We start from the raw sequence: 57671 nt of genomic DNA, 5'->3' as shown, positions 1-57671 counted from the left end.
ATTTTCGTTTTCTTCGTTTTCACGGGTAACTCCTCTTGCCTGCCTTCTTGGAAAGCTATACAAAAGTCTCGAACCGGACATAGAAGGCATTTCGGTTTTGGGGTACAAATTGTCGCGCCAAGCTCCATCAGTCCTTGATTAAAAGAGGAAGGATCTTCTTGGTCTATTAAATCCATGACTACCGTTTCAAAAATCTTTTTTGTACGCGGAATCGCAATATCTTCTTCTATAAGAAGCAATCTCGATATGACACGCATAACATTCCCATCTACGGCATGCTCAGGAACCCCGTAAGCGATACTGAGAACCGCTCCAGCAGTGTACGGGCCAACGCCTTTCAATGTGGAAATCTCCGTTCGATTTGAAGGAACCTCTCCACCATAATCCGACACAACTTCCCTCACTCCTGCTTGTAAGTTCCTTGCCCGCGAATAATAACCAAGACCTTCCCACATTTTCAATAAATCGTTTTCTTCCGCCCCCGCGAGTGCTTCCATCGTCGGAAAACTTGCGATAAACCGTTCATAATAAGGTATAACGGTATCAACCCTCGTTTGTTGCAGCATCACTTCGGAGACCCAAATGTAATATGGATTCGACGTTCTTCTCCAAGGCAGATCTCTTTTTTCACGACGATACCAGGAAAGAAGCGCTTCGCGGAATTCGTCTTTCTTCACTATTATTTGCATCATTTCCTCCTTATCGCATATGCTTATCATTGAGCACAAACGGGTATTGATATGTATATGGCTTCTAGCTTTCATTCAGCAAATCTTTTTGTACTGAAAGCGAAGCGTCAGCTAAAGAAGTCTCCCACTCTATTATGTGGCGAGATGAATACGAACGAATCTACAGGGAGGAATGAACTGCAATTCCTCCTCGTTGGCCCGGATGTCACAGATTTTGTAGGTAGTGGAACAAGCTCAATTCAAAATCTGGGCGTAATCACTCCGAGGTGTGATTAAAAAAGTCAATCCCATGCTTGGCACGACTGTTTAGGTAAAAGGAGTGATAATTTGGATACTGGAACACATATTGTTATGGGTGTCGCACTTGGCGGCCTCGCTCTGGCAGATCCTGTCGTTCTAACTGATAGTGCGACAATGGGTGCCGTCGTTGCAAGTGTTATCGTCGGCTCACTTATCCCAGATATCGATACCGTATTAAAATTGAGAAATAACGCTGTCTACATACGGCATCACAGAGGGATTACACATTCAATTCCCGCGGTATTATTATGGCCGCTACTAATTACAATACTTATGTCTCTTTTCGTCCCAGAAGCCAACTTCTTACATGTATGGGCTTGGACCTTTTTAGCCGTCTTTCTACATGTCTTTGTCGACATCTTCAATTCCTATGGAACGCAGGCATTACGGCCGTTTTCCAACAAGTGGGTCGCCATCGGAGTCATTAACACATTCGATCCAATTATTTTCATATTACACGCCATCGCGCTAATTATTTGGGCAATGGGGGTAAATCCGGTCTATACGATTTTGACGACATACGTAATAATATTCTTTTATTATTTATTGCGATTTGCGGTCAAATCGGCCGTTAAAAAAGCCGTCTTTTATACCGTCCCCGATGCGACGGAAATTATTATCGCACCGACAATGCGCTTTTTCCAATGGAGAATAGCTGCTTCATCAAAAGAGTGCCACTATGTTGGACGCGCTTACGGTAGATCTGTTAATATTTACGATCGCTTTAAACGGGAACCTATGCCAAAATCCCCTGAAATTGATGTGGCAATGGGCGATAAAAACATTAAAGCTTTCACATCATTTTCACCCATTTACAGATGGTCTATTACCTACATCGATGACATCTGTGAAGTACGCTTAATCGATCTTCGTTACCGTAGCAAAGGCTATTACCCATTTGTTGCTGTTGCACATATTGACAAGGAACTGAACGTCATCAATTCATATACAGGATGGATTTTCTCCGAGGATAAGTTACGCAAAAAACTCAACTTTGCACCTAACTCATGAGACGAAGGTAAGTAAATACAAGTTTCTCTATATGGATTGATGTCTAGACTCCAGACGCCAGCCCCTCGAGTCGCTTCAGTCTCGCTGAAAAGGCAAAGTACGCCTTTATCATCAAGACTTCCAGCAGGGAGGGATTGAACTGCATCCCTCCTACTTGTCGGGGCTAAACGGCGCCTTACGCTTTTCTTATTTACCTTCTTTTACTGATTTTAGCATGGCAATCGGCAACGCCTCATCCGCACGTTTGCCGCCTAATCTGTAACCCCATGCAAAACGACCTTTTAAGTAGTCGACTTGAAAAAACATTCCTTCGTCCCCGTCAATTCGATACATTTCACCAGGCACAATTGTACTTGGGTCAACTAGATAAGATTGTGCCATAACCATTTTGCGTTGGTACACCGCATACTCATTAAGAATGCCCAATTGTTCGGCTTTGCGCGCTTTTTCACGCAGTCTTCCGATTTCTGTACGTAATTCATGTTCTGTCATTGCACTATATTTTTTTTCAATCTCCATCTTCTTCATTCTCCTTTTTATCAATGAAATGATCAATTCGCTCAAACGGGATACCCTTTTGATACATCGCCTGTTTTACTTTGTCGTTCAAGGTCCGTCCACTAAATTTCGAGCTATAGCGACGCCATGCTTTCTCTCCTATTGAATCGGCGATGGATGTCCATTCATCTTCTTCGCGCTCAAAATTAATATTCGCAAGTGCTTGTTTAATAAGGTCGAAGGAATACCCTTTTCGAAGCAATGCATTTTGGATTTTTTGTTTTAATTGAGCTGGGGCTACAGAGCGGTTTGAATTCGCTGTCTTCTCTGCAAGTTTCGTTGCGATTTTAAGCTGTTCATCTTCCGAATAAGATTCAAGCACTTTAATCTGTAATTCCTTCCCTATCCCTCTTTTATGCATCTCTTGCTGAATTGCTTTGGGACCTTGACCAGATGAATCTTTCCGTGTTTGAAGAAGTGCATCTGAATAGGTTTCATCATTTAGAAACCCAAGGCTTTTCAACTTCACGAGTGCTTCTAGTACAATTGCTTCCCCATATCCCAATTCCAAAAGTTTTTTCTTCACTTCAAACTCACTGCGCATTCTGAATCCAAGATAATGGAGTGCTCGGTTGAATGCTTTCCGGATCTCATCTTCATAGACCATCTCGTCAATCGACCAGTCTTCAAGGGCCATCCCTTTCGTTAAACCGAATTTGACAAGCACCGATTCGTGGACACTATATGCATACTTTTCATCTAGGAAAATATTGTATCGTTCGAGATCTTTTTTCTGTTGTGATATTTTAGTAATAACAGGCACTTTTAACACGCCTCCCTTGCTTTCTTTTTAGTATACATGTTCCGTCCTTGTGCTTCAGCTTAATTGGTTTCAATATAGGGTATAGAATCCTAATGGGGGTGTCGGAAAATGAAAATCGTCATTGCAGGTGGATCAGGTTTTGTCGGACAGAAATTAACGGATACTTTATTGATTGAAGGCCATGAAATCATCATTTTATCCAGAAAAGATAGTAAGATTGATGGCAATATAAAATACGTTAAATGGCTTCAGGAAGATACCTATCCGGAAAATGAAATTATTTCAGCTGATGCCTTCGTCAACCTTGCCGGCGTATCCATCAACGAGGGGCGTTGGACCGCTGAACATCGCAAACAAATCTATGCAAGTCGAATGGAAGCAACCGATGAATTACTGCGAATCATCTCCGCTTTGCAAACAAAACCGGCTGTACTTGTAAACGCTAGCGCAATTGGCATTTATCCCGCATCGGAAGATAATGTTTACACGGAAGAATCACTCGATTATGCGGACGACTTTCTCGGTCAGACTGTAACAGACTGGGAAAAGAAAGCAGTATCAGTCGAATCTGAGGGTATACGCGTCGCATTTATGAGATTTGGGGTCATACTCGGAATAGACGGCGGAGCATTGCCACTTATGGTACTGCCGTACAAATTATTTGCGGGCGGACCAGTCGGCACGGGCAATCAGTGGGTATCTTGGGTGCATATAGAAGATGTCGCACATGCAATTGCTTTTACACTCAGCAATCCACAAGTTTACGGACCCGTAAACGTCACATCACCCTTTCCCAAACGAATGAAGTACTTCGGTAAAACAATCGGTTCAGTGTTACATAGACCACACTGGATACCAGTTCCTTCATTCATAATGAAAATAGTGCTTGGTAAAAAAAGCGCACTCGTTCTAGAAGGTCAGCATGTCTTACCCGAAAAACTACTGAACAACGGTTTTAAATTTCATTTTCCGACGCTAGAGTCTGCACTAAATGATTTGTACAATAAAGACGTATAGTTCGGCTTCATCTGCGCATCCTACCCTAAAAGGAAAGGTGCGTTTTTGATGATAAAAAAACATGGACCAGGTATTTTATTAGCAACTTTCATTGTAATGGTAGGATTTGTTTTTAATCCATTTTCAGCTAAGGCAGATGAATTTCATTGGGGCTTCAAGAAAGCTACAGGGGGGATCCAGCCTAGTGCTGGCGCTGCACTTGATTCAATGCTCGATAAACATGGGGCCATTTATAAAGGAAAGCCTGACGAAAAAATTGTCTATTTGACGTTCGATAACGGCTATGAAAACGGCTATACGGAAAGTATTTTAGATACATTGAAAAAAGAGGACGCTCCGGCGACATTCTTTCTCACGGGACATTACTTAAAAAGTGCTCTCCCCCTCGTCAAACGGATGATTGCGGAAGGCCATGGAATCGGCAACCATACGTATGGACACCCGAACTTGGCCAATCTATCCGAACAGAGAATGGAAGAAGAATGGACTAAATTCGACAAGCTGTTGAATGAAGTAACCGGACTCGAACGGACATACTACACTAGGCCTCCTGAAGGCGTATTCAATGACAAAGTCCTCGCCAAAGGCAACGAACTCGGATACAGGCATATTTTCTGGTCAGTCGCATTCATTGACTGGTACGCCGATAAACCCAAAGGTCGTGACTTTGCTTATGGTGAACTAATGAAACAGCTACATCCCGGCGCCGTCATTCTAATGCACACAGTTTCGCCTGATAACGCACAAGCTTTACCTTCCTTTATCCAAGACGCCAAGAAAGCAGGTTATACTTTCCAAACGCTTGACGATCTTGTTTTGGAATACGAAAACGTCAACTCGATTTTGAGGTAATACGAAATGCGTAAGGCGCCTGCTAGACAAGAACAAAAGCGCAAGCGCCTGTTAAGGAACGCAGCTTATCCACAGTACGTGATTTTATAGTTTCCTAAGCTTAGAAAAAGCGTCCATTATTGGACGCTTTTTCTTATGCTGCAATCGGGCGTTGCTTCAGTTTCCCAATAAAAGAAACAACGAACAACACAGCCAAAAACAATGAAATCAGCAGTAGGAAACTAAACCCGGCATCAAACTCTAGGAAGAGACCACCCAGAAATGGACCTGTCAAACTGCCTAAGCTAAAGAAAATTCCGCATAACAAGTTCCCCGTCGGTAACAGGTGCTTCGGTGTCAAATCGGACATGTACGAAATACCAAGGGAAAAAATAGAACCTGAAAAAAGTCCAGCAACGAAAAACATAACTATAACAGCAGTGATAGATGTTTCCATAGTACTTGCGATGAAAAACGAGATTGATCCACCTCCGAGTGCAGCAAGAAAGACAGGTCTTCTTCCTATCTTATCGGATAGCATACCAAGAGGTAACTGAGAAATAATCCCTCCTACAGAAAATGTGGCTAGAATAATTGTTACAGATGTAAATTCAATGCCATTTCTGAGCGCATATACCGGATACATCGCGTTAAGTGTTGACTCAAGAAAACCGTATCCAAATGGCCCTAGAAAAGCAAGCCAAGCAACAGCCATCGTTCCTTTAAAACGTGCGGAAAGTCGTTCATTATCGGACTTTCCTTTCATAATATCCGGGAAGTCATTTTTCAGCATGAAGACTAGCGACCATGCAAGCATGCATAGTAATCCCGATACAATGAACGGTAAGCCTTCAAACACATTGACAAGTGGCGCGAATAAGGGACCCGCCGCAAATCCGACGCCGAATGACAAACCATAAATCGCAATATTGCGACCCAATCTTTGTTGCGGTGAAAAACTAGTAATCCATGTTTGAGTTGAAAAATGAAGTGCATGGTCCCCGATGCCAATAAACAACCTAAGTACGTACCAAAACACGACGCTTTTCCATAATGGGAACAGCAGTAACGATATAAAAACAAGCATCCCGCCCCCAACAATAATTGGCTTATAGCCAAAACGCCGGAGCGGCGCCTCCATAAACGGTGAAACAAGTAACGTTCCTATGTATAAACCCGTAGCATTCAAACCATTCATTGAACTCGAAATGCCATCCTTTTCGAAGATGGCCGAAATAAGCGGCAACAGCATGCCTTGTGAAAATCCAGAAATCGAGACAATAATAACAAGTATCCAAAAACGGCGCTTCTCTTGTTGTGAAAAAGTATCCATGAATAACCGCTCCCTGCTTTAAAGATCATTGTATAATTTTAGCACATGAAAACGGTGATTACGCAAAAAAATATAAAGGCCCAGTCCATATCTGTTTGTCAGATTACGGCTGAGCCTTTACGTATGAATTGAACCTTCACTTTCCATCTGCATAAGTCGTATTAGTCTCCTGGCACACTGCCAGCGGACACTTACGAATCCCCTCCTTCTTAAATTCTTTCACTTCGTCTTTAACCTGTTCTCGCTACCTTTCTATAATTTTATGTTTACTTCTCACATTTACATTCAAGCAATCACTAACGCTGTCTGTATTTTTTTGAGACTCCACCTCCACAGGACTAAATTTGGGTATAACGATACCTACATTGTTGAGCTTTCTTTTTTTTAATTAAAGTTCTCAACCTCCTTGGTTTCCGTTGTGTTTACCCTTACCGTCATCCTCCCTTTCGTTTGATTAAATGAATCATAGCACATAGATTATGTATTGTAAAGATTATGTTAAAAGGAATATTCAAATACTTGAAAAGGTTCTATTCCCCTTCATTGATAAATTCCGTTTTTTCGTTTACGATTATACTAATGAAAAGAGGTGTACGGATTGGACAAAGCACAAAATAACGGACATGTTGAAGGATTAAAAACTAGGCTTCATCAATTTCTTGAAACGCTGGATACAATTGAACCAGAAACAGCTGACCTTCAGGAAATCGATCAGCTAATAAGTTTGCTAGACGACCTTGAAGAACAGATGGAAAAAATCAAATTAGATAAGTAACAGGCTATAACTACAGGGGGAAATCGAGAATGTACATAGAACAACTTGAAAAAAGCATGTATGATCTCATCTGCGAAACTTCCACGAATCTTCCAAAAGATGTGCGTCGAAAAATCCTTGCAGCAAAAGAGCTAGAAGATGCCGGTACACGAGCAGCAATGAGTCTTGAGACGATTACAAAAAACATCAATATGGCTGATGAAAAAATGTCGCCAATCTGCCAGGATACCGGCATGCCAACATTTAAAATCAAAACACCAGTCGGAGTCAACCAAATTGAAATCAAGGCCGCTGTTAAGCGCGCAATTGTACAAGCCACAAAAGACACTAAACTCCGTCCAAACTCTGTCGACTCACTGACGGGTGATAATAGCGGAGATAATCTTGGTACAGGTGTCCCCGTTGTGAAATTTGAACAATGGGAACAAGATCATATCGAAGTGAAACTGATTCTAAAAGGCGGCGGCTGTGAGAATAAAAACATTCAATATAGCCTACCTGCAGAACTCGACGGACTTGGTCGTGCTGGACGCGATCTTGATGGCATCCGTAAATGTATTTTACACTCTGTTTATCAAGCCCAAGGGCAAGGGTGTTCTGCGGGTTTCATTGGCGTCGGAATCGGCGGAGACCGCGCTTCGGGCTACGAACTTGCGAAAGACCAACTTTTCCGCGAAGTAGACGACCTAAATCCGAATCCGAAACTTGCTGACCTTGAAGAATATGTCCTGGAATCAGCAAACAAACTCGGCATCGGTACAATGGGCTTCGGTGGCGAGGTTACCCTCCTCGGTTGTAAAATTGGCGTCATGCACCGGATCCCTGCAAGCTTCTATGTTTCTGTAGCATATAACTGTTGGGCATACCGCCGAATGGCTGTGGATATCGATGCTGGATCTGGTAATATTACGAACTGGCATTACAATGATGGAGAAAAAATTGCTTTCGCACAAGATGATAATAATCAAGATGAAGCGAAACAAACTGCACGTACTGTCGAGCTCATGGCCCCAATTTCAGAAGAACAGATCCGTGATTTAAATGTCGGCGATGTTGTTAAAATCAGCGGAATGATGTATACAGGTCGTGATGCGATCCATAAATACTTATCAGAAAATGACTCACCTATCGATCTTGATGGACAAATCATTTATCATTGTGGCCCGGTTGTGATGAAAAATGAAGATGGTAGTTATGAAATCAAAGCTGCGGGACCCACAACATCAGCACGTGAAGAACCATATCAAGGCGACATCATGAAAAAATTCGGAGTGCGTGCTGTTATCGGTAAAGGCGGTATGGGTCCGAAAACGTTGGCGGCTTTAGAAGAACATGGCGGCGTCTACTTAAATGCAATTGGTGGTGCTGCGCAATATTATGCCGACTGTATTAAAGCAGTCGAGGGTGTCGACCTTCTTCAATTCGGTATCCCTGAAGCAATGTGGCATCTGCGCGTTAAAGATTTCACCGCAGTTGTGACGATGGACTCGCACGGCAACAGCTTGCATGCTGATGTCGACAAGTCTTCGCTTGAAAAACTGTCTCAGTTTAAAGAAAAAGTTTTTAGCTAATTGAGTAAGGCATCTTAATGTCGGAGTAATCCCGGCATAAGATGCCTTTTTTTAATTAGACGTTGGTTAATAGTCCGTGAAGTAGAGCGAACTTGCGGAAATCTATACGACAGTCTAAAAACTCTATGACCAATCCACCGAACTGGACGACAGAACTAGAATAATCTGCGGTAAGCCTCACTAACTACTAACTCCCTCATCCCAACCTTCAATACAAAATAGTATCTATTTCTTTTCCAGTTGGATATACTATGCTTATTAACAATAATAATTATCAACTGATACCAATTATCATCTATTAACATTAGTCGGTTCCCATCAATGGGAACCGACTTTCATACTTTAATGAGCCATTTGAAATTGACTATCATTATCAATTAGGAGGTAATAACTGTGACTACTCTCACTGAACAACAGCCAAAAGAAGCAATAACATGGCCAGCACATCTTGAACTGATTGCTGCGATTCTATCAGGTGCACTAATTCTTATAGCTTGGATAAGTGGTAAGTACGGATTGGAAACCCTTTCTGTCCCCCTCTATATCACCGCCTTTATTATAGGTGGATTCGCCAAAGCGAAGGAAGGTATTGAAGATACGATTAATGACAAGGAACTGAATGTCGAGATGCTAATGGTGTTCGCAGCAATCGGTGCTGCATTTATTGGATACTGGGCGGAGGGAGCGGTCCTTATTTTCATCTTTGCACTCAGTGGTGCGCTTGAAAGCTACACGCTAAATAAAAGCCATAAGGAAATCTCCGCACTTATGGAATTACAGCCTGAAGAGGCGTGGCTCCTTCAAGAAGATGGTACTGCTATCAAAGTGGCAACCTCTTCCCTAAAGGTCGGATCCATTCTACTCGTCAAACCAGGCGAAAGGGTTCCGGTCGACGGGAATATCACTTTTGGTGTTTCTTCCATCGATATGTCTGCCGTTAATGGAGAATCCATTCCCGTCACAAAAGAAATCGGCGACGAACTATTCGCCGGTACAGTCAATTTAAGCGGTGCTATCCAAATAAAAATGACAAAGCCTAGTTCTGAAACACTTTTCCAAAAAATCATTACACTTGTTCAAAGTGCCCAAAGTGAGAAATCACCTTCACAGCAATTTATAGAACGATTTGAAGGAACGTATGTAAAAGCCGTTATTATCATGGTGCTAATCATGATGGTTGTGCCTCATTATTTGTTTGGATGGGATTGGATGACTACGCTCTATCGGGCAATCGTCCTGCTCGTCGTTGCATCTCCGTGTGCGTTAGTCGCATCTATTATGCCAGCGACACTTGCCGCGGTCTCTAACGGAGCAAAGAAAGGCGTTCTATTCAAAGGTGGTGTCCATCTAGAGCATTTGGGTTCACTTAAAGCGATTGCTTTTGATAAAACCGGTACTTTAACGAACGGTAAACCAATTGTCACAGACTTCTATGTACGTGATGGCGCAGATCCAGATGCAACACTAACGATGCTTGCAAGTATTGAATCCCAATCGAATCATCCACTTGCTGTCGCGATTACAAAATATGCGGTCAATAAAGGAATAACCTTAGACCGAAATCTTCACATTAAAGATGTACCTGGCCACGGTATCCGGGCAATTATTGATACACAAGAATTTCTCGTTGGAAATCCACGTTTTGTCGGCAAAGAATTGACAGAGGAATTTCAGCAAGGCGTCGCCCTCTCTCTTGCCGATGAAGGTAAAACAATTATCTTCATGAGAGATGATAAAGGTATTATCGCTGCGGCAGCACTAAGAGATTCGTTGCGCCCCGAGGCCATCGAGGCCATCACACAATTGAAAAAATCAGGTATTTTAACAATCATGTTAACAGGTGATAATGAAAAAACTGCTGCCGCTATTGCGAAACAGGCCGGACTCGATTCATACGTTGCAGAATGTCTGCCGGAAATGAAAGTCAATCATTTGAAACGCCTCCTGATCGACTACAAAAACGTAGGTATGGTCGGTGACGGGATCAATGATGCACCTGCACTTGCTACCGCAACATCAGGTATCGCAATGGGTGAAGGTACCGATGTTGCACTTGAAACAGCCGATATCGTTCTAATGCAAAATGACTTGAGACGTATCTCTTATGCCATCAAGTTATCTCGTAAAATGCAGCGGATTGTGAAACAGAATGTCTTGTTCTCCATTTCAATCATTTTGGTGTTAATTGTTTCAAACTTCCTGCAAGTCGTTGATCTGCCGCTTGGCGTTATCGGCCACGAAGGTAGCACTATCCTTGTCATTTTAAACGGGCTTAGGATGCTGAATCACATTGAATAATTCATTTATATCTCTCTAACGATATAATTGGAATAGAGATCCCCTTGTAAGGCGCCTTCGCTCCGTTTATATAGGTATTCACTCGTTCAACATATATAGAAAAAAAGCAATGCGTCATTGTTACATGACTGCATTGCTTTTTGCTTTTGCTCTTTTCAACTGAGTCCTCTCAAATGTGACGGCATTCAGCTGTCCGCCCAGTATCAGAATAATAGCTGAGAAATATAACCACATCATTAATACAATAATTGCTCCGATACTACCATATGTACCCGAATAGCTTCCGAAGTTATTGACATAGTATGAGAATCCAAATGATGTCAGAATCCAGCCTACCGTAGCAAATAATGCTCCTGGCAGCACACTTATAAAGTGAATTTTTAAGTTAGGTACCAGCCAATAAATAAGTGAAAACACGAAGTAGATTAGTACAGGCGGCAATACCCAGCGCAAACTACCCCACAAAGTGATGAATCCATCTTCAAGTCCCATATAAGAGAATACTAGTACGCCAATCTGTTGCCCGAACACTGGTAATACAAGGGCGACTACCAACACGGCGACGAGTAAGATAGTAAAGACAACCGACATACCGCGGGCCACGATGAACGAACGTGATTCCTCCGTAAAATAAGATCGGTTCAAAGCTTTCGTCAGTGCGTTCATTCCTTTAGATGCTGACCACACCGTCGCAAGTATCCCAAATGATAGTAAACCACCATTGCGGTTTTGCAAGATTTCTTTTAATGTGTCCTCGATTAGCGTAGCAACGCTCTCTGGTGCATAGTCTCGAATCAATAAGAGAACTTCCGCTTGGTTAAAGTTTAGATAAGGTAACAATGTCATTATAAAGATTAGTAGGGGAAATAGGGACAAAAGGAAAAAGAAGGCGAGTTGCGAGCCAATGCCCGTCACGTCGACTTTTTTTATCCGGACAAGCAGTTCTTTGAAAAATCCATTTGTTGTCGTGACATCAAATTGCTCAAGTTCACCTTCTTTTACATCATCCAAAAACTTCATGGCTGCGGAGTCTGCCATAAAGCCATCCATCTTCTCCTTATACTTGCTAGTTTTCTCTTCTTGGATCGGTGTAGGTGTTGAACGTTCATCATTCTTCAAACTTTCGTCACCCCTTTCAATACAGTTTACTTTTAAAACCGACACTATATTCCTATGGTGTTTCACTAACAATTGACTTGTATTCATCTTTCGATTCAACAAATGCATCCTTTGTGTCCATGACTAAACCTTTAACTTGTGGCGTAAGTGCTTTTAACTCTTCTACTTGTGCTTTAATATATGATGCATCGTCCGATAGTTGTTCAAAGACAGACTTATACTTGTCTTTCTTCTCTTCCAATTTCCATCTTAGCACATCAGTATTTTTCGCATAATACTTCATTTCCGATATACAATTATTTGATTTCTTTACGATATGTTTCCGCGTACTCCGATCGAACATACTTACAACCGCACCCGTAAGTGCACCAACAATAATAAACGTACCAAATTTGCTATTACCCATTATAAGCCCTCCAATTCAAACTCTTTCGCATATACAATTATACCCCAGCTAAAGGAAATACAAACAAATTGTCGAATTTAAAAAATAAAGCTTGACGAATGATGATAATTTTCGGAATATTGACAATAGGGATGACGAATTAGAGAGACTGAGAGGATGTGAACTAAAAGGGAATAGGGGTTCACGAAAAATAAATTACTTGGGGGTAATGAAATGGATGGATTAACAGCTTTTTTGGATAAGGCCAGCGGATTTATTTGGGGACCGCCTTTGCTTATCCTTCTCGTCGGAACAGGTATCTTTTTAACATTAAGACTAGGACTTATTCAAATACGTATGTTGCCTTATGCACTAAAACTCGTTTTCTCAAGAAATCAGGATAAAACATCAGAAGGTGATATTTCTCACTTCCAGGCACTGATGACAGCGATGGCCGCCACAGTCGGCGTGGGGAACATCGTCGGAGTTGCAACAGCAATTTACTTTGGTGGTCCAGGCGCTGTGTTCTGGATGTGGATGGCCGGATTCTTCGGGATGGCTACAAAATATGGAGAAGCAATTCTTGCAGTTAAATATCGGGTCAAGGATGCCAATGGACAAATGGCGGGCGGACCAATGTACTATCTTGAACACGGTCTGAAAATGAAATGGCTCGGCGTCTTATTCGCTATTTTTGGCGCGATTGCAGCATTTGGAATCGGTAACGGAACACAATCGAAAGCAGTTGCCGATGTCTTGAATTCAACGTTTAGTGTTCCCCATTGGATTACAGGACTTGTTCTTGTTGTCTTAGGCGGGATGGTTATTATTGGAGGCATTAAAACGATTGGTAAGGTTACATCGTTTTTCGTCCCGGTTATGGCAGGTTTCTATTTAATAGCAGGTTTAATCGTAATGATTTTGAACTTCAACTTGATTCCAGAAGCTTTTGCAACGATATTCAAATTTGCGTTTACTGGTGAAGCAGCTGTTGGGGGCGCAATCGGTGCGGCAATCCGTTTCGGGGTAGCACGTGGTCTCTTCTCCAATGAGGCAGGTCTTGGATCTGCTCCGATTGCTGCTGCTGCAGCTAGAACAGACTTACCAGGTCGTCAAGCACTCGTTTCCATGACACAAGTATTATTCGATACCCTAATCATCTGTTCAATTACCGGGGTAACAATCGTCATGTCTGGCATGTGGAAAGACAAGAGCATTGAAGCCGGCTCTCTCACAGCTGCCGCGTTCGGCGAGTTCCTTGGAGGTGCTGGGCCGATTGTTGTTGCAATCGGATTGATATTCTTTGCAACATCAACAATTTTCGGTTGGGCTTATTACGGCGAGAAGTGTTTCCAATACCTATTCCCGAATCCTAAAGTTCTAATCTACTACCGTATTGTATTTATTGGAGTCATCTTTGTTGGTGCTACAGCAACTCTTGATGCTGTTTGGTTATTCGCTGACGTAATGAACGGACTCATGGCAATACCAAACTTAATTGGACTTCTCGGGTTATCTGGGGTCATCGTCTTTGAAACAAAACGCTTCAATGCAAAACTCAAAGAGGAAAGAGAAGCAGCAAAACGAGGTTGATTTCCAATTCTATTTGACAGTCCGGGAGAATAATGAAATGATAGGTCCAAAGCTTATCGAAAGGTGGACTATACTATGGATTTATCTAACCCAACACCAGAAAATGTTTCTTATATGATCGACAAAATTACAGAAAAACTTCGTATGGTTAATTCAGCAGCTATGAATCCGGAGAATTTCAGCACATCTAAATATGATGATTTGTACTATATGTACAAAATGGTCATGAAACGCACTAACATTACACCAAATGAAATGCAGGCAATTGCAGCTGAACTTGGTACGCTAAGAAGTTAAGCAAAGAAAAAAGATTCACCGGTATGAATTTACCGGTGAATCTTTTTTCTTTGGATAAATTTATTCAAATGCAGTTCCATCTTCTAGTACAAGTGGCTGGATCAATACTTCTACCCGACGGTTTTTACTTCTTCCATCAGCCGTTTCATTTGATTCGATTGGCTGAAACTCGCCGTATCCTTTCGCACTGAATAAAAGTGGATTGATCTCTTCATTTCTCACAATACTTTTCAAGAAATTCACCGCTCTCATTACACTAAGCTCCCAGTTCGATTGAAATTGAGCATTTCCAATCGGAACATTATCCGTGTGGCCAGTGACGACGATATGACGAGGTGGGTCAAAAACAAGAAGTTCCGCAATATCATCTGCAATCCCTATATATTCAGGATTGATATCTGCCATTCCTGGACTAAAGAGGATACTGTCTCTAATTGTCACTAATAACCCTTCATCCGTCAGTTTGGTTTCGAACTGATTCTCCAGTTCATTTACTGCAATATACTCATCTACTCTATCTTGAATTTCAGTAAGTGACTTCTGATCTTCTATATAGGATGTATTCTCATTGTTGGTACCAATTGAATCCTTCGGTATCGGCACAGGTGTAGGAGCTGCATTATCCATCACACCTTGTCCACCATCAAATATTTCACTGAACACTGCTGACATCTGTTTAAGTTTGACTTCATCTACCGAGCTTGAGGCAAATAGTACGATGAATAACGCGAGAAGAAGAGTCATAAGGTCGGAGTATGGCAACAGCCATGACTCATCTATATGGTGGTCATCCTTTTTTCTCTTACGTCTCTTCGACAAACTCCCCATCCCCCTTATCGCTATTCTTTGTAACAGCCAGCTTTCTGCGTTCTTCCGCAGACAGATATGAGGACAGCTTCTGCTCAATAACACGCGGTGCTTCCCCTTCAAGAACGGAGAGGACCCCTTCAATCATCATTTTCTTCTGTCTTACTTCTTCGTGCGATTTACGTTTTAATTTATTCGCAAATGGATGCCAAAGCACATATCCAGTAAAAATACCAAGCAACGTCGCAATAAATGCTGCGGAAATCGCATGACCAAGCGCCTCGATATCATTCAAATTCCCAAGTGCTGCAATAAGACCTACGACTGCTCCTAGAACACCCAGTGTTGGTGCGTATGTGCCCGCCTGCGAGAATATTTGTGCTCCGGCAGAATGCCGATCTTCCATAGCTTCTACTTCTTCACTTAGCACATCACGGATATAATCGGCATTTTGCCCATCAATTGCGAGGCCCAATCCATTTTTCAAAAATGGATCATTAATTTCGTCTGTTTTTGCTTCAAGCGATAATAGTCCTTCACGTCGCGCAATATCTGCCCAACTTGAAAACATACGGATGATATCGGAATCGGAAGCAAGTTTCTGTTCTTTAAAAAGCACACCAAATAATTTGGGTACACGTTTCAACTCATTCATTGGAAAGGCAATGATAACAGCCGCAAGCGTTCCTACAAGTATTATTAGTATAGCTGCCATATTAAATAAGCTATCTACCGGGACACCTTTCATCGTCATACCGACAAGAAGCGCAACAAACCCTAATACTAGACCAATTACTGTTGATAAATCCATAAGTTGACCCTCCAAGTATTCCATTCTTCTTCTTATTTCGGCATCTCCGGCCTATTCTTTAGGTGAACAGAAGTAATAAATATATGCAAGTTTTCATACTGTCACAATTTATCCTGTAAAAACCCTAATGGCTAAACTAACAATCCGTGGAGATGAAGATTAACTTTTTCAATACATTTGACGTTGCAGGCCGGGCCTATAAATTGGTACTATTATAGAAGATAGAGGAAGGAGTTTTTATTTATGTCTACTTTCGAAAAACAATTATCCCGCTATGCTGAACTTGCAGTAAAGGTTGGGGTCAATATTCAACCAAATCAATACCTTTATATCAGTGCTTCAACAGAAACAACGGAATTTGTCCGTCTTGTAACTGAAAAAGCTTATGATGCGGGTGCACGTCAAGTATTTGTTGATTGGTCCGATGACACGATTTCCCGACTGCGTTATGAAAAAGCTCCAGCTGATTCTTTTGCTGAATTCCCTGAATGGAAAGTAATGGAACGCGAAACACTTGCAGAAAAAGGTGCTGCATTCATGAGTATCGTGTCCCAAAGTCCTGACTTATTAAAAGGAATTGAGCCATCGCGCATTGCCGACTCACAAAAAGCCACTGGACAGGCACTCGACAAATATCGGCAGTATGTACAGTCTGATAAAATCAGCTGGACAGTCATCGCCACCCCTTCAAAAGCATGGGCAGCAAAAGTGTTCCCAGAGCTCCCAGAAGAAGAACAGATTTCGGCACTTTGGACTGCAATTTTTAAAGCAGTACGTACAGACAAGCAAGACCCAGTGCAAGAGTGGATCAATCATGACAACCATCTGCATGCCAAAGTCGATTACTTAAATAACAAAAGATACCGCAAACTTCATTACAAAGCGCCAGGTACTGACCTGATTGTTGAATTGCCCGAAGGTCATTTGTGGTGTGGAGCCGGTAGCGTCAATGAGAAGGGAGATACTTTCATGGCTAATATGCCAACAGAGGAAGTATTCACTGTCCCTCTAAAAACGGGCGTCAACGGCTTTATATCAAGCACAAAACCGCTAAGCTATGGTGGAAATATCATCGATAACTTCAAATTAACATTTAAAGATGGACGAGTAACTGAGATTTCAGCCGAACAAGGTGAAGAAGTCTTGCAACGTCTAATTGATACAGATGAAGGTGCAAAACATCTTGGTGAAGTCGCACTTGTTCCACATGCTTCACCGATTTCCCAATCGGGTCTGCTTTTCTATAATACATTGTTCGATGAAAATGCATCGAATCATTTTGCGCTCGGCAGTGCCTATTCATTTTGTATTGAGGGTGGCAAAACGATGGCACGTGAAGAGCTTGTAAAGCATGGTTTAAACCAAAGTATCACACATGTAGACTTCATGGTTGGTTCTGGGGAAATGGATATTGATGGAATTAATGATGATGGCTCTTCAGAACCTGTGTTCAGCCATGGCAACTGGGCTTTCTAATAATCGTCACAATTAGGTAAAACATTTCATGAACCCCTTAAATAATTTGGGTTTTTACTGTATACTGATGATAGTACCTAAACTAATAATTTTGAGAGGGGTCATATATATGGGCTTGATGTTCACTACAGTTATCGGCTTTATGGTTTGCCTTGGTATAACAGCTATGTTCACAATGCACTTTCTGTCTTCGGCTATGATTTCCGCCGATTCTTCAACAATTGATCCAAAACCAGACACAAACTTCTAAGAGTTGCCTTTAGGCAGCTCTTTTCTTTTTACATATTTTCAAGTATGATAAATAAAAACTTACAGAATGGGAGTATACGATGACAATTCTTTCAGAAATACTTGATTTTAATGATACATTTGTAGCTGAAAAACAATATGAACAATACGCAACAACAAAGTTTCCCGATAAGCGAATTGTAATATTAACATGTATGGATACAAGACTGACTGAGTTGTTGCCTAAGGCGATGAACTTAAAAAATGGCGATGCTAAAATTATTAAAAGCGCCGGTGCAGTCGTCACACACCCATTTGGCGGCATTATGAGAAGCTTGCTTGTAGCAGTTTATGATTTGCAAGCTGATGAAGTTTACATTGTCGGGCATCACGATTGTGGAATGAGTGCTGTCGATACAGGTCTCATTATAGAAAAAATGGTCCATCGCGGGATTGATAAAAATATCTTTAAAACTCTCAAGTACTCCGGTGTAGACATGGAAGATTGGTTACATGGGTTTGGCGATGTGACGGAAAGCGTCAAGATGAGTGTGGATGCTGTACGAAATCATCCCCTTATGGACAAAAAAGTAGCCGTTCACGGACTTGTCGTCCACCCTAATACTGGGAAGCTCGATATCATCATAGATGGCTATATGCACAATTCCAATGATTAAAATCGACGCATTTCCCGGGAAATAAACAAAAGCCGATTCCTATTTACAGGAATCGGCTTTTTATTTTAGCTATTAATTTCCGCAATGCGGTCTTACCCTTTCAAAAATCATCCTCCACAATAGCGTAGATATAATGGTCTTCCCAGACACCATTGATATAAAGGAGTTTGCGCAGCAGTCCTTCTTGGAAGTACCCAGACCTCTCCAGTACTTTTAACGAGCCGCTATTACGGGGTGAGACATATGCCTCGATCCGATGTAAAGCGACTTTATCGAATGAAAAATTAGTAACAAGACGAACCGCTTCCGTACCAATTCCCCTACCCGTTTCACGCTCATCGATTGAATAGCCGACAAAACCACTGGAAAAAGGAAGTCTTTTAATACTGTAAAGCGAGATATGACCAATTAGCCTACTTGTTGCCTTTTCGAAGATACCGAAGTTATATTCCCTTCGGTCCCGCATTTGATAAATTGACTCCCTTATTTTCTCTCTTTGGACAGCCACGGTAAAATAACTACTTTCGTGCCGCGGTTCGAAAATAGACCAGTAATCTTTATTAGCGCTAAGTAATTCCGTGAAGCTAAATGCGTCTTCCTCTGTCAATATTCGTAAATAACAAGTTTGCCCTTCAAGCAAAATCAATTCATATTCACCCTTTTACCGAAGTAAGTTCCAAGAACTCCTCAACATCTTTTATGCATAACGCTACGCCTTTTGCCCAAAACTCTTGTTTCGTAATATCCTCACCAAGATGCTTCATCGCAAGGTCTTCAACACTCATAACCGCAGTGTCCCGTAAAAGCGCCATATATTTCTGTTCAAATCCTTCTCCATCTTCTAAAGCTTTTGCATAGATGCTAAGGGAGAACAAATAGCCGAATGTGTACGGGAAATTATAGAATTGCACGCCCGTAATGTAGAAATGGAGTTTCGACGCCCAGAAGTGTGGATGTACCGTATTAAGAGCGTCTCCGTAAGCTTCTTTCTGCGCTTCTGCCATTAACTCGTTCAATCTTTCAGCCGACACGATGCCATTTCTTCGTTCTTCATAAAATCTCGTCTCAAAAAGGAATCTCGCATGGATATTCATAAAGAATGCAACACTACGTTGAATTTTATCTTCCAGTAATGCAATCTTTTCATCCTTCGTTTCCGCGGCTTTTACAGCAGCATCTGCGACAATCATCTCTGCAAATGTCGATGCCGTTTCAGCTACGCCCATCGCATATTGGCGGTTCATCCAATGCACTGGACGCAGTGCATATGAATGGAACGCGTGACCCAATTCATGGGCAAGTGTTGCAACGTTCGACATTGTTCCGCTGTAAGTCATGAAGATACGGGATTGTTCGGATGCTGGCATACCCGTACAAAAACCACCTGGACGTTTATTCGGGCGATCTTCCGCTTCGATCCAGCTATCTTCAAACGCCTGGCGAGAAAAGGCTTCCAATTCAGGACCAAACTCTCCAAAGTGTTTTAGGATGAATTCTGCACCTTCTTGATACGACATCTTCTTTGTTGATGCTGTAACTGGCGCATCAATGTCATACCAGTTCATTTTGTTAGTACCTAGCATTCTCGCTTTGACTTGCAAGTATTCTACAAACGGGGCTTTATTTACACCAATTGCTCCCCACATTGCATCAAGTGTCTCTTCGCTCATTCTATTTCGGAGGAGTGGCTCTTTCAATACTGAATCCCAACCACGTTTTTTGTATACTTCAAGCCTAAAACCCGCAATATGATTTAATGCAGATGCGAAGAAGTCCTCTTTTCCTTCCCAAGCTTCTTCCAACGCTTCAAATGAGCGCTTTCGCACATCTGCATTCTCATGCGAACTTAGGTTATTTGCCTGCCCAACGGAAAGTTCTTTCTCTTCTCCGTCCAATTCGATTTTGATTTTAATGTCACCAACGAGCATGTCGTATAACTGTCCCCACCCATGATAGCCGTCTACGCTTAGCGACGTGATCAAACTCTCTTCTTCTTCAGACAGTTTCAGGTTGACCTCTTCACGCCATTCATTCAGTACAAATGCAAATTCCTTCAGTTCATCCGATTCCATTAATCCATTCCATGTATCCTCATCTGCTTTTGCCAGCGTTTGTCGGATTTTAAGCCCGATTGTAGAAAAACGTGCCCCAAGGGAGCCGGTTTCGCCTTGCAGTTGCAATGCTTTTTTATCTGTTGTATCCGCCGCAAGGAAACACCCAATAACGGCACCTGCCTGTGACAGGTCAAGTGCAACCTCTTTTAATGATTCAATAAGGTTTACAACTTCTTTTGACGCACCAGCTGACTGAGGAACTTCAAATGCAGAAGCCGTTTCTTCTAATGAACCTAACTTTTCTTTTACGCTATCCAAATGTGTCCGTAGTTCTGTCGATCCACTTCCACCTTTAAAGAAAACGTCAAGATCCCATACTTCAGAATACGTTTTTTGCGTCACTATTATTCCCCCTTAATTCATTCAAAATTTTCTAAAAACACAACTTGATTATAACATGAATTTTCGGTATGCGAAATAATGCAATTGTGACGGAAGGTTCATACTTTCCTTCGCAGGTTCCACCATTCCTCTGTATACTATTCAGTAGGAGGATTTAAATATGTTTAGAATTATAATTATGACCTTTTCGCTCATTGCGGTCGTTCTAGTCAATGCAGCTGCGAATATAATGCCTATCAATGGAAAAACAACCGGGCAAATCTCTAATAGTTTACCGGTACTATTTACACCTGCAGGATATACCTTTTCAATTTGGGCAGTTATTTATCTGCTTCTCGCTATCTGGTTATACGGCTTTATGCGCAACACAGTAAACATTAATCATGCATTATTCAATCGGAGGGTAGTTTTGTTTGTGCTCAGCTGCCTATTAAATATCACTTGGATTTTGCTTTGGCATTTTGGTTTCTTCGGATGGACAATTATTGTCAACCTGGTTCTTCTTTTAACACTGTTAACCATTTATTTTACTTATTCTATAAAAAATAGTCATATTCATGGTAGAGTTCCGATTGCTGTCTATCTAGGATGGGTTTTTGTCGCGACCATTGCAAATATCAGTTATGTCCTTACTTTGCATGAATGGTCTGGTTGGGGACTAAGTGACCCGCTATGGACCGTCATCTACTTGACTATCGCAACCGCTATTGCACTTCATTTTTTATACCATTACGCGGATATAGCATTTAGTGCTGTCTTCATATGGGCATTTATAGGTATCACTGTAAAAAACGGTGCTGATGAACTATTCGTCTCTGCCGCAGCCCTATTTCTTGCAGCTACAATCGCAGGATTCATGTTCTTCAGACGAAAGTCATTCACACCTAAATAAAAGTGTAAGACGCTGTTTAGCCCCGACAAGCGCTGAAAGACTTGAAGACAAAGTCGGTCTTTGCCTTTTCGGCAAGACTGAAATTAAAGAAAGGCAGTCTAAAATCGCGACATCCTGTCGCAACAAGGAGGGATGTAGCTCAATCCCTCCCCACTGCATGACCCACTTCGTGTGGGCCCAGGGGCTGGCGTCTGGAGTCTAGACATCGATCCATGTAGAACAACTTATACTTTCTTACCTTTAAAAAAATCGCCGTCCTCCCACATTGGGCAGAACGGCGATTTTCTATTTTCTCTCTAAAAGACGCGGTGCTGTAGTGAATAATATTGACGCAACAATTGCTGATAATATTATTGAAGGTATCATGTAACTTGCATTGTATACGAGTGAATAGAGCCATACGGGCTGTCCCTCAGGTGCATAAGATGCAAAAAATACAATTCCACCAATGAAGTGAATCAAGTATCGAAGTATGCCACCGATAACTGTCCCCAGAACGATTGCTGTAACCATTGAGCCTTTGTTGCCTTTTACTTTACTACTTAACAGCCATGCAAGTGTAACACCTGCCACTCCAACCAACGTGTACGCCACGAAGTAATCAAGCGCAGCCTGTATTATATTAAAGACATAGCCTCCCATCATCAGTTGCAATAACCCACTGACGAAGCCAGTCAGCATACCGCCTGCAATCCCCCATCTAAATGCCATGACAACAATCGGCAACATTGACAGCGTAACCGAGCCACCCTGTGGCATTTTAAAACCAATCTGATCAAGCACAAATGAAATTGCACCTAAAATAGCTATTTCAAGTAAAAGTTGAAGTCTTTTCCGATCCAAATTAATTCATCCCTTTCCTAGCTCAGCGAAAGATGTGGGCATAAAAAAAGACATCCCGAAATAGATGGGACATCGAATATGTCAATTTCCATCCACATTCCTACGCAAGAATAATCTTACAGGTTCTAAGGGTCAGGACGTGCTGTCCAATCTCAGCCAAATAGGCTCCCCCTGTGGTTCCAGTAATTTAGTTGTCTAGTTCATTGTATAAGATGGGGATCCTATAAGCAAGATGATTAACAGGGATGTTAATTATCCTATATATGTTGAAATTAAGAATTCCATTAAATTCGATGTGGCGCTAGGAGATGCCGCCAATCTCAGGCTCCAGTTAACCCTTGTATGGCCTCTTCGCCAAGTTTAATCTAGGGATTCATTTACTCAATATATATATAGTTAAACTAAAATGGAGGGATTCGTGTGTCGAACAATAAACTGTTAGCCGCCCTATGCTACTTTAGTGTCTTCTTCACCCCTTTACTTATACCCGTCATTATTTATTTCGTTTCGGATGACCGTGAAGTAAAACACCATGCCAAGCGCTCTCTCGTTTCACATCTTGTTCCTGTCGTACTTCTTATTGCAGGATTTATCATTTTTTCTTTTTCAATGTTTTCCTTTACCTACGACCTGAATGTAATGCCTAGTGGTAACTTTGGATTTTGGCAATTAACACCTGTCTTATTCATGCTAGTTTATGGAGTTTTGCTCATAGCAATTCTAATTTGGAATGTGTTTCAAGGTGTTAAAGTATTGAAGTGAATGTTTATAAAACCACCTATTCGGGAAAAAAGTAACAAATGCTGTGTTTAGGAGTGATTCGTAATGAATATTGGAAAATTATTAAAAACCGCTATTAAATTGGCGCCTATCGTCTATCCAATTGTTCGCAAAGTAATGAAAGAAAAAAAAGCAACAAGCACGACAATCCCAAAGAAATAATTCGACAGTCTGCAAACGTTTTTTAAGTTTGTAGGCTTTTTTGTTCAGCTCCATATGATATAGTATGGTATGGAAAAGAATGAACGGAAGAAAGGATTTGAACATAATGATTGCAAAAACTGAACAGGAAATTGAAGCGTTAAAGAAAATCGGCAAAATTGTTGCTGAAATCAGGGAAGCGATGAAAGAAGCAACTGTCCCTGGTAAAACGACGAAAGAAATTGATGACATCGGCGGTCGCTTATTCGAAGAAAAAGGTGCAATTTCAGGTCCTATCGCAGAATATGATTTCCCTGGATTTACATGCATCAGCGTCAACAGTGAAGTTGCCCATGGCATGCCTGGTTCCCGCGTGATAGAAGATGGAGATCTTGTTAATATTGACGTCTCAGGTTCCTACAATGGTTATTTTGCTGACACTGGCATTTCATTTGTTGTCGGTACACCCGATAATAAGAAACAACAATTATGTGATGTGGCTAAGAGTGCATTTGAACGTGCAATGACAAAAGTTAAAGCAGGTTCAAGCTTAAACCAAATTGGTAAAGCAGTTGAACGCGAAGCAAAAGAAAATGGCTTAAAAGTCATCAAAAACTTGACTGGCCACGGCATCGGTAAAGCGTTGCACGAAGAACCTTCGCATGTACTCAATTATTATGACGCATGGGATAAGACGCTTCTGAAAGAAGGAATGGTTCTCGCAGTTGAACCGTTTATCTCTGAAAAAGCAGAGCATATTATTGAATCAGGGGATGGCTGGACGTTCATTACACCAGACAAATCTCTTGTGGCTCAAATCGAACATACAATTATCGTCACAAAAGGCGAACCAATTATTTTGACGCAACTATAATTAGTGCCTAATGCGTTCTTTCAATATATATAGAAAAGGGCTGTCCCTGGAAATCCAATGCACTTGGATTCCTGGATAGCCCTTTTTATTATTGTCTAGATATGTGGTTATAAAGTATTCCATTAAATTCACTACGGTGCTAGGGGATGCCTTCACTCGATTTATATAACTATTTTCCCACGTCTATTGATTAATCAAAAATCACCAGTGAATAACATGATCACCTACTGGGCGCTACTTGTATTCACAACAGGATTACCGAAAAAAGTGTAGCTAGAAGTGACAGAGTCACTTCTAGCTACACTTGCCTCATGGTAAATGTGTCGTGAATAGTTTGCCGAAAGCGAACCGGAAATGATTCAGTGAAAACGGATTTTTTAAGCCCTATTCACCAGTATTTTATGCAAATAAATGGTTAATCAGCACACGTGCTATTTTCCCGACATATATAGATCCCTTGCGCTTGTCTTATTTCTTTTTAGGAGCTGCAATTGTTTTTGAATTTCCTTCGGCAAGATGGCCTTTATACCATACTTTTTGAACCGTTTTAATTCCTTTAGTCAGCTTACGATAATCTCGTTCTTCTGGGTACGACAACAATGTCAATACTTCCCCATCTCCGCCTGCTCTTCCAGTTCTGCCTGAACGGTGTAAATATTGCTCAACCGTATGTGGCACGTCGATGTGAATAACATGTGTTAAGCCATCAATGTCTAGCCCTCGTGCCGCAAGATCAGTTGCTATCAAAATCTTCAACTCGCCTTTACGGAAACTTTCCAATGTTTGCTGTCTCTCAAATTTCGTCATTTCTGAATGAAGAACCGCAATTGGTGCTTCGTTATACCTAAGCTTCATTTCTTTCATGCGAAGCTGATCCACATTATTAATAAATGCAAGAGCACGAATTCCATTCAAATAAGAAATCCCACGCAATACATCCGTTTTGTCCCGTGCATCCGTTTTCACAAATGAATGAACGACCTTACCCGATTTCGGCATTTCTTCCGCTCCAACTTGGATGCGGATTGGATCATTCATAAACTTGCTAGCAACAATTTCAATTTCATCTGTAATTGTCGCAGATACGGCAATAACTTGTCTTTCCGGATTTGCCGCTTCAATCATATTTTTCACAACGACACGATGATCACGCGCTAAAAGCTGATCGCCTTCATCAAGAACAATGTGACGAATATCATGCATTTTCAACTTTCTGACCTTGATAAGTTCAGCCAATCGACCAGGTGTTCCAACAACAATTGTTGGTTTTTTCTTCAATTGTTCAATCTGACGCTGCATATTGGCCCCGCCAATTAGTTGTGTAACCGTGATACCAGTTCCTGTTACCCATTCTCTGATAACATTAACGATTTGCATCGACAGTTCCTGTGATGGTGTTATAATTAGCGCCTGCGTTTGTTTTTTATCGCCATCAACCAATTGCAAAAGTGGCAATACAAATGCAAGTGTCTTGCCCGAACCCGTCGGTGACTCTGCAACGATATCTTTACCTGCCAGCATTTCAGGAATCATTTTCTCCTGGATTGGCATTTCGTACTCAAACTTCCATTTTTCTTTAAACATTTCGTCCATATTTTCTAAGAAGGACATCATTATCCCCACTTTCACTCTATTCCCTTCAGTTTATCATAATAGGCTCTGCTACACTCTATTTCTGACAAAACTGATTAAGGTTTTTTCCGTGCGTTGACACGCTGTTCGAACGCGTATGCATAGCCTATTAATTCAGGTTCAGTAAATGCTTTCCCTGAAAATGTAATACCAAACGGTTCACCTGCCTCGGAATAGGCTGCTGGAACAGTAACAGATGGGAAACCCGCTGCCGCTCCGAAACTGCATCCATGATCTTGTGGAAATACTAGTGCTTGAATAGCATGCTCATCAAGTGCTTTGCCAAGTGCGATGTCCCCTGCCAAATGACGATTGCGGAGAAGTGCCTCTATATAAGCCCTTTCCGTCAGCGTTCCACTTGTTCGCTCCACTTTTTCCAGCATCACTTGACCGAATTTCAATGTTTCTTCTGCATGCTCATTGTTGAAGTTGATAATATCGGACAATGTACGAATCGCATTTGTTGCAGGTGTCTTCCCTAGATATGCATTCAAGGTCGCTTTAAATTCATAGAGAAGCACATTATAACCGAGGTCATTTTCCATTGTCCCTAATTCTACATCATCTATTATTACAGCACCTGCTGCCTCAAGTTCTTTGAGCGCGGCATCGAAAAGGTCCAAACGTTCCGTAGATGCTTCTCGTTCGAAAATCGTTCGTGCAACGCCAAGACGAACACCTTCAAGTGCTCTACTATCAAGCACAGACGTCCAGTCAATTCCTACTAGACGGGATGCCTCCGCTGTTACAGGGTCTTCTGGGTCTGTGCCAATCAGCAGGCTAAATGTAATTGCTGCGTCGTGTACGGTCCTTGCCATAGGCCCCGGAGTATCCTGTGTGTACGAAAGAGGCATCACCCCTGTACGGCTGATCGTTCCTACAGTCGGCTTAATGCCAACGAGCGAGTTCTGCGCTGACGGGTTAAGGATTGATCCGGTCGTCTCCGTACCAATTGCCACAGCTGCCATATTTGCTGCAATGCCTGCAGCGGCCCCCGAACTCGATCCACCGACATCAAATAAACCATATGGATTATTCACTTGACCACCTCGTGAACTCCAGCCGTTCGTCATCCGATCGGACATAAAATTCGCCCACTCTGTCATATTCGTCTTTCCGAGAATAATAGCTCCCGCATCACGTAATTTCTTAACGAGAAAAGAATCCTCTGCCGCATAGAAATCCTTAAGCGCAAGTGACCCGCAACTCGTATGCATCATGTCGCGGGTCCCCATATTATCTTTCAATAAAATCGGAATACCATGAAGAAGTGAACGGATCCCTTTTTCCCGTCTTTCTACGTCAAGAGCCCTAGCAATCTGTACAGCTTGTGGGTTCAACTCAAGCACTGCATTTATATTTTTGTTCCTATATGAGATCGTGTCAATATACATAAACGTAAGCTCTTCAGCCGATAGCTCTCCGCTACTCATCTTTACCTGCATAGCAGAAATTGTTGCTTCATCTAGCCAATCGCTTTGAAGTTTTTTTAACTTGTCATCTAACATCGGATTTCCCCACCATTCTGAACCTTATCGCACTAGTTTACCTCAATTGGTTAAACATAAGACAATACACGCTAAAAATACCGGCTGATGCGATGGTTCCAGCCGGTACGATATTATTCGGTACGTATTATATAGGCTTTCATAAGTGCGTAAAGCGGGAGTTCGTAAAGATGTTTCCCATGTAGTTTGAAAACCCCATCTTTCACAAGGCTTTGGATGATTTTCTCTCTCTTCAAATCCATCTGTGTTTCTTCCATCTTTCTCATGCTGTAAGTTCCTCCTTGATGTCGAATCCACAACATGTATTCCTCTAATGACCTTATTTCAAACATGAAACCGCTAATTTTTCACTTAAGCAACCATATATGCGATAATTAGAATAGCAATTGGACGGAGATAATTTCTGTCCTATTCATGGAGGGATTTAGGTTGACGATTTTCTTAACGGGTTCTACTGGCTTTCTTGGTGGTAAATTACTAAATAACTTACTAGAAACGACTGATCATACATTATTTGTACTCGTTCGGGATATGGACAAAGCTCAACGACTTGTCGCGAGTCTCTCAGGGGATGCCGCGAACAGAATCCAACTTTTAAACGGCGATATTACACAACCGCTTTTCGGACTTTCTGACGATGTCATTCATGAATTACAAGGCAAAGTCGACCTGTTTTATCACATCGCAGCTCTTGTGAAATTCGATGAAGAATTACGTGAAGAGCTCTTTTCAGTCAATTACGAAGGTACAAAAAACGCGTTGGAATTGGCCAAACTATTTAATGTAAATCAATTCATTTATATCAGCACTGCTTACACGGTTGGGAAACGTTCGCATGGTGTAGAATCACTCTATCCAATCGATGCAAACGTTCATAATCCTTACGAGGAGAGCAAAGTAAAATCCGAACACCTTGCCCTATCCTATTCCGATTGTATGGATGTATCAATATTCCGTCCTTCAATTATTGTTGGTGATTCAGAAACAGGCGAAGCCGATTCCGAGTTCACGCTTTACGGTTTTATGCGGGCACTTGATGTGTTCAAGCGTCGTATCGCTAGATCTTCTGACAAGGCTGATGTTATTTACCGTGTCGTCGGAAGTAAAAACGCAACATCGAACTTTGTTCCAGTCAATTACGTTGCTGATATTTTAGCATTGGCTGCAAGTAAAGCGGAGGCTGGCAAGATTTACAACATCACAAACCCCTCGCCTGCGACGAATTACGATCTTCTATCTCTCATCAAAAACGCACTTGATTTTCAACAGTTGGAAATCATCGAGAACGCAGAACCTGGAATGCTGACAGCTGAGGAAGAGAGGCTGAACGGCATGATTAGTGTATTCAATGCCTACTTATCCCGCTCATTCAATTTCGATGACAATAACACGCAGCAACTTATTGAAGGAACTGATGTTAAGCATTTGGAGATGGACGAACAAACGACAAAGTTAATCATCGAAGCATACTTCGCTGTTTAGAAATATATTTCAACACGTCTGGTGAGTAGTGCTTGATGACCTTGATTTTCACTGGACTATTTTCGGCCCGCTTTCGGCTAACTATTCATGACAGATTTACTGAGGGATCCTAGTGTGGCTAGAAGTGACTCTGTCACTTCTAGCCACACTTTTTTCGGTAATCCTGTTGCGAATAGTAGCCTGTCGCGTACCTATACTATTCAAGTGAAAAATGCAGTAGTTTTGGAAGAAAAGAATAGATGACATTCTATGTAGAGTGTAAGTGCCCGAAGATGCAATTTCGGGCACTCTTGCACGTCGTACAATGCGTTCCTTGCTTACTTTTAGTAAAGAGTATGTATCTAATTCATGTAATATCTTATAGAAAGCGACAGTTCTTTACCAAAAAAAGTAAAAACCATATTAGAAGAATCAGCAGCCAAAATTACATCTTTGGCGGCTTTTATCCGAACAAGAAGCCCCGCTATTCTTTCGTCCAAAAAAGATTCAGCGCTACGAGTACTTATGGATTTGGAGCACGACAGATAAAGTTAATCTTCAATCAGAGGGGGGTTCTTCATCCCCCACTTATTCTTCTTGTGTCCTTGAATACTTTAAGTGGGGTCTTACTGCCCGTTAATGCGGGATAAAGGACCACCATACGATTACCGAAAAAAATGTGTAGGGATGCGACAAATTCGCATCCCTACACATCCAGACATCTCGGTAATCGTATAGAAGTCATTCAATCCAAAGTCAACTATACACGTAGCGCTCAGTAGCTGATCATGTTATTCACTGGTTACTTTTGGTTAATCAACAGACGTGATATTTCAAAAAAATATCAAAAGGACGAATACCAATATGGTTTCGTCCTTTTTTATACGCAAAGAATCTTCAATTAAGAGTATCGCTTTTCGAATCCAACTACTCAATTAAATACTTTATCAATCTTTTCCCTATCATAATCCAATATCCAATCGTTATATTTCGCATAGATACTCCGAATTGCTTCCGGGGACTTAGCCACCAAATCACAGCCTCTGTCATCATACACATGGAAGATGGTTTCATTTTTCACATTGATAAAAAAGACTCGATTATTAATACTCGGTTTTACTCCCATATCAGTATTGCATATGGCTTTTAAGAGGGAGACGTATCTAATGTCAGAGGTTTTACATTTAAGAATAAAGAGATGTGTTTTGTATTTACCGTCTTCATCGTCTTCGGGAATTATGTAAGGAATCATCTTATGCTGTAATTTGTACAGAACAGACTTATCCCGTACATACCGTGAGAACAAATTCAATTTCCCACGGAACGCCCATTTACCTCCGTAATCATGTGCATTTACCACAACTAAAATCTCTTCATCCTCTTGGTGTAAAGACTCAAACAAAGTGATAGCCCTGTCGTAAACTCCTCTAAGATAGACACTACCTTCTTTATTCTCTTCCCTTTTCCAGTCCACTCCTAATTCAAATCGAATACCAATGTCCCAGTTATAAAACAATGGTGGCGTAAGAACTAAGTTTGGGAAATTTGTTGCCATAAATTTTTCTAACTCCATATTTTTTGCTCCAATCTTCGTAGAAAAATTTGCGTTTCATTTTCTGCTCTCTAAGTCCTCTCTCACTAAGCAAGACATGTTCTTGAAATGTTTCTTACTATTAATACGTTGCGAGAACATGTTAAGTTTCCCTAGTTGCAATAACCAGGGAAACGAGTATTGTACTTACACCCTGTTTTCCAAATTACGTGCGGTCGGACTTTTTTCAACTTCCTTGTTTTCTTTAAAGGTTCCAAGCGTTTTATCGAATGAAGTATGGGTGACACCAAACCAATAATTTTCATTTTTAAAATGATGCAAAAGATGATGCTTCTTAATATTTTTCCCCATTTTCGTACGGGGCTGTATTGGCTTATGGGCAATATAATGTTTCCATTCATAATAGAGGAAGTAAGCCACTAAGCCTGTCGCGAATGACGCCGTCAGGTACGTGCTCCCCGTTATTAGGAATACAATAAGTCCATAAATGATAAATCCCGGAATACTGAACCATAACGGCAGAAACAATAATTTCAAATCATCCGGATCGACATGATGATCATAGTGTAACCGTTTGATCATCTTCAGCATAAACGGGTTTTCTGGAGTCTTAATGTGAAATAAAAAACGGTGAACCATGTATTCACTTGTTGCATATGTCAGCATTCCCAAGACTAAAGCAACCCACGTCCAAAGATGGAGTACATGTGGAACGGTTAATGAAGCACAAACTATCAAAATAAGCAGCATAACAGCAATGTCAGGAAAAGCGCCGAACTCCCTCAAGTATTTCCTCATTTACAAGCATCCCCCTTTCCTTATAATTATATAGCAATAATTCAGACAACTCAACCATCTACTAATCATCCAATTGTAAAGATCATTTATTTTAGCAACTATAAGGTCAAAAGTATCCTTTATCATTTCAATCCATTACTACTGCTATTAGTTATAAGTACCTATCTCCTGTTTCACCTTCGTTAGAAAGCCAGACGCGAGAAGTCTTTTTGTTTCGGTATAAGGCTACTAGACCTTTTGAAATCCCAGTCTTCGCTTGAAAATCCAATTGTAGGTGGAATGAAACTTGGTTCAAGTCTTCTATCTGATTGAACTTGTTTGTGATACCATGGTAGAAATAAAGATAATACCGAACTATTCATATTAGTTGAAACAATGTAGCCGCTTGAGGAGGAATACATATGGGCCGTAAAGACGATATTTTTTATTATATTAAAAAAGTAAAAAGTAGTGTCTCCGCCATCGAGGTAGCCGAACACCTTCAACTTGATCGGTCAAATGTCAGTAGATATTTAAATGAACTTTACAAAGATGGTTTAATTGAAAAAACTAGCGGGAAACCAATCCTCTATTTTTATAAGGAGTTATTGCCTAAACCAAAATATGCAGAACCCAATCACGATGCGTTTTCTCACTTAATCGGTACGGAAGGAAGTTTGAGAATTTCCGTCCAACAAGCGAAAGCCGCAATCCACTATCCACCAAGGGGTTTGCACACTTTAATTCTAGGTAAAACAGGCACTGGAAAATCCTTTTTCGCTAAAATTATGTACAACTATTCTCTTGAGTCAAAATGTATCGAAGAGAATGCCCCTTTCATTCAATTCAATTGTGCGGATTATGCTCAAAATCCCCAGCTGTTGTTCGGACATATTTTCGGAGTGAAAAAAGGGGCTTTTACAGGGGCCACTGAGAATCGGATAGGGCTAATCGAAAAAGCCGATAAAGGGGTCTTGTTTTTAGATGAAATTCATCGGTTACCTCCCGAAGGCCAAGAAATGCTATTTACTTTCATCGATAAAGGGGAATTTCGAAGCTTAGGGGATAGTGAGGAAACGAAAACCGCTTCTGTCCAAATCATCGGGGCCACTACGGAATCTACGGAATCTTATTTACTTGAAACTTTCACAAGAAGGATTCCGATGACGATAACATTGCCCTCATTAGAGGAGCGCCAATTTGAAGAACGTTATCAGCTAATCGAGCACTTTCTTATCCAGGAGTCAGGATCTTTGAATGAGACCATCTATGTTGAAAGGCATGCACTAACCGCATTTTTACTTTATCGTACGACTGCTAACATTGGTCAATTACAGCGTGATTTAAAACTCGCTTGCGCAAAATCTTTTTTGCATTATATATCAAATCAAACATCGAGCATCCTAATTCGGCAGAATGACCTATCAATCCATGTCCAAAAAGGATTACTGGACGTTAAACAATATCGAGAAAAAATGGATGGACTCATTGATACGGAAAAGAAAGTTTTCACGTTTTCCCATAAAGATGAAAGTACTGAGTATATTGACCAAGAACACGAGGAAAATCTTTATCAAAATATGGAGAACAAGTTAAAACAACTCCACCAAGAGGGTAAGAACGATAAAGAGATTCAAACAGAATTGCTTGTTGATTTCAATCAATATTTTGATGAATACATTGACCATTTACCACAAGTTGGTTTAAAAGAAATGGTTAATAATCAAATTTTGGAGATCACTGATAAGATTTTCCACTTTGCAGAACTAGAATTAAATCGTTCCTTTAAGAAGAAAATGAAATTTGCCTTTGCACTTCATTTACAAAGAACAATTGAGCGAATCGAACAGAACAACTTGATCTCACATCCCAATTTAAATAAAATTCATAAAAAATATCCAAAAGAATTTAAAGTCGCCATTGAAGCTGCACAAATGATAGGAAATGAAGTCGGTGTAGAAATTCCACTTGACGAAATCGGTTTTATCACCATGTTTTTAGTACCCGAAATAGAAGAAAACATGTATACCCAAGAACACAAAGTCATCATTATCGTCGTTATGCATGGAAACTCGACTGCAACTAGTATGTTAATGACTGTTCAGGATCTATTAGGCGTACGACTCGGGAAGGCTTTTGATATGCCACTTTCAATGGATGCACGGGATATGTATGACCTTATCAAAGGTGCAATACATGATCTACAACCGACAAAAGGAGTCTTATTCCTTGTAGATATGGGCTCACTTTCTTCCTTTGGCCATATGATTTTTGAAGAGATGGGCATAAAAACAAAAACAGTATCAATGGCAAGTACACCTGTAGTAATGGAAGCGGTTCGAAAAGCTTCATTAGGAAGAAGCTTGGAAGATATATATCATAGCAGTAAGCAATTACTTGAAAATCAGTTCAGTTCGTCGGCATCCCTTCCGAAACCATCCAAAAAAGCCATCATTACAGCTTGCTTCACAGGCGATGGTGTCGCTAAAATGATTAAAGAACAGTTAGAAAAAGTTGTAAAAGGAAAAAATATCGAACTTATTACTTTACAATTTCTTCATCGGCAATCTTTCACAGAAAAAATCGATCAATTACTAGAGGACTATAATATATTAGCGATTGCAGGGACTGTCCAATTCGAATACTTCAATATCCCTTACTTTTCACCGATTGAAATCTTCCAGGACCATCATTTAAAAAGATTAGAAAATTTAATTGGTAATCATGAACCCTATAGCGAGATGGTAGAAGCACTTGAAAATCACTTTAAAATGATTCCCTCTGTCTCTCGTTTAATACAACTGTTGCAAAAAACCGTGATTAAACTTGAATTGCAATTGAGCATCACACTGGATACTGGGGTCGATACGGGCATTATCCTCCATTTAGCCTTTCTCATTGAAAATATGAGATTAAATCAACCAGCACGTCCATTCCCTAGTCCAAAAAAGTTTCATCAAGAGCATGCAGACAAGCTCGCGATTGTGAAAACTATCTTATATAGCTTAGAAGTCGAATATGATATTACCTTTGCAGAAAGTGAACAGATGCATATTTATAAAATGTTTGTAGAAAACAATCGTATCTCAACATAGGTACCCTAAAAAAGTGAGGTGTGTGAACGTTTACACACCTCACTTTTATGTGTGTAACGTAAAAGGCGCAAAAAGACAGCGTTTACACCAAAAAAAGTCGGCACGCTTCTTGCATATTAAATAGACGTACAAGTAAATATACGGCTATCACTATTTACTTGAATTATAAAAAGAGGAAATGGGGAGGAATAGACTATGAAAACCATCATGCTCGTTTGTTCTGCAGGAATGTCAACTAGCTTACTAGTGACAAAAATGGAATCGGCAGCAAAGGCTCAAGCTATGGATGTTAAAATTTTTGCTGTATCGGAAGCGGAGTCTAGTAGACACTTCGATTCAATTGACGTTCTACTATTAGGACCGCAAGTGCGTTATCTAAAAAAGAAAATTGAAAAAGCAGTTGAAGGAAAGAACATCCCAGTTCAAGTTATCGAAAGTATCGATTACGGCACAATGAATGGCGAATCCGTTCTTGCAAAGGCGCTTGCATTGCTATAATCATAGGCTAAAAGCTTTTCCAGTGATACGAAGATCATATGGGGAGAGATTCGGAGGTTTGTCGAATTTCTGATATTTAATTTAAATTAACGGAATAATCAACTAAAAATACATTCTTTCTTATTCCAAGGAAGAATAAAGGGGAGAATAAAATGAACGGAAAAATGGATAAGTTTATGGAAATTGGTGGTCGTATTGGGGCTCAACGTCACCTAGCTGCCATTCGTGATGGCTTTGTTATTATCATGCCATTAATGATTCTTGGTTCAATGGTTACGCTTATCAATAATTTGCCGATTGAAGCATACCAGAATTTTATGGAGATGATTTTTGGCGGTGATGCTTGGAAGCAATTTGGTGGGGCCGTTTGGACGGGGACATTCGCAATTGTTTCGTTACTTATCGCCTTCACAATTTCCTATCAACTTGCCCGTTCATACGATAAGGACGGTCTGTCAGCCGGGGTTGTCTCTTTTGCTTCTTTACTAGCGATTACAACGCCCATTGCGGAGGGCTCAGGATTACCATTAGTTTGGGCCGGTTCACAAGGATTATTTATCGCTATTATTGTAGCACTCGTTTCAACTGAGATTTTCACGAGATTACTTGGCAATAAGAGGCTCGTAATGAAGATGCCTCCTAGCGTTCCGACAGCGGTAGCAAAATCCTTTGCAGCTCTATTCCCAGCTATGATTGCAATAAGTATATTTGGTCTAATTAAGGTATTTACTTTAGTAGCAGGCATGCCTGATATCCATCAAGCATTCTTCGATGCATTACAGGAGCCAGTCTCCAAATTGGCTAACACACCTGGGTCGGCCATTGTTCTTGCATTGATTATCCATGTTCTTTGGTTTTTTGGACTTCATGGAGGAAATGTTATGGAGCCAGTTATGCAAGCGGTTTATTTACCAGCAATTGAAGCAAATATAAAAGCATTTGAAGCTGGATTAGAAATTCCTTATATCGTAACAAAACCATTTTTTGATGCCTTTATGTATTTAGGGGGTACAGGTGCAACGCTTGGTTTGATCATTGCGGTGTTTATTGCAGGCCGTCGTCATAAACATTATCGAAACATATCGGGCTTGAGTGCGGGACCAAGTCTATTTAATATTAATGAGCCAATTCTATTTGGTTTCCCGATTGTGTTAAATCCATTGTTAATCATTCCATTCATCTTGACGCCAGTAGTTCTGGTAATCTTTAGTTACGTTATGATTGCAACTGGAATTGTTCCAAAAACGGTTAACCTCATCCCATGGACAACACCACCTGTTATTGGTGGGTTTTTGGCCACAGGTTCTTGGAAAGGGGCTGTATTAGCCGCTGTTAACTTAATCATTTCAGTAGTAATTTATCTGCCATTTGTTAAAATTGCGGAAAGAATTGAAGTGAAAAAACTTCAAGAAGAACTGGCATTACAAGATGAAGCTGATTCTCGTCAACAACAAAATGAATTATCAGTCCAAGATGGGCCTATATTACAACCAGAAGAAAAAACATTAATCTCAAGTAGGAAGTAGTGAGCAGTTATGAACTTAGAAGAACAAATCATGCAGATCATTCTTTATAGCGGGAATGCAAAAAGCACTGCCTTCGAGGCGATTCAAGCTGCAAAAGAAAATAATTTCGATCAGGCTAACGAATTGATTGAAAAAGCAAATGTGGAAATGAGCAATGCACATCGTGTTCAAACATTTTTAATACAGTCAGAAATTCGTGGTGAGAAAGTAGAATCCTCTCTCCTGCTCATTCATGCACAAGATCATCTTATGAACGCAATCACATTTAAAGATCTTGCAGGTGAATTTATCGCCTTATATGAAGCGATGAATAGCTGCCGGAAAAGTTGAATTGTAAATAATATCATTCGGGAGAAATCGAGTTAATACAGTGATTGCTCCCCCCTTTTATTTTTGACTATAAAATTCATACAAATATTATAGATATTGGAGGAACCAACTATGAAAATTGCGGTAATCGGTGGTGGCAGTAGCTATACACCTGAACTAATCGAAGGTATTATTCTTCGGGCGACTCAAATAAAAGCAGATGAAATCGTATTGGTTGATATTGAAGCAGGAAAAGAAAAACTTGAAATTGTCGGTTCTCTTGCAAAGAGAATGATTAAAAAAAGCGGTCTTCCCATCACGATTGAACTTACCTTTGATCGTGTTAAAGCAATTACAAATGCAGATTTTGTATTAACACAATTTCGGGTTGGTGGTCTTGATGCAAGGGCAAGTGATGAACGTATCCCACTAAAATACGATGTAATTGGTCAAGAAACTGTTGGACCTGGGGGATTTGCAAAAGCCCTTCGGACGATTCCCGTCATCCTCGATATTTGTAAAGAGATTGAGCAATATTCAAATGATGCCTGGTTGATTAACTTTACCAACCCAGCAGGAATAGTAACAGAAGCAATTCATAAGTACACGTCTGTCAAAGCTATCGGACTCTGTAACGTGCCTATTAATATGAAACAAATGACTGCAACTATTTTAGAAGTTGATCGCGATAATCTAAACATGTCCTTCGCCGGATTAAATCACCTTGTCTATGCAACAAAGGTATTCGTCAACGGTGAGGATAAAATGAGTACGCTTATCGAGCGCATCGCTGAGGGACGTAATATGAATATGCGCAACATTCATGATGCGCCATGGGATAAAGAGTTTTTACAAGCGTTAAATGCTTTGCCATGCCCCTATCATCGTTATTACTACATGATGGATGAAATGCTGATTGAAGAAAAAGAAGCAGCCGAACTCAGAGGGACACGTGCTGAACAGGTTAAAGTCATTGAAAAAGGATTATTTGAAACCTATAAGAATCCTAATTTAGACGTCAAACCGAAAGAATTAGAAGAACGAGGCGGTTCACTTTATTCAGAAGCAGCCATCTCACTTATTTCATCAATTGTTACCAATGACCATGCCATTCATACGGTGAACGTCCCTAATAATGGAACCATTACAGATCTACCGGATAATGTGGTTATTGAAGTGTCTTGTACTGTCAATAGTGAAGGACCGCAGCCCATTCAAGTTGGTAAACTCCCTCCTGAATTGAACGGCTTAATCCAACAGATAAAAGCATTTGAACAATTAACAATCGAAGCTGCCGTGACCGGAAATAAACAAAAAGCGTTGCTTGCCTTAACAACTAATCCGTTTGTCCCTTCCAGTAAGGTCGCTAAGTTATTGTTAGATGAGATACTAGAAGTCAATCAAGCCTATTTACCACAGTTTTCAATGAAGGCACTAGTGTAAATGAGAAAGCTCGGAATTTCAATTTATCCACAGTATGGGACAGAAATAGAACTCGTCAACTACATGGAAAAAGCTAGTTTCTATGGTTTCACACGTATGTTCACCTGTCTAATGTCCGCAACGGATGAACAAGATACCCAACAACTGCAAACTCTTTTAAAAAAGGCAAACGAACTCGAGTTTGAAGTTATTGCGGATGTCAGTCCATCTGTTTTCGAAGAAAAAAATCTTTCCTATAAAGATTTATCGTATTTTAAGGAACTTGGTTTGTCGGGACTTAGGCTTGACCTCGGTTTTTCAGGATTAGAAGAAAGCGTTATGTCTTTCAATGACTATGGACTTTCCATTGAATTGAATATGAGTCAAGGAACGAAATACCTTGAAAATATTCTTTCCTATCAACCGAACAAGCAAAAAATAATTGGTTGCCATAACTTTTATCCTCGACGTTACACGGGCCTATCAAGAGAACAGTTCCTCAAATGCTCTGCCCAATATAAAGAAAATGGCATCCGTACAGCAGCTATGATTTCTTCAAAAGATGCAGCGTTTGGACCGTGGCCAGTCCAAGAAGGCCTTCCAACTCTTGAGGAGCATCGCTTTTTACCCATTGATGTTCAAGCAAAGGATTTCTTCCAAACAAATCTCATTGATGATTTGATTATCGGTAATGCTTTTGCGACAGAGGAGGAGTTAAAAAGTTTATCCTTGCTCAACCGCTATTTATTAGAATTAAAGGTGGACTTTAAAGAACAAACTTCACAGATGGAGAAAGAAATTGCGTTAGAAAATCCACACTTCAACCGTGGAGATGTTTCCGCCTATGTTATCCGTTCTACGCAAAGTCGTGTTCTCTATCAACAACATGACTTCCCAGCTCATGATACAGATACAATTGCTCGTGGAAGTGTCACAATCGATAATTCCGGCTATGAGCGTTACAAAGGTGAACTCCATATTGCCCTCTCTCCTATGGAGAACAGTGGAAACACAAATATTGTTGCAACAGTTGACAAAGAGGAACAGTTTTTACTAGATCAGATTCATCCTTGGCAAAAATTTAAGCTAATCGAAAAGTAATCATTAGCGGTGTCAGGTACCGATTTCTCCACGTCTGACACCGTTTTTTCACAAACTCTGCCTGATAGTATATAACTACTTTGCCTTACGGGAAAAAAGTCTGGAGTGAGAGAAATGCTTACAAAGAGTTACTTATTCATGAAATTAGTAGTCGTCCATTGTGTCCTTGTTTTATCCGTCGGAGGAGCTGCCTCTCTTTTTGCACAATGGGAAAGCTTGCTTCTTGCCTATTTAGCCATTGGCGTACTTACAATTATGAGCATACTGGCATTCTATTTAACTTTTGGAAAAACATTTACGTTATTGGCACAAACCGCGTTGGAGGCTTCATCACTAACGAAAATAGATTGTTCGAATACACCGGATGACATTAAAAAGCTGCATTTGGTCATTCACAGCCTTTCGAATGACAATGAGGTGCTTTTCCAACAAGTTAGTGATGCAAGTATGCACGTCATAATGTCTGCCGGAGAACTTACAGCCATTTCCGAAGCAACCTCAGCCACCAGTGCTGATATCAACAGCGCCATTCTTGGCATTTCACACGAAGTATTACATCAGGTCGCAGATATGGAAATCGTCAGCAACCGAGTGAAAATGATGAACGATTCAATTGATATGATGAATCAACAAAATCAGATCATTAGACAAGTGACAACAAATTCAGAAATGGCCACACAACAAGGTGCAGAGATGGTTGCACAGCTTAAACAATCCAATGAAGAATCCTTACACGCCTCAGACCAAATTAGTGTAAGCATTTCAGCACTATATAATAAAACATTGGATATTTCCCGGATAACCGAAACGATTAAAGGTATTTCTTCAGAAACAAATTTATTGGCATTAAACGCCAGTATAGAAGCAGCAAGGGCGGGAGTGCATGGGAAAGGGTTTGCTATCGTTGCTAGTGAAGTACGTAAATTAGCGGAGCAGTCAAATACTTCAACACAACAAATTCAAAAAATGATCGCAAGCATTGAACACGAAACAGAAAAGACCATCCAGACAATGACGGAAACCATCTCCCATTCCAAGCAGCTTGATGAATCCGTTAAAGCAACGGAAAAAGAATTCATCGCCATTCGGCAAGCCGTTACACAAACCATTGAAGCAATCGATACTTTAAATGATGAATTAAAAAAAGTGACCGAACAAAACCATACGATATCGATTGCTGTCCAAAACTCATCCGATGTTTCTCAGCAAACTGCAACATCCGTAGAAAATATTACTTCATCAATAAAAAAACAAAGCAAAATGATCGCCATGATTGCAGAGTCCGCCGGAAGTCTAAGCGTGATCAGCATGCAGCTAGATTCGATAGTGGAATCTTAATAACACACAGCACTTATAAGTCGAAATAAACAATCCCCTATGCATATCGCATAGGGGATTGTTTTACCATGTACTATTTTTATATTTACGATAGTAATTAACTTGTCTGGCGAATAAATACAGCTTACGCTTGAAATGACGGTCTTTTTTATAAAACAATGGATTGCCGTATTTCCCAGCTCTAAGCAATGCTTTCACATCTTTGAGTACTTCTTGGTTCGACACAAATTTCTTCAGTACGATTTTAGGTACGACAGTGAATAGGAATTTTTCATTCAGTAGCGTCAGCTCTTTCTGTTGACCGTGAATGACGTCATCGACTAGATACTTCGCCATATTATGTCCACAAGCCGTAATATAGTAGCTTGATCGTCCTTGTCGTATATTCACCTCAAACACTTTGAACTTACCGTCCCGTTCGTCATACTTCAAATCAAAGTTCGCGTAACCGACGTAGTTCAATGCTTCAAGGAAGCCTTTTAGTTTCAACATCATCTCTTCATTATACCGAGTAATAAGCGCTGTATAATTCCCTATCGCAGTGATGGTATGCTCTTGTAGCACGACTTGTGCGAAAGTGATCAGCTCAGCTTTTCCATGACTGTTCATGTAGAATACGGAATCCCACATGTATGTATCGTCCCCTGGAATATAGTCCTGGATAATGAGATCCTCTCTATAGCCGCCCGCTTTAATCGTTGTAATAACGTTATGGACTTCATCGTAGGAATCGACCTTATACACTTTTTCCATGCCTGCAAACGGATTCTTATAGTACTCGACACCGTTGCTTGGTTTGATAATGATTGGGAACATGACCTTTTCTGAGAATGGCTTTTCATCCCGACAAGAATAGTAATATGTAGCCGGTGCTTCAATACCATGTTCTGCGCATAACTTATAAAAATTCGATTTAACGAGCACATCGTTCATAAGTGGTTCCGAAATATAATTAAACACGAAATGACTTTTCAGCTCGTCCGCATTTTCAATAATCATCCGGACGTAAAGATCATTTGTTCCGATAAGCAGCATTTTTTTCCCTGGCTCCGCATACTTCTCTGCAATCTCTTTCAAGAAGCTCACGAATACTTGTTGTTCAGGCAGTTTTGGATTGAGTTCTATCGTCTTTATAATTGAGCTTAAACTGGTGAATGATAAAGATTCTTTTCCTACTAGAATTGGGTTGATCCCATACTCTTCATGGAATGAGATCGCCATGTTGTAAGCATTCATGTCTGTTCCGATAATGATTGGTATGAAATTATTATTTGTCATTTTATCCTCCAACTATCTTTTCTACTCATAAGTGTATGGCTCCTGTTTTTCATTGTCAAGGAAGCGCATTATGAGCTGGACCATAATAAAATCCAGTACTGCCCCAATAGGCTAGTACTAGATTCCTTTTCATACTATGGATTACTCTCATGTCTATTGATTAACCATTTTCTTACACAACATACAGGTAAGCTAGGCGCAAAAGTCTTTATGTCGACTAGTACGTTCCTGGATCGCTTTCGGCTACAATAATCACGGCAGCTTTCCCAAGGAACAGATGTGGATTACTCTTGCACCAGCTGGATGGGGCCCTCGACTGGCCAAATTGAAAAATCTGTAATGATGCCGTCAACGTTGTATTGATAAGCTTTGTCCACCCATCCTCGATTTTTCGTAGACCAAACTAATACTTTTCCACCTTGATTATGTATTTGATTGATCTCACGTTTATTGACATATGAGACATTAAAGTTAATATATGTCGCAAAGGATGTCAGGTCAATTATTTTTTGAGAGGACAGAGATTGAATAGATGGTTTTATGAGTAGGGCCACCTCTAATTCTGGAAGCAACGTGTTCATTTTCCTCATCGATTCGATATCGAAAGATTGAACAATAATGCTGTTCAAATCATTATATTCACCCAACAAAGCCACTACTCGCTCTTCGATACCCGGGTACATCGATGGCTTCTTAATCTCTATTAATAAACCAGTTTCCCCGTAAAATTCTTCGAGCAATTCATTTAAAGTAATGATTTTTTCTCCGGCAAATGAAGAATGGAATTTCCCTCCTGCATCTAGCTCTTTCAATTCGGCAAGCGTGAAGTTTTTCACATAGCCAGAACCATTTGTTGTCCTGTCCACTTTGTCATCATGCATAATGATTAACTCTCCATCTTTCGACAGGTGCACATCACATTCTAAAAAGTCTGCCCCAAGCTCTAACGCTTTTCGAAAAGCGGACTGCGTATTTTCTGGAGCGAAATTAGAAGCGCCACGGTGCGCAACACTAATCATTCCATTCATTTCTACATGATGAAAAGGTCGTGCCTCGTAACCAACTAGAAGTAGCATACATATACTTACAAAGACGAATAATAGCTTCTTTTTCTGTAACTCCCCCATAATTATAACCTCAGACCAAATGATGAATACTAACTATTCTAATCATTCTTTTTATTTATTATAGCATATGCGGAAGGTCCTGCAACTGTTAATTCTTACTAGGCTTAAAGATACAAATAGTTCCAATAATAATCTATATAGATAGTCGGCACTTAACAAATAGATTGTTCTTCCAACATCGCTTTTTCGTTAGATTTGTTCGTTATACTGGCGAGGTATACCACCTAGTTAATTCTAAATAAGCAGTGCCGAATATATAGATTGAAATAAAGAACCCCAATGAATTCGCTTCGGCTGCCCCTTGGAAGGCGCCTTCACTCAGTTTATAAAGGTATTCATTTGTTAACATAAATTATTTCTTTTTTTAATAAATGCAATGATTTGTATGATTCTATTTCATTAAAAGGGAGCTGTAAAATATGGCTATAAAACCACCTCACTTGCAGCCAGGAGATACTGTTGGGATTGTTACGTTGGGGAGTCCATTGGCAGCAAGTAGAATAGATGCAGGAATAACAACTTTACGGAATATGGGGTTTAAAGTACTTGTAGGCGAGCATGTCTATTCATCGAATGGATTCCTCGCAGCGACGCCCCAACAAATGGCGTCGGATTTGATGAACATGTTTCAGAATAAAGAAGTGAAATGGATATTGCCCTCAAGGGGCGGCGTTGGTGTAGCAAGTATTCTCCCCTTCCTCGACTTTTCTATCATTTCTCAAAATCCGAAAATCGTCTCAGGCTACAGTGACATTACAGTACTACTAAATGTACTGTACGAATATGCGGACTTAATTTCATTTCACAGCCTTCTCCTGCTAGACTTCAATCCAAATACTCCGGCATATAATTTCAATCAATTCTTCTCAGCAACCACAACATTAACCGCGCCTTGGCTAATAAATAATCCACCTGGTATGCTTCTCGAAAGCTTAGTTCCCGGAAACGTAACCGGTCCCGTTGTCGGAGGCAATCTCACATCTTTCATCGGTACGTTAGGAACTTCTTTTGAAATCAATACGGAAGGAAAAATTATCGTACTTGAAGAAACGCATGAACCGATTAACACAGTTTACAGGTATTTGAATCATCTTTTATTAGCCAAGAAGTTCGATGATTGTGTAGGGATAATAATGGGGGAATGTACAAATTGTGTAGATGCATATGGAAAGTCCTATAACGATCTTATAAACGATTTTCTAGTACCTTTAGGTAAACCACTCATGTCCAATCTAGCAACTGGACATGGCATTTATAAAGCTACAATACCTATTGGAGCAACCTTGAATATGAATACAGTTAACCGGACAATAACTGTGATTGAACCTGCTGTTAGCTAGCAATAACACATTGCTTAATCCCTGAGTATTAATTATTAAATATGAAAGCAGTATGGATTCATCCTACTCCGAATACAGTAGATAGCATCGACACTATAAGAGGAGTGAATATCCGATTCCGACATTTGTAACACAATCATTGGATGAGATCCGATTTTGGTCACGGATTATGAAGGAACACGCTTTCTTTTTAAGTCTCGGGTTTACTGCAGATGATACAGAACTTATTCGAGAAGCACAGCAATTTATTGCAGTATTTGAACGAATTGAAGAACAAATTAGCAATTACAACGAAACAACAGATCCGAATGTAATTAGACAACTAAACATTCAAGTGTATCAGGCGGCAGCTTCTATTTGGGCTTATAAACGAAAAGTACTGGGATTGATATTACGGTGCCAAATTGTGTCCAATAATATTCCTTTATTAGTTGATCATACAAGCCGAGAGGCGGCTTATTTTGCTAAGCGATTGAAAGAATTAAATGAAGGTAAGCTGATACCTTTACCTGAGGCAATTATTAAAGAGAATGTGTTTTTCTTAAAAATAATGGCGGATCACTCAAAATTCATCAGCCATCTATTAGACCCATCCGAAAGAAAACTTGTCGATCAAGCTCGAGAATTTAGCCATGATTTCGACCAACTTCTTTTCCAAGCACAAGATTTGGATCACATGCGTCCTCAGTCAGAAACTCAACCGCTTTTAGAACACTTTCTTGACCAAAATCGCGTTTCTGTCGTATCGTTACGCGATTTCAAAAAGACGGCAAGAGATTTAATTGAAGCATGTAAAATAAAGAGCAACATTCCCGCTTTGCTTGCTGACCACGTTTACCGTGAAGCGGATCACTTCCTTCAAATTATTGATGCATTCGATGAGCATCTTACAACACAAAGTACTTAACACCTTATTATGAAAAAATCGCTGGGATTCATTTCGAGACACTTATTCCCCATCCGGCGTATTTCATCATATACACCTCCACTATCATAAAAAAGTTATTACCTGACGTGGTATATCCAAAGAAAAAGAACCAACATATAAAATGCTGATTCTCTCCTACTGAGGAATTATCTAAAAAATTCTCCAATAATATAATTCTTCCGTTTCTTTATACATTTCTGCACCCGTCTTTTCTAATACTCTATGAGAAGCATTATTGTCTTTTTCGGTATCTGCAATTATATACCGAACATTAGGCTGACTTAACAGCCAACTTTTCGTTCTAATAATCGTTTCCGTCATATAGCCATTACCTTGATAGTTAGGCAATGTGTAATAGCCGATTATTACTTCACCATTTGCATTTGGTAAGCCCTTTAGCATCATGCCGCCAATTACACAATTATTATCATCAGAAACAATTAACCAATTTGTATTCCACAAATAATTTTGCTTATCATTTACTACCTTTGTAAGTCTATATTCCATGGCTTGCCTAAGTTCCTCTCTAAGAATTTCATCTGAATGACTTAGTGATAACTTTAATTCCATTGCCTTCTGATTATCAATTAGTAGTTTTAAGTTTACTGCATTTAAGGGTATTAATCTTAACCGTTCTGTCTTTAATTCCATCATTTATACACTCCTATCATAATTTGCGTCTATTAAATAGACAAATAACAAATTTAGAAATAAGTATATGTTATTGGCAGCGGCTCCCATAATATTAATTCCATATAAAAGAGGAAGCAATAAATTCATTTCCAATAAAAGTATGGATAATTAATTCTAACAATTAGATAACTTCCGTGCAAGTTCACTGGTACTTTTCGCTATCTAACGGGATTCTTATAAATAATTCCGTATACAACCAGAAGATACCAATCATCAAAATAATTCCAATATAAACGGACATTATTGCAGCAATTAAATCAGCTCCGCTAAATGGAATCTTTGAAAAGACCGAATAAGACTCCCGTTAATCTACCAGAATCAAATCAAACAGCATCATTATATACCAAGCATTCGCCGACATGACCGATACTCTAAACTATAAGGCTAATCAACAGCCTGTTTTCGATATTAAGAACGCTCAACAAACGTACAACCGCAACTTCAACTCCATCAACATGTATGAATTCAAACATGTCCGCTAGACGAACACCAATATAACTATTTAAAGAAAGTTCCGCTGCAAGGACTAGGCTCTTGTTCTTGCAGCGGAACTGAAAACGCCTGTCTCAAGTTTTTTAATTAAGCGATAGTCTGATAGGATAACCATATGTTTTTTGGGAACGTCTTCCGTGTAACCACTTCGAATGGTTATACATAAATGGAAGGCGTTTTTCCTTACTATAGACTCTAATTTACAGTACAGGTATCAAACCTTGGACAGTTAACCATATAAGTAGTGCAAAATTAGCGCCACACAACAGAGAATGAAAATATGTGCAGAACGGGTATTGGATACTACGCCTGGGAGAGGAAGGTCGATCAACTATTAATCATTGAGCATGCATGCAGTATGGACATTCATAAATATTCAATTACTCGGTATATAATGATTCCAAAAGGAAAGGGAATTCGAACATTTTCTACTAAGACAGTATTTCTATTACAGTTAATCGACTGGGTTAAGAAGCATAAGTGTACGCCCAAGTTTAAACGTTTGAGAACAGCACTGTTGAGTAAATCACCTGATAGCTACTCTAATTCCACAATAATCGGTTCGAAATCAATACGTTTATTATCGCTTTGACTATTGCTTACATGTGCGAATGGATAAAATGTAATGGATGTTGCTTCTTGGGCAAGACCATGAATCGTTGCATTCCATGTGATATCTTCACTGGAATCTCCACCTTTTGTTCCTGTTCCGCCAGTATAAGGCACTTTATATTCGTTACCTAAATTATCAATTGCATATAACTCTGCTTCAACGTACATCCAGTTGTTATGAACGGATGGTTTGACATTTTGTAAATAGTTTACTGTTAAATTGACATCTGTTTTGATTGCGTCAATTAATTCGACTGTAATACCTTCTTTACTTACTTGTTCATTAATCGAAATATGTGATCCCTTTAGCGCATTTAAAGAAAATGCAAACTGCCAATCCCCTTTTATTGTCTTTTGATCTGAAGAAATCGATTTTGGTTTCCAAATAACATTTACCGTCTCCTTAGCGTCCTCCAGCATTGATAAGGTCATCATGCCGACATAGCCGACTCCATCGACATACTCTCCTTCATAGCCAGCATTACTTATATTAGTGGGCAGATTTTCGAAAGTTGGAAATGAACCTAAATCCTCTTCTGTTCGCAGTACATACGAAAGCGTCACCGTATTCCCATCATAAAATGCTTTCTCAATAATTAGTTCGACGCCATTACTTTTTTCAACTAAACCAATATCTGTACTGATTTCCTCATACGCTTGAAAATAGTCTTCTTGTAAGATGAAATAGTCGAATGCATGACCAATGACTGGAATTTGCGTGACAAAGTTAGCAAATGCAGGTGACACATAAGCAGAGGAAATCGTACAAATAGACAGAATCCCTACAACTGCAGTATATTTAACCATTCGTTTGAAGGGGAATTTTATTATCTTTTTCTCCTGTTTGAAAGCATCTATCAAAATAGCATCTAACTCTTCAGAAGGAACAGGAATTTCATTTATCACTTCTTTAAAGCGGTTTTGCTCGGTCATCTATATACACTCCTTTTAATATCGGTTTGAGTTTCGCTAACGCTCTCTTGCCATTCGATTTGACTGTACCGATTGGTTCGCCAAGTATCTCTGCTATTTGCTCAAAAGTTAAATCTTCATAATATCTCAAAATAAGGACTGTTTTATATTTGTCATTTAATCTATAAATGGCATCAAGTAAGTCCATTTTTTCATCAGATGTTGCCATTTCGGCGGAAAGGGATTGAAATTTTAGATCGTCCATCAAAACCACTTTCTTTTGTTTTTTAAGTACACCAAGTGATACATTGATACAAATTTTCATCAGCCATGTCGAAAAATACTTTGGCTCCCTTAACTGATGAATAGACTCAATTGCCGATAGCACAGTTTGCTGGAAAACGTCTAATGCATCCGCCTTATTTCGAACATAACTAAATGCAGTTCGATAAATTTTCTCTTTTTCTTGTTGAAGCAAAAACAACAACGCTTGTTGATCTCCCCCAATCGCTTTTATTACTTTCTTGTCATTAACCGTCATTTTTTTCACCGTCCTAACTATTAGAGAGTTTTCAATCAAAAAAAGATGCACTTTTTGGAAATAAAGAACTACTCAACCGATAATGGCTTCTCTTTTGGGGGGACATTAGAGGAAAAACATTAATAAAAACGCTTATTGAAACGACTAAAAAAGCATCGGTGCAATAACCGATACTTTCACTTTTCTGAAAAAATTATAATTAAACTAAAAGGAGCGTTCGACATACATGTAGCGCAAAATCAGCGTTACAGCGCAGAGGATAAAAATGTATGCAGAACGGATATTGGATACTACGACTGATGAAGAAGGACAATCAACTATGTTGCCATAGAGCCCCCATCCGTTAGTCTAACACCAACGATTATGGTGCATCACAGACTATTGCACCCAATATGGGTAGCCACTTATGGAATATTAATCCTACTTTAGTTACTGGAACAGACTTACCTATATTATATGAAGGATGAAGCTGTTGCTTAATTTACCTATACATTCAATATTATCGTTCTCAAGGCTTAGCTTTATTGTTATACATTATTATCAATAATAAGAGTTTTTTATTTCATGGAAGTTCAATAAGACTTAACTTTAATAGTCAAAATGTAATAAACAAAGTTTAACCTCTGGCCATTCATTTCGAATTCTCCGCTATCAGTAGCTGTTCTCTCAAATCCATTTTTCTCTAAAACTTTTTGAGAAGCTATATTGTTAGTTGTTGTTTTCGCTTTAATTTGTTTTATGTCTATGTCAGTTACTGTTTCTACTAATAACTTCAATGCTTTAGTGGCAATACTTTTTCCAGTATGTGCTTGCCCCACCCTATAACCGAGATGACCCGTTTTTTGAGATTTATCAATATCCACGACATTTATTCTTCCTAGAATTGAACTATCTTTATCTTTAATTAAATAAAAATATGAACCTCCTTGAACTTGTTCTTCAAGTAAATCTTCGTGTCTTTTTTTAAAAACCTCAAGGTTATAATAGTCATTTCCACGAGTAGGTACCATTTCTTCGAAAAATGCTCTGTTATCAAGTTCAAACTTATACAAACCTTCAGCATCTGTATCCTGTAATTTTTCAATATATATGTCCATGTATAATAACCTCTATTCTTATATTGTTGTCTATTAGAAGTCTCTCCATGAGATTCTACCTGTTAACAGCCATTCGATTGCTGAACGATCTCCCTTATCCCATGTGCTTAAGGTAAACATAACCCACTTCACAAACGCACTCGTTAATTGAAGAGTATACGAAGATAGGGAATTATTTTACTAATTCTTCTCCTGTTAAAATTTCATATAGGTCTGCTGAATCTTGCTTTGTTAATTTCACATATTTATCGCTATCGTTAACTATCTCTAGATTTTCACCATTTGAGCTAATCCATAGTAAATAAGACGCTATTTTGTCTTCGCTGCCGTAGCGATTCTTAGAAGGAAATTGAAATTGGTAGTCAGCATAGTGTGCCATTTCTACCTTTTCATTTTCAAAATTAGCATTTCCAACTATATCTATCGCTTTTTTTACCTGATTTTTTTTAGTGACTTCTTTGATGTCTTCAAAAACATTTTCTTCACCAGTTCGTTTCTGTACAGTTATTTTTTGCCCAACCATTTCATTCAAACAACCCGAAGTAACTAACAGAAAACCAAGTAGAGATAAAAACAGTATTAATTTTTTCAATCTGTTCTCCCCTTTTATTATTACTTTCTGATTGTACTACCCTGTACAGTTAGTTGAACAATAGTTGCACGGTTAATAAAGTTAATCTTCAATCAGAGGGGGGTTCTTCATCCCTCACTGATTGTTAGTTTAACCATTCGGGCTTTTACGGGCAGTTGATCCCCCACTTATTCTTCTTGTGTCCTTGAATACTTGAAGTGGGGGTCTTACTACCCGTTAATGCGGGATAAAACTATTCGAGACATTTCCGATTAGGCTTATTTTCAATCATTGCCCTTGTTATTCATTTTTTCTTGGTCCAAAAAGATATAAACCCTATAAAAGATAACAATGCTACAAATGTCCATATATTAAAGAAAATATTGTTCGAAAATTGACTAAGCAATCCTACCTCCATATATGGGTGATTTGTATTAATATAATTCCGGTATATCGTTGCTCTATAAAAAGTAATCACCCCAATAATAATGAAAACAAATAAGTAACTATACTTGAACCATTTCTGCTTTGTTAACGAAAGGATTTTATGAAGTTTCTCGAATACAAAAATCAATGAAAAATAGAAATAGAAAATAACTGGACCTGGAGCCATAACAAAAAACAGAGCTGCATTACCATTACCACCACCTAATAAATCGTTTGCGAGGTCAAATGGAACAGTAAATCTATGTGCAAAGAAAAACCCAAAAGCAGTAATTAATCCAGAAATAAAAATGCTAATAGTAAATAATATCCTCATACCCCCATCCCCCTCCAAAATATAACGTTCTGTTTCATTTATGAATTGGACTTATTCGTTATAATCATTGAACGGGCTTTCATAGTCCATACGAACCAGGTTAGCATAACGCCACTTAACGGAAGTATTTAACTCCATTACTCAAAAATATAAAGCTACTATGAAAGGCAGCTATATCTTCACCAAAGCCCACCGTTAGTGCAGCATATTAAATACTAAAGCAATTAGATAAAGTGGGACTCCGACAATTAACATTCCAGCAATTAGATAACAAATACTCGTAAAAATAAACTTAAAGAAATCATAGATAGCTCCAGCTAAATCGTCAATAAACCTTGTCATTTCTACCCCTCCATAATCTGTCCTGTTATTTGAACATTTTCCCACATGAAATAATTATGATCCCACAAAAGACAACAAAGCAAAATTAGATGAAATAATCTTACCAAACACAACTTCATTTTGAAGTATTTCTACTTTGTCCCACGCAACAATAATATCTGGTTTATAAGCGTTCGTTTTAAAATAACCAACTAACTTCATACAAGCTATATAAGATACACGAATTAATATTGAACCAATAATAGCCTGAAGAACCACCTTCACATTGACAGCTGCTTCTCAACTCACACCACCATAATAATCCATATTCTTCATTTCACTAACTTGTCCCTTAGTTACATAAGAAACTGGAATAGCTCCATAAGATCTAACTGAAAAACATCCATTCACTCGCTGAACGACTTTGTATACACCATTCACAATGGGTTGACATCCCCCTAATTGATACTCCATTACTCAATTAGAAAGAGCTGTAATGAAAGGCAGCCTAATCTTCACTAAAGCAACCCGTTATCCTGACTCCAACGACCACGATACGTAAAGCGCTTTCGGGAGATTAATCCCACATTAGTTTTGCACCGGCATTGCCTATATTTTCTGAAGGATGGATTTGATTATATTTCCATTATACCATTCTCAACAAATAGACTTTCTCGAATTATCTGTTTCCTTAAGCGTTGTTGCTTTAGGGATGATTTTTATTATGTTTATATTTTCTGATATAATAGTAATGTAAACAATCCAAATGATTAATTCGCTATATCTCATATTATGTATTAGGTGGTGATTAGATTTTGAAAAACATTTCTTCGTTAAAAGGTCTTATTTTCGGTGTTCTATTTTCATTCGTTACTGCATTGTTATTTATGCTAATAGGACAAACGTTGGCTGGTGGCATAACTTTATTCAGGGGTGAAAGTTGGTTATATTTCTCAGTGATAATTCCTTTCGCAATTACCTTTTCAGTGTTAGGAGGATATTTTCACAATAAAAACGAAATCTCCAACAAAAAACTTTGCCTCTTAAGCCTTCTAAGTGCATTTCTTGTAGCTTTATATAGCGGAACGATAGGCGCAATTTTTGGCGAAACTATCGTTAGAGGTGGCATGAAAACGATAAACGTTGAAGGTACATTGATTTGGGGTACAATATATGCTTTCATTTTACTTCCAATTACCACACCATTCGCAAGATTACTGATAGGCATTTTGCATAAAATTATCAGAAGATAGATAAATTAAACATATTTCTCAAATGAACTAAAACATTATAATGCTACTATGCAGTTGAGCGATTGGATTGCTGTTTTATAGTTTGATCCATTTTTTTGCTGTATTAAAAAGTCCAATTCCGATTCCTTCTAAAATACTCTTTGCCTTGTCATCTAGTATTCCTCATCTCTTGAATAGTCCACATATAATACCTACATCGACAGTCTTCCATTTATACCTGCTTATCCAACGGACACAATGTTTGAACTCTACGAGAGTGGGTGGGTATGATAGGTTCATTTGCCTGATGCAATAACCGCTTCAGCCTTTCAATGTAAATCGTACCCACAGAGGCTCCATTTCTAAATACCTCACCTTATTTAGCTGAAGACAACCGACTTTTCTTACAGGTTAATATCGAGCTATAATTACCTTCATCTGCTACTATATATATACGTCTAAATTTAGTGAGTGATAACTGTGCCTCAACTTGGATTTAACTCAAAATTATATTTCAAAACCCAAAACCCTCGACTGGAATCAGTCGAGGGTTTTTGTTGCGTAAGGGAAAGAATTCTCCTAGTGATGTTCAATTTATGAATCATGGTTTGAATTCGATAGGGGGCAAAAAAATGGAGAATCAAAAGTATAAAAACCTTAAGTTAGGAGAACGTGGAGCAATCATTAGCATTATTGCTTATGTTTTTCTTTCTATCATAAAGTTGGTTGTTGGATATATGAGTGACTCTGCCGCATTGAGGGCAGACGGACTAAACAATACAACTGATATTGTCGCATCAATTGCTGTCCTTATCGGACTAAGACTTTCACAAAAACCACCTGACAAGGATCATGGTTACGGTCATTGGAAGAGTGAAACAATTGCCTCAATGGTCGCTTCATTCATTATGTTAGCAGTTGGTATTCAAGTATTGAATGAGGCAATAACCTCCATGTTTCAAGGTGGTAAAGAGACCCCTCATATTGGGGCCGCTTATGTAGGTGTTTTTTCTTCAATAGTTATGTATTTTGTCTACCGTTACAACAAAAAACTAGCCGAAAAAATTAATAGCAAAGCGGTTATGGCCGCCGCAAAAGATAACATTTCAGATGCCTGGGTAAGTATAGGAACGGCTATAGGTATATTCGGTTCACAATTAAATATGCCATGGTTGGATACGCTAACTGCCATTACTGTTGGACTATTAATATGTAAAACAGCTTGGGATATCTTCAAACTAGCTTCACACGAACTTTCGGATGGATTTGATGTAGATAAAATTAAACTCTATCAGGATATAGTCAAGAAAGTGGATGGAGTTATAGGTATAGAAACAATTAAAGGGAGGTATTACGGAAATAATGAAGTAATAGATATTGTAATTTTAGTTGATTCCTCGTTAAATATTAAAGACTCTCATGATATAGCTAGCCATGTTGAAAAGGTCTTGATAAATGATCATGGTGTATACGATGTTCATGTCCATGTAGAGCCTGAATGAATCTCCCGCGACTGAAGTCACGGGTGTTTTGGGCTTAATCATAAATTAATAATACCAACAAATAAATTGCTATTTCTTCCTTCTCAATAAAAAGCACCTGACATCCAAACATTTCATAACCATTTGGATACCAGGTGCTATTCGCTATACATTAACTTCTAGGCGCCCATAACATAACGGATACACCAACTATACAAATTGCAGCACCAATCCAATCGTATGTATCCGGCATCTTTTTATCGACGCCCCATCCCCACAGTACAGATAACACAATGAATACCCCGCCATAAGCAGCATACACCCTGCCAAAAGTCGGGAAGTGTTGGAAAGTGGCAATCACTCCGTACATCGCTAAAACAAGCCCACCTATTAGACCCAAGTAAGCCGGTTTACCCTCTCTTAACCACTGCCAAATTAGATAACCTCCCCCGATTTCCGCTAGACCCGCAAATAAAAAAAGCAGTATTACTGTAATCAAAATAAAGTCATCCTTTCGAAAGTTTAATATGCAGGTTCTATAACCTTTTTATATAGATGAAGTAATCACTAGCAACCTGGAGAAAAACGCGGTAAAAAATCTCCAGAGGCATAAAGGTCATAATGATTCCCTTCAAACCCGCTTCGATCCACCCTCTTAGGCACCTTCGCTCAGTTTTTTATATGTATTCATATGTTCAATATACTTCGACATAATGCTGATTGAATTGAAACCCATTGTCAATGTTTGAATATTAATGTTTAGGAATGTCTTCATTATACTTCAATCACCCTTTCCTCTTTTGATAATATAATTGCGAAGTCCATAGGTAACAGCTTATACATTATTTCGTACCAAAGAATAATCTATAGTAAGTAGTGACTTAGCCATCAGAGGAGGTTTTTATATTGTCACGGAGGAGAAATGGAAGATTTCGTTTTTGTATTCTACCAGGCTATAATTGGTGTGGACCTGGCTGTAATGGGCCCGGCGCACCTATTAATGATTTAGATGCAGCTTGTAAAGCACATGATGATTGTTATCGCAGGGGTAGAAACCCATGTGAATGTGACCGCGAATTTCTTAATCGGCTACGATCTAAAATAGATCCATGTACTAAAAAAGGAAGACACGCCCGTATGCTTTATAATTATATGAAACTACAAAAGATTTTCACTTGCAACTTTTATAGATAATGAAAGGCGCTTGGTACTAAAGTAATTCAGCGTATTTTAGAACTAGGTGCTTTAAATCATGTTTTTTCCGATCTTTTAATTACCAATAAACTCATATGGTACAGTTAGCATTAAAAAAACTAGAAAAATAAGTGAAAATGATGAAGCAGATAGAACTTTTACAGGTTGCTAGTATTACTCAACTTAATATTTACGCATCCTATATCTGAAAGGAATTCCATCCCTAAATGTTCCTAGCACTTATGCAAACTTCATTTGCACCACCAACCTGGCTGAAGACAATCTTGACGCTGCAATGGACTTGGTCAAATTGGGCGTTTGCAATTGTTCCGGTACGCTGACACTTCAAAACCCGAATTTGCAGCTGAATTGTCCTGGTGACAGTAATTTATCACCATAAAGGATCATTGATAGGATCTTTCTTCTGGAGTTCCAAATAATATGGACCTAGGCTAAACATGATATACGCAGCACATGAGACATGCACAACAATACCTAGCAATATATTATCAAATAGCTGAGGGGCGATAATCATAAAAGGTATAAATATATTTAACATACCACCTTTTAATCTTGATTTTTTCGTTCGGTACTGTATTTGACCACAGTAAGGACATGTCATTTTTGTGTTTTTCATGCTTTGATTCAAGGCCTCTCGATAGGACCATTCTTCACCACATTCCACACAAATCGGTAAGCCTTTTCCACTTTTTTGCAAGCGTCTCTTTAACAAGTCCCGCAGAATAATAAAGAAGCTTATGTAGAGTACCGCTTTTGAAAAATCATTAGTAAGCATTGACCAAGTCGTAGTCGTTATAGGTTCAATCGGTGCTGCACCTTGCGCCTTACTTGCAGGTCCCTCCTGTTGCCATAGTAAATAACTGAAGCCTATTGCGAATATCGTGAAAATCGCGAGCACAAATCGATATTGTAAGTTGATGCGTCTCTCGTGGTTGTGTAATTTTGCTTTTGCCTTCGTTGCAATTAGCTGCTTCTTCTCTTTGGACAATGACACAGACTGAAGCTCACGATTTAAATCTTCCTTAAATTGATTCACGGCCTAGTTCCTCCCATTCATAATCAATTATCCGATTTCCCAGTTGCTTTCGCGCACGCTGTAATCTAGTTCTTACCGTAGCTTCCGGACGCTCCAATAATTCCGCGATTTCTACCGTCGTCATCTCCTGAAAATAATAAAGAATGAGCACTTCACGATAGGTGATTGATAATGTAAACAAGGCATCCACTAATTCCTGCTTTTCCACTTTCTCAATCATTGCACGTTCAGGCGTATGAGTAGTGCCTCTCCCTTTAATTTTTTCAAACAGCATGGTTCGCTTGTTCTTCCAACTTCGTAAATAATCATGGCTGCGATTAACCGTCATTTTCACCAAGTAGGTCCTCAGCGATGCCTCCCCCCTGTACTGATCCTGTTTCTCATAGAAGGCAATGAACACGTCTTGTACAATATCCTCAGCGGTTGCATTATTTTTCACGTACAAATAGGCGACACGCAATAAATAATCACCATGTTCGGCAATAATTTCTTCAATTTCCGTCACAACCTCACCTACCTTCATCCTACTGACGCACCCCAAGCCTTTTCCGATTCACTTTTACTAACTTTATTTACTATGCATGTATTTTAAATCCTCATTAGATGCAATTATAGCGCTCTTCTTTGGGATAATGAAAAATACCTGGTAATAAACCCAAATGGGATTATTACCAGGTATCTGGGCTGTTCAAATTTACTTTGGGGTAACTCCAACCAGGCAACATGCTCGCAGTAGTGAACAATGAAAATAAGGTGTAGTGATGCATCTTTTAACAATTCCGTTGAGATTGGACAAATTCCCAAGCGTTATTGGCTTATATTTTCAAACTCCCAGATTGCATTTTATAATTCCTAAAAACCATACCATTTGTCTGCGTCATACCGAACTTATCATAATAAGGAATTAAATCGTCATCACAGCATAGGTCAATCATATAGATGCCATCGAGTTCTTTTAGCATCCGATCTACTAATTCCTTACCTATACCTTTATTTTTGTATTCCGGTAAAACCTCAAGAAATGGAATGTAGGCAGATAGAACTCCATCACTTATCGCTGTAATAAATCCAACTACTTGATTAGTTTGATCATCAATAGCAATAATCACTTTACTGCTTTTCTTTAATAGTAGTAAGTGAGTTTGCGGATTTGGTGGCTTTGGCCAATCTACAAAAAAGCCCTTTAACATATCAGAAGAAATACCATCGAGTGTGTTCTTGTATATCATAATATATCAGCTCCTAATTTATAGTTATTTATTAGATAGATGATATATCTCAAAAGTAAAGT

Annotated in this window: 56 protein-coding genes and 1 riboswitch (1 of these 57 only partly in view); of the genes, 27 read left to right on the top strand and 29 right to left on the bottom strand. The window is 39.5% G+C overall.

Annotation, left to right across the window (positions count from 1 at the left end; all coding sequences use genetic code 11):
• Window positions 1-689, bottom strand: partial view of an A/G-specific adenine glycosylase gene (mutY, locus tag ACGLYD_RS00590; protein WP_399633066.1) — the 5' portion only. Its footprint begins 373 nt before the window's first position; only the first 689 of its 1062 coding nucleotides appear in the window; it begins with the start codon at window positions 687-689; its stop codon lies off the left edge, out of view.
• Window positions 690-1016: 327 nt separating this feature from the next.
• Here mutY and ACGLYD_RS00585 point away from each other — a divergent pair, with 327 nt between their 5' ends.
• A complete protein-coding gene (locus ACGLYD_RS00585; RefSeq protein ID WP_067205800.1) occupies window positions 1017-2000 on the top strand; it encodes a metal-dependent hydrolase in 984 nt (327 codons plus the stop codon).
• A 186-nt stretch (window positions 2001-2186) separates the two neighbouring features.
• On the opposite strand, the gene ACGLYD_RS00580 is transcribed toward ACGLYD_RS00585, so the two are convergent.
• Both ACGLYD_RS00580 and recX read right to left on the bottom strand, forming a co-directional pair.
• Window positions 2187-2519, bottom strand: a complete 333-nt coding sequence (locus ACGLYD_RS00580) for a YfhH family protein (protein ID WP_399630773.1) — start codon at window positions 2517-2519, stop codon at window positions 2187-2189.
• Window positions 2509-3321, bottom strand: a complete 813-nt coding sequence (recX, locus tag ACGLYD_RS00575; RefSeq protein WP_067205795.1) for a recombination regulator RecX — start codon at window positions 3319-3321, stop codon at window positions 2509-2511. The genes ACGLYD_RS00580 and recX overlap by 11 nt, the downstream gene beginning before the upstream one ends.
• A gap of 108 nt (window positions 3322-3429) precedes the next feature.
• Between recX and ACGLYD_RS00570 the strand changes: the two genes are divergently transcribed.
• Window positions 3430-4338, top strand: a complete 909-nt coding sequence (locus ACGLYD_RS00570) for a TIGR01777 family oxidoreductase (RefSeq protein ID WP_399630769.1) — start codon at window positions 3430-3432, stop codon at window positions 4336-4338.
• A gap of 48 nt (window positions 4339-4386) precedes the next feature.
• Window positions 4387-5190, top strand: coding sequence for a polysaccharide deacetylase family protein (locus ACGLYD_RS00565; RefSeq protein WP_067205789.1), 804 nt, complete (start codon window positions 4387-4389; stop codon window positions 5188-5190).
• Window positions 5191-5323: 133 nt separating this feature from the next.
• Here the strand turns inward: ACGLYD_RS00565 and ACGLYD_RS00560 are convergent, their stop codons facing one another.
• Window positions 5324-6502 carry an MFS transporter gene (locus ACGLYD_RS00560; RefSeq protein WP_067205786.1) on the bottom strand — a complete coding sequence of 393 codons (1179 nt, stop codon included), beginning with the start codon at window positions 6500-6502 and terminating at the stop codon, window positions 5324-5326.
• Window positions 6503-7100: 598 nt separating this feature from the next.
• Here ACGLYD_RS00560 and ACGLYD_RS00555 point away from each other — a divergent pair.
• The 3 genes from ACGLYD_RS00555 to ACGLYD_RS00545 all read left to right on the top strand — a co-directional run bounded on the left by ACGLYD_RS00555 (window position 7101) and on the right by ACGLYD_RS00545 (window position 11146).
• The gene (locus ACGLYD_RS00555) at window positions 7101-7277 is read left to right on the top strand and encodes an SE1561 family protein (RefSeq protein WP_187046647.1); all 177 of its coding nucleotides are present in this window, start codon (window positions 7101-7103) and stop codon (window positions 7275-7277) included.
• A gap of 29 nt (window positions 7278-7306) precedes the next feature.
• Window positions 7307-8848: a fumarate hydratase gene (locus ACGLYD_RS00550; RefSeq protein WP_067205783.1), complete on the top strand. Its 1542-nt coding sequence runs from the start codon at window positions 7307-7309 to the stop codon at window positions 8846-8848.
• 393 nt (window positions 8849-9241) lie between these two features.
• Window positions 9242-11146, top strand: a complete 1905-nt coding sequence (locus ACGLYD_RS00545; protein ID WP_399630763.1) for a heavy metal translocating P-type ATPase — start codon at window positions 9242-9244, stop codon at window positions 11144-11146.
• A 120-nt stretch (window positions 11147-11266) separates the two neighbouring features.
• On the opposite strand, the gene ACGLYD_RS00540 is transcribed toward ACGLYD_RS00545, so the two are convergent.
• Both ACGLYD_RS00540 and ACGLYD_RS00535 read right to left on the bottom strand, forming a co-directional pair.
• Window positions 11267-12265 (bottom strand): YihY/virulence factor BrkB family protein, encoded by a 999-nt coding sequence (locus ACGLYD_RS00540; RefSeq protein WP_399630760.1) that lies wholly within the window; start codon window positions 12263-12265, stop codon window positions 11267-11269.
• 52 nt (window positions 12266-12317) lie between these two features.
• Window positions 12318-12671: a hypothetical protein gene (locus ACGLYD_RS00535; protein WP_067205777.1), complete on the bottom strand. Its 354-nt coding sequence runs from the start codon at window positions 12669-12671 to the stop codon at window positions 12318-12320.
• A gap of 213 nt (window positions 12672-12884) precedes the next feature.
• On the opposite strand from ACGLYD_RS00535, the gene ACGLYD_RS00530 reads away from it, so the two are divergent.
• On the top strand, window positions 12885-14243 hold the full coding sequence (locus tag ACGLYD_RS00530) for a sodium:alanine symporter family protein (RefSeq protein WP_067205774.1): 1359 nt from the start codon (window positions 12885-12887) through the stop codon (window positions 14241-14243).
• A 75-nt stretch (window positions 14244-14318) separates the two neighbouring features.
• On the top strand, window positions 14319-14540 hold the full coding sequence (locus ACGLYD_RS00525) for a DUF1128 domain-containing protein (protein WP_067205771.1): 222 nt from the start codon (window positions 14319-14321) through the stop codon (window positions 14538-14540).
• Between the two features lie 60 nt (window positions 14541-14600).
• Here ACGLYD_RS00525 and motB read toward each other — a convergent pair whose 3' ends face one another.
• Complete coding sequence (gene motB, locus ACGLYD_RS00520; RefSeq protein WP_067205768.1) at window positions 14601-15359, bottom strand: flagellar motor protein MotB; 759 nt, start codon at window positions 15357-15359, stop codon at window positions 14601-14603.
• Window positions 15343-16158: a flagellar motor stator protein MotA gene (gene motA / locus ACGLYD_RS00515; protein WP_067205766.1), complete on the bottom strand. Its 816-nt coding sequence runs from the start codon at window positions 16156-16158 to the stop codon at window positions 15343-15345. Before motA ends, motB begins: the two co-directional genes overlap by 17 nt.
• 243 nt (window positions 16159-16401) lie before the next feature.
• On the opposite strand from motA, the gene ACGLYD_RS00510 reads away from it, so the two are divergent.
• Together ACGLYD_RS00510 and ACGLYD_RS00505 are read left to right on the top strand one after the other, a co-directional pair.
• A complete protein-coding gene (locus ACGLYD_RS00510) occupies window positions 16402-17634 on the top strand; it encodes an aminopeptidase (RefSeq protein WP_067205763.1) in 1233 nt (410 codons plus the stop codon).
• A 329-nt stretch (window positions 17635-17963) separates the two neighbouring features.
• Window positions 17964-18539 carry a carbonic anhydrase gene (locus ACGLYD_RS00505; RefSeq protein WP_067205761.1) on the top strand — a complete coding sequence of 192 codons (576 nt, stop codon included), beginning with the start codon at window positions 17964-17966 and terminating at the stop codon, window positions 18537-18539.
• A 100-nt stretch (window positions 18540-18639) separates the two neighbouring features.
• Here the strand turns inward: ACGLYD_RS00505 and ACGLYD_RS00500 are convergent, their stop codons facing one another.
• Complete coding sequence (locus ACGLYD_RS00500; RefSeq protein WP_399630754.1) at window positions 18640-19185, bottom strand: GNAT family N-acetyltransferase; 546 nt, start codon at window positions 19183-19185, stop codon at window positions 18640-18642.
• Between the two features lie 7 nt (window positions 19186-19192).
• Entirely contained in the window at window positions 19193-20995 is a 1803-nt protein-coding gene (locus ACGLYD_RS00495; RefSeq protein WP_338653595.1) for a M3 family oligoendopeptidase, read from the bottom strand.
• 160 nt (window positions 20996-21155) lie between these two features.
• Here ACGLYD_RS00495 and ACGLYD_RS00490 point away from each other — a divergent pair, with 160 nt between their 5' ends.
• Window positions 21156-21887, top strand: a complete 732-nt coding sequence (locus ACGLYD_RS00490; RefSeq protein WP_399630751.1) for a tryptophan-rich sensory protein — start codon at window positions 21156-21158, stop codon at window positions 21885-21887.
• Window positions 21888-22172: 285 nt separating this feature from the next.
• Here ACGLYD_RS00490 and thiT read toward each other — a convergent pair whose 3' ends face one another.
• Window positions 22173-22730, bottom strand: a complete 558-nt coding sequence (gene thiT, locus ACGLYD_RS00485) for an energy-coupled thiamine transporter ThiT (protein WP_399630748.1) — start codon at window positions 22728-22730, stop codon at window positions 22173-22175.
• Between the two features lie 80 nt (window positions 22731-22810).
• A riboswitch (TPP riboswitch) is annotated at window positions 22811-22912 on the bottom strand.
• A 238-nt stretch (window positions 22913-23150) separates the two neighbouring features.
• On the opposite strand from thiT, the gene ACGLYD_RS00480 reads away from it, so the two are divergent.
• From ACGLYD_RS00480 to map, 3 genes are all read left to right on the top strand, one after another.
• Entirely contained in the window at window positions 23151-23492 is a 342-nt protein-coding gene (locus ACGLYD_RS00480) for a DUF4870 domain-containing protein (protein ID WP_187046639.1), read from the top strand.
• Between the two features lie 63 nt (window positions 23493-23555).
• Window positions 23556-23672, top strand: a complete 117-nt coding sequence (locus tag ACGLYD_RS00475; RefSeq protein ID WP_338653596.1) for a hypothetical protein — start codon at window positions 23556-23558, stop codon at window positions 23670-23672.
• 106 nt (window positions 23673-23778) lie between these two features.
• Entirely contained in the window at window positions 23779-24525 is a 747-nt protein-coding gene (map, locus tag ACGLYD_RS00470) for a type I methionyl aminopeptidase (protein WP_067205745.1), read from the top strand.
• Window positions 24526-24993: 468 nt separating this feature from the next.
• Here the strand turns inward: map and ACGLYD_RS00465 are convergent, their stop codons facing one another.
• The 3 genes from ACGLYD_RS00465 to fbpA form a co-directional block, all read right to left on the bottom strand.
• A complete protein-coding gene (locus ACGLYD_RS00465; protein ID WP_067205742.1) occupies window positions 24994-26136 on the bottom strand; it encodes a DEAD/DEAH box helicase in 1143 nt (380 codons plus the stop codon).
• Between the two features lie 77 nt (window positions 26137-26213).
• The gene (locus ACGLYD_RS00460) at window positions 26214-27665 is read right to left on the bottom strand and encodes an amidase family protein (protein WP_399630744.1); all 1452 of its coding nucleotides are present in this window, start codon (window positions 27663-27665) and stop codon (window positions 26214-26216) included.
• Between the two features lie 113 nt (window positions 27666-27778).
• Entirely contained in the window at window positions 27779-27931 is a 153-nt protein-coding gene (gene fbpA, locus ACGLYD_RS00455; protein WP_342539681.1) for a Fur-regulated basic protein FbpA, read from the bottom strand.
• 163 nt (window positions 27932-28094) lie between these two features.
• Between fbpA and ACGLYD_RS00450 the strand changes: the two genes are divergently transcribed.
• Complete coding sequence (locus ACGLYD_RS00450) at window positions 28095-29147, top strand: SDR family oxidoreductase (RefSeq protein ID WP_399630740.1); 1053 nt, start codon at window positions 28095-28097, stop codon at window positions 29145-29147.
• 910 nt (window positions 29148-30057) lie between these two features.
• Here the strand turns inward: ACGLYD_RS00450 and ACGLYD_RS00445 are convergent.
• Both ACGLYD_RS00445 and ACGLYD_RS00440 read right to left on the bottom strand, forming a co-directional pair.
• Window positions 30058-30699: a DUF3885 domain-containing protein gene (locus ACGLYD_RS00445; RefSeq protein ID WP_187046636.1), complete on the bottom strand. Its 642-nt coding sequence runs from the start codon at window positions 30697-30699 to the stop codon at window positions 30058-30060.
• A 165-nt stretch (window positions 30700-30864) separates the two neighbouring features.
• A complete protein-coding gene (locus tag ACGLYD_RS00440) occupies window positions 30865-31476 on the bottom strand; it encodes a sterol desaturase family protein (protein WP_399630737.1) in 612 nt (203 codons plus the stop codon).
• A gap of 401 nt (window positions 31477-31877) precedes the next feature.
• On the opposite strand from ACGLYD_RS00440, the gene ACGLYD_RS00435 reads away from it, so the two are divergent.
• From ACGLYD_RS00435 to ACGLYD_RS00405, 7 genes are all read left to right on the top strand, one after another.
• On the top strand, window positions 31878-34550 hold the full coding sequence (locus ACGLYD_RS00435) for a sigma 54-interacting transcriptional regulator (protein ID WP_187046634.1): 2673 nt from the start codon (window positions 31878-31880) through the stop codon (window positions 34548-34550).
• A 195-nt stretch (window positions 34551-34745) separates the two neighbouring features.
• Window positions 34746-35048 carry a PTS sugar transporter subunit IIB gene (locus ACGLYD_RS00430; RefSeq protein ID WP_067205726.1) on the top strand — a complete coding sequence of 101 codons (303 nt, stop codon included), beginning with the start codon at window positions 34746-34748 and terminating at the stop codon, window positions 35046-35048.
• 152 nt (window positions 35049-35200) lie between these two features.
• A complete protein-coding gene (locus ACGLYD_RS00425) occupies window positions 35201-36574 on the top strand; it encodes a PTS sugar transporter subunit IIC (RefSeq protein WP_187046633.1) in 1374 nt (457 codons plus the stop codon).
• Between the two features lie 9 nt (window positions 36575-36583).
• Window positions 36584-36904: a PTS lactose/cellobiose transporter subunit IIA gene (locus ACGLYD_RS00420; protein WP_067205725.1), complete on the top strand. Its 321-nt coding sequence runs from the start codon at window positions 36584-36586 to the stop codon at window positions 36902-36904.
• 111 nt (window positions 36905-37015) lie between these two features.
• Window positions 37016-38326, top strand: coding sequence for a 6-phospho-beta-glucosidase (locus ACGLYD_RS00415; protein WP_338653604.1), 1311 nt, complete (start codon window positions 37016-37018; stop codon window positions 38324-38326).
• Window positions 38327-39406: a DUF871 domain-containing protein gene (locus ACGLYD_RS00410; RefSeq protein ID WP_399630732.1), complete on the top strand. Its 1080-nt coding sequence runs from the start codon at window positions 38327-38329 to the stop codon at window positions 39404-39406.
• A 114-nt stretch (window positions 39407-39520) separates the two neighbouring features.
• Window positions 39521-40744 carry a methyl-accepting chemotaxis protein gene (locus tag ACGLYD_RS00405; protein WP_399630730.1) on the top strand — a complete coding sequence of 408 codons (1224 nt, stop codon included), beginning with the start codon at window positions 39521-39523 and terminating at the stop codon, window positions 40742-40744.
• 63 nt (window positions 40745-40807) lie between these two features.
• On the opposite strand, the gene ACGLYD_RS00400 is transcribed toward ACGLYD_RS00405, so the two are convergent.
• A complete protein-coding gene (locus ACGLYD_RS00400; RefSeq protein ID WP_399630727.1) occupies window positions 40808-42022 on the bottom strand; it encodes a carboxylate--amine ligase in 1215 nt (404 codons plus the stop codon).
• A 284-nt stretch (window positions 42023-42306) separates the two neighbouring features.
• Window positions 42307-43149, bottom strand: a complete 843-nt coding sequence (locus ACGLYD_RS00395; RefSeq protein ID WP_067205712.1) for a glycerophosphodiester phosphodiesterase family protein — start codon at window positions 43147-43149, stop codon at window positions 42307-42309.
• A 419-nt stretch (window positions 43150-43568) separates the two neighbouring features.
• On the opposite strand from ACGLYD_RS00395, the gene ACGLYD_RS00390 reads away from it, so the two are divergent.
• Both ACGLYD_RS00390 and ACGLYD_RS00385 read left to right on the top strand, forming a co-directional pair.
• Window positions 43569-44489, top strand: a complete 921-nt coding sequence (locus ACGLYD_RS00390; protein ID WP_342539677.1) for an LD-carboxypeptidase — start codon at window positions 43569-43571, stop codon at window positions 44487-44489.
• 169 nt (window positions 44490-44658) lie between these two features.
• Window positions 44659-45396 (top strand): DUF2935 domain-containing protein, encoded by a 738-nt coding sequence (locus tag ACGLYD_RS00385; RefSeq protein WP_082786792.1) that lies wholly within the window; start codon window positions 44659-44661, stop codon window positions 45394-45396.
• 171 nt (window positions 45397-45567) lie between these two features.
• Here ACGLYD_RS00385 and ACGLYD_RS00380 read toward each other — a convergent pair whose 3' ends face one another.
• From ACGLYD_RS00380 to ACGLYD_RS00350, 7 genes are all read right to left on the bottom strand, one after another.
• Window positions 45568-46071 (bottom strand): GNAT family N-acetyltransferase, encoded by a 504-nt coding sequence (locus tag ACGLYD_RS00380; protein ID WP_399630723.1) that lies wholly within the window; start codon window positions 46069-46071, stop codon window positions 45568-45570.
• 1068 nt (window positions 46072-47139) lie between these two features.
• On the bottom strand, window positions 47140-48147 hold the full coding sequence (locus ACGLYD_RS00375) for a DUF4179 domain-containing protein (protein ID WP_399630720.1): 1008 nt from the start codon (window positions 48145-48147) through the stop codon (window positions 47140-47142).
• Window positions 48125-48667 (bottom strand): sigma-70 family RNA polymerase sigma factor, encoded by a 543-nt coding sequence (locus ACGLYD_RS00370; RefSeq protein ID WP_342539675.1) that lies wholly within the window; start codon window positions 48665-48667, stop codon window positions 48125-48127. Before ACGLYD_RS00370 ends, ACGLYD_RS00375 begins: the two co-directional genes overlap by 23 nt.
• 572 nt (window positions 48668-49239) lie before the next feature.
• A complete protein-coding gene (locus ACGLYD_RS00365) occupies window positions 49240-49764 on the bottom strand; it encodes a GNAT family N-acetyltransferase (RefSeq protein ID WP_067205691.1) in 525 nt (174 codons plus the stop codon).
• Between the two features lie 172 nt (window positions 49765-49936).
• On the bottom strand, window positions 49937-50356 hold the full coding sequence (locus ACGLYD_RS00360; RefSeq protein ID WP_067205688.1) for a hypothetical protein: 420 nt from the start codon (window positions 50354-50356) through the stop codon (window positions 49937-49939).
• Between the two features lie 283 nt (window positions 50357-50639).
• A complete protein-coding gene (locus ACGLYD_RS00355; protein ID WP_399630716.1) occupies window positions 50640-51095 on the bottom strand; it encodes a hypothetical protein in 456 nt (151 codons plus the stop codon).
• Window positions 51096-51290: 195 nt separating this feature from the next.
• Window positions 51291-51437, bottom strand: a complete 147-nt coding sequence (locus ACGLYD_RS00350) for a hypothetical protein (protein WP_399630713.1) — start codon at window positions 51435-51437, stop codon at window positions 51291-51293.
• A 794-nt stretch (window positions 51438-52231) separates the two neighbouring features.
• Between ACGLYD_RS00350 and ACGLYD_RS00345 the strand changes: the two genes are divergently transcribed.
• Both ACGLYD_RS00345 and ACGLYD_RS00340 read left to right on the top strand, forming a co-directional pair.
• Window positions 52232-52669: a hypothetical protein gene (locus tag ACGLYD_RS00345; protein ID WP_399630710.1), complete on the top strand. Its 438-nt coding sequence runs from the start codon at window positions 52232-52234 to the stop codon at window positions 52667-52669.
• A gap of 611 nt (window positions 52670-53280) precedes the next feature.
• Complete coding sequence (locus tag ACGLYD_RS00340; RefSeq protein ID WP_067205684.1) at window positions 53281-54150, top strand: cation diffusion facilitator family transporter; 870 nt, start codon at window positions 53281-53283, stop codon at window positions 54148-54150.
• Window positions 54151-54301: 151 nt separating this feature from the next.
• Here the strand turns inward: ACGLYD_RS00340 and ACGLYD_RS00335 are convergent, their stop codons facing one another.
• Entirely contained in the window at window positions 54302-54628 is a 327-nt protein-coding gene (locus ACGLYD_RS00335) for a YnfA family protein (protein WP_067205681.1), read from the bottom strand.
• Between the two features lie 407 nt (window positions 54629-55035).
• On the opposite strand from ACGLYD_RS00335, the gene ACGLYD_RS00330 reads away from it, so the two are divergent.
• The gene (locus tag ACGLYD_RS00330) at window positions 55036-55323 is read left to right on the top strand and encodes a phospholipase (RefSeq protein ID WP_335339513.1); all 288 of its coding nucleotides are present in this window, start codon (window positions 55036-55038) and stop codon (window positions 55321-55323) included.
• A 391-nt stretch (window positions 55324-55714) separates the two neighbouring features.
• Here the strand turns inward: ACGLYD_RS00330 and ACGLYD_RS00325 are convergent, their stop codons facing one another.
• The 3 genes from ACGLYD_RS00325 to ACGLYD_RS00315 all read right to left on the bottom strand — a co-directional run bounded on the left by ACGLYD_RS00325 (window position 55715) and on the right by ACGLYD_RS00315 (window position 57609).
• Window positions 55715-56380 (bottom strand): TIGR04104 family putative zinc finger protein, encoded by a 666-nt coding sequence (locus ACGLYD_RS00325; protein WP_399630706.1) that lies wholly within the window; start codon window positions 56378-56380, stop codon window positions 55715-55717.
• Complete coding sequence (locus tag ACGLYD_RS00320; protein ID WP_338653622.1) at window positions 56367-56903, bottom strand: sigma-70 family RNA polymerase sigma factor; 537 nt, start codon at window positions 56901-56903, stop codon at window positions 56367-56369. The genes ACGLYD_RS00325 and ACGLYD_RS00320 overlap by 14 nt, the downstream gene beginning before the upstream one ends.
• A gap of 292 nt (window positions 56904-57195) precedes the next feature.
• The gene (locus ACGLYD_RS00315) at window positions 57196-57609 is read right to left on the bottom strand and encodes a GNAT family N-acetyltransferase (RefSeq protein ID WP_067205675.1); all 414 of its coding nucleotides are present in this window, start codon (window positions 57607-57609) and stop codon (window positions 57196-57198) included.
• Window positions 57610-57671: the final 62 nt, after the last annotated feature.

Source organism: Sporosarcina sp. SG10008 (genome assembly GCF_044569405.1).
Taxonomy (GTDB): Bacteria; Bacillota; Bacilli; order Bacillales_A; family Planococcaceae; genus Sporosarcina; species Sporosarcina psychrophila.
The sequence above is the reverse complement of the archived record's forward strand: the minus strand, read 5'-3'. Positions and strand labels throughout refer to the sequence as shown.

What these genes read in the sequence shown, in the direction of transcription:
- ACGLYD_RS00570 (WP_399630769.1), top strand. Translation starts at nt 3,430, where the DNA reads ATGAAAATCGTCATTGCAGGTGGATCAGGTTTTGTCGGACAGAAATTA.
- ACGLYD_RS00350 (WP_399630713.1), bottom strand. Translation starts at nt 51,437, where the DNA reads ATGACAAGGTTTATTGACGATTTAGCTGGAGCTATCTATGATTTCTTT.
- ACGLYD_RS00560 (WP_067205786.1), bottom strand. Translation starts at nt 6,502, where the DNA reads ATGGATACTTTTTCACAACAAGAGAAGCGCCGTTTTTGGATACTTGTT.
- ACGLYD_RS00405 (WP_399630730.1), top strand. Translation starts at nt 39,521, where the DNA reads ATGCTTACAAAGAGTTACTTATTCATGAAATTAGTAGTCGTCCATTGT.
- ACGLYD_RS00340 (WP_067205684.1), top strand. Translation starts at nt 53,281, where the DNA reads ATGGAGAATCAAAAGTATAAAAACCTTAAGTTAGGAGAACGTGGAGCA.
- ACGLYD_RS00380 (WP_399630723.1), bottom strand. Translation starts at nt 46,071, where the DNA reads ATGATGGAATTAAAGACAGAACGGTTAAGATTAATACCCTTAAATGCA.
- ACGLYD_RS00365 (WP_067205691.1), bottom strand. Translation starts at nt 49,764, where the DNA reads ATGGACATATATATTGAAAAATTACAGGATACAGATGCTGAAGGTTTG.
- ACGLYD_RS00565 (WP_067205789.1), top strand. Translation starts at nt 4,387, where the DNA reads ATGATAAAAAAACATGGACCAGGTATTTTATTAGCAACTTTCATTGTA.
- ACGLYD_RS00315 (WP_067205675.1), bottom strand. Translation starts at nt 57,609, where the DNA reads ATGATATACAAGAACACACTCGATGGTATTTCTTCTGATATGTTAAAG.
- ACGLYD_RS00510 (WP_067205763.1), top strand. Translation starts at nt 16,402, where the DNA reads ATGTCTACTTTCGAAAAACAATTATCCCGCTATGCTGAACTTGCAGTA.
- ACGLYD_RS00420 (WP_067205725.1), top strand. Translation starts at nt 36,584, where the DNA reads ATGAACTTAGAAGAACAAATCATGCAGATCATTCTTTATAGCGGGAAT.
- ACGLYD_RS00370 (WP_342539675.1), bottom strand. Translation starts at nt 48,667, where the DNA reads ATGACGGTTAATGACAAGAAAGTAATAAAAGCGATTGGGGGAGATCAA.
- ACGLYD_RS00425 (WP_187046633.1), top strand. Translation starts at nt 35,201, where the DNA reads ATGAACGGAAAAATGGATAAGTTTATGGAAATTGGTGGTCGTATTGGG.
- ACGLYD_RS00395 (WP_067205712.1), bottom strand. Translation starts at nt 43,149, where the DNA reads ATGGGGGAGTTACAGAAAAAGAAGCTATTATTCGTCTTTGTAAGTATA.
- ACGLYD_RS00385 (WP_082786792.1), top strand. Translation starts at nt 44,659, where the DNA reads ATGAAGGAACACGCTTTCTTTTTAAGTCTCGGGTTTACTGCAGATGAT.
- ACGLYD_RS00415 (WP_338653604.1), top strand. Translation starts at nt 37,016, where the DNA reads ATGAAAATTGCGGTAATCGGTGGTGGCAGTAGCTATACACCTGAACTA.
- ACGLYD_RS00355 (WP_399630716.1), bottom strand. Translation starts at nt 51,095, where the DNA reads ATGAGGATATTATTTACTATTAGCATTTTTATTTCTGGATTAATTACT.
- ACGLYD_RS00580 (WP_399630773.1), bottom strand. Translation starts at nt 2,519, where the DNA reads ATGGAGATTGAAAAAAAATATAGTGCAATGACAGAACATGAATTACGT.
- ACGLYD_RS00440 (WP_399630737.1), bottom strand. Translation starts at nt 31,476, where the DNA reads ATGAGGAAATACTTGAGGGAGTTCGGCGCTTTTCCTGACATTGCTGTT.
- ACGLYD_RS00430 (WP_067205726.1), top strand. Translation starts at nt 34,746, where the DNA reads ATGAAAACCATCATGCTCGTTTGTTCTGCAGGAATGTCAACTAGCTTA.
- ACGLYD_RS00530 (WP_067205774.1), top strand. Translation starts at nt 12,885, where the DNA reads ATGGATGGATTAACAGCTTTTTTGGATAAGGCCAGCGGATTTATTTGG.
- ACGLYD_RS00465 (WP_067205742.1), bottom strand. Translation starts at nt 26,136, where the DNA reads ATGTCCTTCTTAGAAAATATGGACGAAATGTTTAAAGAAAAATGGAAG.
- ACGLYD_RS00320 (WP_338653622.1), bottom strand. Translation starts at nt 56,903, where the DNA reads ATGAAGGTAGGTGAGGTTGTGACGGAAATTGAAGAAATTATTGCCGAA.
- ACGLYD_RS00460 (WP_399630744.1), bottom strand. Translation starts at nt 27,665, where the DNA reads ATGTTAGATGACAAGTTAAAAAAACTTCAAAGCGATTGGCTAGATGAA.
- ACGLYD_RS00375 (WP_399630720.1), bottom strand. Translation starts at nt 48,147, where the DNA reads ATGACCGAGCAAAACCGCTTTAAAGAAGTGATAAATGAAATTCCTGTT.
- ACGLYD_RS00525 (WP_067205771.1), top strand. Translation starts at nt 14,319, where the DNA reads ATGGATTTATCTAACCCAACACCAGAAAATGTTTCTTATATGATCGAC.
- ACGLYD_RS00505 (WP_067205761.1), top strand. Translation starts at nt 17,964, where the DNA reads ATGACAATTCTTTCAGAAATACTTGATTTTAATGATACATTTGTAGCT.
- ACGLYD_RS00535 (WP_067205777.1), bottom strand. Translation starts at nt 12,671, where the DNA reads ATGGGTAATAGCAAATTTGGTACGTTTATTATTGTTGGTGCACTTACG.
- ACGLYD_RS00435 (WP_187046634.1), top strand. Translation starts at nt 31,878, where the DNA reads ATGGGCCGTAAAGACGATATTTTTTATTATATTAAAAAAGTAAAAAGT.
- ACGLYD_RS00475 (WP_338653596.1), top strand. Translation starts at nt 23,556, where the DNA reads ATGAATATTGGAAAATTATTAAAAACCGCTATTAAATTGGCGCCTATC.
- fbpA (WP_342539681.1), bottom strand. Translation starts at nt 27,931, where the DNA reads ATGAGAAAGATGGAAGAAACACAGATGGATTTGAAGAGAGAGAAAATC.
- ACGLYD_RS00550 (WP_067205783.1), top strand. Translation starts at nt 7,307, where the DNA reads ATGTACATAGAACAACTTGAAAAAAGCATGTATGATCTCATCTGCGAA.
- motA (WP_067205766.1), bottom strand. Translation starts at nt 16,158, where the DNA reads ATGGATTTATCAACAGTAATTGGTCTAGTATTAGGGTTTGTTGCGCTT.
- ACGLYD_RS00390 (WP_342539677.1), top strand. Translation starts at nt 43,569, where the DNA reads ATGGCTATAAAACCACCTCACTTGCAGCCAGGAGATACTGTTGGGATT.
- ACGLYD_RS00410 (WP_399630732.1), top strand. Translation starts at nt 38,327, where the DNA reads ATGAGAAAGCTCGGAATTTCAATTTATCCACAGTATGGGACAGAAATA.
- ACGLYD_RS00445 (WP_187046636.1), bottom strand. Translation starts at nt 30,699, where the DNA reads ATGGAGTTAGAAAAATTTATGGCAACAAATTTCCCAAACTTAGTTCTT.
- ACGLYD_RS00400 (WP_399630727.1), bottom strand. Translation starts at nt 42,022, where the DNA reads ATGACAAATAATAATTTCATACCAATCATTATCGGAACAGACATGAAT.
- map (WP_067205745.1), top strand. Translation starts at nt 23,779, where the DNA reads ATGATTGCAAAAACTGAACAGGAAATTGAAGCGTTAAAGAAAATCGGC.
- ACGLYD_RS00490 (WP_399630751.1), top strand. Translation starts at nt 21,156, where the DNA reads ATGTTTAGAATTATAATTATGACCTTTTCGCTCATTGCGGTCGTTCTA.